Origin of the sequence: Tsukamurella ocularis (assembly GCF_965138335.1) — a bacterium.
Taxonomy (GTDB): domain Bacteria; phylum Actinomycetota; class Actinomycetes; order Mycobacteriales; family Mycobacteriaceae; genus Tsukamurella; species Tsukamurella ocularis_A.
The window spans coordinates 70,226-125,250 of record NZ_CBCSDV010000008.1; the positions used below are offsets into that span (position 1 = coordinate 70,226).

Sequence of the window (55,025 nt, forward strand, 5' to 3'; positions counted from 1 at the left end):
GGGGCGCCTCGACCCCGGCGTCGAGGCGCGAGACGATCACCGGCACGAGCCATTTCGGGATGCGATCCGAGGCGTCCTGGCACAGCCGCGCGACCGTATCGGCGATGGCGGGGTTGGAAAACCGCTCGAGCAGCGTGTCGATGTAGTCGTCGAGGTCGATGCCCGGCACGGGGCGCAGCGTGGGCCGTCCCTCCTCCTGCATGTACCGGCGGAGCAACTCCCGCACGTCCGGATCGGCGGCCGCGTCGTGGACGTACTCGTACCCCAGCAGTCGGGCGAAGTGTCCCAGCGCCTGGTGCCCCGCGTTGAGGAGGCGCAGCTTCATGAGCTCGTACGGCGCGACGTCGTCGACAACCTGCACGCCGGCGTCCTCGAATCGCGGTCGCCCGGCGCCGAAGGCGTCCTCGAGCACCCACTGGGTGTACGGCTCGGCCACCACGGGCCAGCGGTCGTCGACGCCCGCCCGCGCCGCGACCTCGGCGCGCAGGCCGTCGGGCGTCGCCGGGGTGATCCGGTCGACCATCGAGTTGGGGAAGCGCACGTGCTCGGTGATCCAGTCCGCAAGACCGGGATCGGCCAGGCGGGCGAAGGCGGTGAAGGTGCGCTGCGCGACGTGCCCGTTGCCCTCGATGTTGTCGCACGACATGACCGTGAAGGCGGGGACGCCGCGGTCGCGCCGCCGGCGCAGGGCCTCGGTGACGTACCCGAAGACGGTGCGCGGCGCCGCCCCCTGCTCCAGATCGTGCCGGACGTCCGGGTTCTCGGCGTCGAACTCGCCGGTGGTCGCGGAGAAGTTGTAGCCGCCTTCCGTGATGGTGAGGGAGACGATGCGGGTCTCCGGCGCCGCGAGCCGCTCGATCACGGCCTCGGGATCGTCGGGGCCGTACAGGTAGTCGACGATCGACCCGACGACGGAGGTCTCCACGGCCCCGTCGGGATGCTTGAGGGTGAGCGTGTAGAGCCCGCCCTGCGGGACGAGGGCGTCGCGCATCGCCGCGTCGGCGGGCCGCAGCCCGACGCCGCAGATGCCCCAGCTCGCCGCGTCCGGGCCGGCCGCGAGCAGCCGGTCGACGTAGACGGCCTGGTGGGCGCGATGGAAGCCGCCGACGCCGAAGTGGACGATCCCGGGCCGCACCGCGGCGCGGTCGTAGTCCGGCACGGATGCGCCCGCGATCGCGGGCAGGGCGGCCGGGGTCAGGTCGATCGGTGCGTTCATCACAGCTCCTCGGCGTGGGGATCGGTTCCGGCGCGGCCGGGATGGACGACGGCCTTGATGCTGCCCGGCTCGCGGTCGGCGTTGAGCGCGGCCTCGGCACGATCGAGCGGGTACCGCCCGGTGACCATGCCGTCGAGATCGACGCGGCCGCTCGACGCGAGCGCGATGGCGGTCGGCCAGGTGTTCGCGTAGCGGAAGACTCCGGTGAGGAGCAGCTCTCGAGACTGGATCAGCAAGACGGGCAGTTCCAGGTCGTCGGCGCCCATGCCGACCAGCACGATGCGGCCGCCGGGGCGGACGGCCGGGATCCCGGCGCGGATCGCGGCGGGCGCCCCCGACGCGTCGACGAAGGCGTCGAAGCCGTCGCCCACCGCGGGGGCATCGGCCCCGGGGTCGACGGCGCCCGTCGCTCCGAACCGCTCGGCCGCGGCGCGCCGCACGGGATCGGGGTCGGTCACCACGATCCGCGTCAGCCCGGATGCGCGCGCGACCTGCGCGCACAGCAGGCCGATCGGGCCCGCGCCGGCGATGAGCACCGATCCGCCGAGGCCGACCGCCGCCTTCCGCATCGCGGCGATCCCCACGGAGAGCGGCTCGAACAGCGCCGCGGCCTCGTCGGACACCGAATCCGGGACGGCGTGCGCGAACGCGGATCCGATGGTCACGTACTCGGCGAGGGCACCGTCGACCGGCGGCGTCGCGTAGAACCGCATGGCCGGGCACAGGTTGTACTCGCCGCGCAGCGACTCCGGGCTGTGCGGGTCGGGCCGCTGCGGCTCGATGGACACGCGCTCGCCGATCCGCTCGTCGGGGACGCCGGCGCCGACGGCCACGATCCGCCCCGACGCCTCGTGCCCGAGGACGATCGGGGCCTCCACCACGAACTCGCCGATCCTGCCGTGGCGCAGGTAGTGGGTGTCGGAGCCGCACACGCCGACCGCCGCGACCTGGACCAGCACGTCGCCGGGGTCGGGCGTCGGAACGGGCCTCGACTCGAGGGCCATCCGGCCACCGGGGTGCAGCACGCTGGCGCGCATTTCGTTCGAAACTGTTGCCTGGGTCACACCACCGATGTTAGCGTAGTGAGCAGAATCACCGCTAGTGAGCATTTGCTCACGCTATCGACGGAGCATCGCGTGACATCACCGCAGCGCACTCCCGGAGAACCGGGCCACGATCTGCGCCTGCTGGTGCGGGCGGCCACCATGTACCACCTCGAGGGCCTCACCCAGGCGCAGATCGCCGAGCGGCTCGGCGTCTCCCGGCCCACGGCGGGCCGCCTCGTCGCCCGGGCCCGCGCGCAGGGTCTCGTGACGGTCACCGTCGCCGCGCCCGCGCACCTCGCGAACTCCATCCACCCGGACCTCGAGCGCGATCTGGAGGCCGCATTCGGGCTCACCGAGGCGCTGATCATCGCCGAGGACGCCGACGGAACCCCCTCGGGCGACGCCGCCCTCGGGCGGGCCGGCGCCTCCCTGCTCGCTCGCCGCCTGCAGCCCGCGGACACGTTCGGCTTCACCTGGGGGCCCGAGCAGGTGGCGGTCGCGGACGCGCTCGGCGGTGGCGCGTCGTGCGCGCGGGTCGTGCAGATGGACGGCTCGATGACCTCCGTCGAGTACCACACCGGCGTCGACCACGCCCTCGGCCGCTTCTCCGAGCGACTCGACGCCAGGCCCGTCCGGCTCGTCGCGCCGCTGTTCGCCGACCCCGACACCGTGCGCGCGCTGGAGCGCGATTCCATCGTCTCCCAGGCACTCGCGGCGGCCCGCTCCGCCGACGTCATGCTCTTCGGTGTCGGCTCCGTCTCCACCTCGACCACGCTCTTCGAGGGCGCGTACATCGACGTCCAGGTCCTCGGCGAGCTCCACGAGCTCGGTGCCGTCGGCGAGATCGGCGGCCGCTTCTACGGACCCGACGGTGCGCCCGTCGCCTCGTCGCTCGTCGACCGCACCGTCTCGGTACCGCTGGAAGACATCCAGCGTTGCCCCACAGCGATTCTCACCTCCGGCGGCGAACACCGCCGGGAATCGATCCTGGGCGCCCTGCGGGGAGGCTTCGCGACCGCACTGGTCACGGACCGCCCCACCGCGCAGTGGCTCCTCGCAGAACAGAAGGGATGACCGTGATCCGCAGATCCGCACGACGTCGCGCGACGGCCGCCGGCGGCCTCGCCGCCGTGACGGCCCTGCTCGCCGGCTGCTCCGGCGCGGGGGTCTTCACCGATGGGGGCGATGCCGCCGTCACCGTCGCCATGGTGTCGAACTCGCAGATGACGGACGCGGTGGGCCTGGCCCCCGAGTTCGAACGCGCCAACCCGGGGGTGAAGCTCAAGTTCGTCACCCTGTCCGAGAACGAGGCGCGCGCCAAGATCACCGCCTCGGTCTCCACCGGCGGCGGCGAGTTCGACGTGGTGATGATCAGCAACTACGAGACGCGGATGTGGGCGCAGAACGGTTGGCTCACCGACCTCTCCACGCTGATGGACCGCGACCCGTCGTACGACCCGGGCGACTTCATCCCCACGCTGCGTGAGGCGCTCTCGTACCAGGACCGGATGTACTCCGTTCCGTTCTACGGCGAGTCGTCATTCCTCATGTACAACAAGCAGATGTTCGCCGAGGCGGGCATCACGCTGCCCGCCGAGCCCACCTGGCCCGAGGTCGCCGACGCGGCGCGCAGGCTGCACACGCGCGACGTGGCAGGGATCTGCCTGCGCGGCAAGCCGGGCTGGGGCGAGGTGCTCGCTCCGCTGGACACCGTCATCAACGCCTTCGGCGGCCGCTGGTTCGACGAGCAGTGGAACCCCCAGTTCGACTCGCCCGAGGTACGCGCCGCGGTGAAGTTCTACGTCGACACGGTGCGCGACTACGGCGAGGCCGGCGCGGCGTCCACGGGCTTCCAGGAGTGCGGAAACCTGTTGGCGCAGGGCCAGGCCGCGATGTGGTACGACTCCACGGCCGCCGTCTCGTCGCTGGAGAGCCCTGAGACCTCGAAGATCGCCGGGCAGGTCGGCTACCTCCCCGCGCCGAAGATGGCGAAGTCCGGCAACGGCTGGCTCTACACCTGGTCGCTCGGCATCCCCGCCAAGAGCAAGCGGGCCGGCGACGCGTGGAAGTTCGTGTCCTGGATGACGAGCAAGCAATACATCGCCGGCGTGGCGGACAAGCTGGGCCCGAGCCGGGTCCCGCCCGGCAGCCGGCTCTCGACCTACGAGCTGCCCGCCTACAAGGAGCTGTCCGCGACCTTCGCGAAGCAGACGCTCGACTCGATGCTCGCGGCGGACCAGTCGAAGCCGACACTGAAGCCGGTGCCGTACACCGGCATCCAGTTCCTGGCCATCCCCGAGTTCCAGGACCTGGGCACTCGCGTCAGCCAGCAGATCAGCGCCGCCATCGCGGGCCAGATCTCCGTCGACGATGCGCTGGCCCAATCGCAGAAGTACGCCGAGGTCGTCGGGAAGAGCTACCGCGACAGCCAGGACCGGACGGGAGCAGCACGATGACCACCACCACGCCGCCTGCAGCGCGGCCCGCGTCCCCGTTGCGCTCCAAGCGCGACCGGATCAGCCGCGCCGAGGCGTGGCGCCGCCGAGGACCACTGCTGCCCGCGCTGATCTTCATGGTCATCGTCACGCAGATCCCGTTCCTGGTAACGCTGTACTACTCCACGCAGTCGTGGAACCTGGTGCGCCCCGGGTCGCGGAAGTTCAACGGACTGGGCAACTACGTCGAGGTCTTCCGGGACACCCAGTTCTGGACGGTCACGCTCAACACCGTGCTGCTCATCGTCGGCACCGTCGTGCTGTCGGTGATCCTCGGCCTGATCCTCGCACTACTCCTGGATCGGAAGTTCCTGGGGCGCGGCGTGGTTCGCACGCTGCTCATCACCCCGTTCCTGGTCACGCCCGTCGCTGCTGCGCTGCTGTGGAAGACAAGCCTGCTCTCCCCCACCAACGGCCTACTCGCGTGGGTGCTCAGCCCGCTCGGCATCCACGTCGACTGGCTCAGCGAGTACCCGCTCGCCTCCGTCGTCGCCGAGCTCGTGTGGCAGTGGACCCCGTTCATGATGCTGCTCATCCTCGCGGGCCTGCAGTCCATGCCCCGGGACGTGCAGGAGGCCGCGCGGGTCGACGGTGCCACCAGCGTGCGCCTGTTCCGCGAGCTGACGCTGCCGCACCTGCGTCGATTCATCGAACTGGGCGCGGTACTGGGTGCGATCTACCTGGTCAACACCTTCGATGCGGTCTACATGATGACCTCGGGCGGGCCGGGCGTCGCCAGCTCCAACCTGCCCTTCTACATCTATCAGCGCGCCTTCCTCGGCTTCGACATCGGTCAGGCCGCGGCCATGGGCGTCGTCACCGTGGTCGGCACGATCGTTGTCTCGACGCTCGCGATCCGACTGATCTTCAAGAGCTTCGGCGCCGGAGAGGAAACAGCCTGATGTCCACGACCCTCGTCCCCCGCCGCAAGCGCGATCCCAAGGGCGGTGCGCTGACGGCTCTCACCTGGATCATCGCGATCGGGTTCTTCTTCCCCGTGCTCTGGATGGTGCTCACCGCGTTCAAGCAGGAGAGCGACGCGGCGACGCGGCCGCCGACCCTGTTCTTCGTCCCGACGCTCGATCAGTTCACGGCCGTCTTCGACTCGGGCATCGCCGTCCCGCTCCTCAACTCCGTCTTCGCCACGGTCATCTCGACGACCCTCGTGCTGGTCCTCGGGGTGCCCGCCGCGTTCGCCCTCTCCCTGCGGCCGGTCCGCAAGACGCAGGACGCGCTGTTCTTCTTCATCAGCACCAAGATGCTCCCGATCGTGGCGGCCATCATCCCGCTGTACGTGATCGTCGGGCGGATCGGCATGCTCGACAACATCTGGACGCTGGTCATCCTCTACACGGCGATGAACCTGCCCATCGCCGTGTGGATGATGCGCTCCTTCTTCCTCGAGGTCCCGAGCGAGCTGCTCGAGGCCGCGGGGATGGACGGCGCTGGGCTGTGGACCTCGGTGCGTGAGGTGATCCTGCCGATCATCTCCCCCGGCATCGCCGCCACCGCCCTGATCTGCGTCATCTTTTCGTGGAACGAATTCTTCTTCGCGGTGAACCTCACCGCGGTCAACGCCCAGACCATGCCGGTGGCCCTCACCGGTTTCATGTCCGGGCAGGGCCTGTTCTGGGCCAAGCTCTCCGCCGCCTCCGTGCTGGCCGCCCTGCCCGTCGTCATCTGCGGGTGGATCGCCCAGAACAAGCTGGTCCGCGGCCTGTCCTTCGGCGCCATCAAGTAGCCGCACCACCTCGACCCCCTCGTAAGCCCCAGGAGGAACCATGGCTTCCATCACGTACGACAAGGCGTGCTGCGTCTACCCCGGCGCCGAGACCCTCGCCGTCGACTCCCTCGACCTCGACATCGCCGACGGCGAGTTCGTGGTGCTGGTCGGACCGTCCGGCTCCGGCAAATCCACCGCGCTGCGCATGCTCGCCGGCCTGGAGGAGATCGACTCCGGAGCCATCTCCATCGGCGGCCGCAGCATGGTGGGCGTCGCGCCCAAGGACCGCGACATCGCGATGGTCTTCCAGAACTACGCCCTGTACCCGAACAAGACGGTCGGCGAGAACATGGGATTCGCGCTGAAGATGCGCGGCGTCCCGCTCGAGGAGCGCAAACAGAAGGTCGCCGAGGCCGCGAAGCTGCTCGACCTGACCGACTACCTCGATCGCAAGCCGGCGCGTCTCTCCGGCGGGCAGCGGCAGCGCGTGGCGATGGGCCGTGCGATCGTCCGCGAGCCGCAGGTCTTCTGCATGGACGAGCCGCTGTCGAACCTCGACGCCAAGCTCCGGGTGCAGACGCGGACGCAGATCGCCGCGCTGCAGCGGCGCCTCGGCACGACCACCGTGTACGTCACGCACGACCAGGTCGAGGCGATGACGATGGGCGACCGCGTCGCGGTGCTCAAGTTCGGCGTGCTGCAGCAGTTCGCGACGCCCGCCGAGCTCTACGACCGCCCCAAGAACGCCTTCGTCGCCGGTTTCATCGGCTCACCCGCGATGAACCTGTTCACCGCGCCCGTCCGCGACGGGGCGATCACGGTGGCGGGCGGCACCGTCGACCTCGACGCGGAGGCGCAGGCGGCCGTCCGGACCTCGGGCCTGGACCGCGTGACCGTCGGCATCCGCCCCGAGAGCCTCGGTCTCGCCGGCCCCGACGCCGGAGTGGCGGGCTCCGTCGCGATCCTCGAGGATCTCGGCAGCGACACCTTCGTCTACGCGCGCGTGGAGGACCCCGACGTGACCGGCGTCGACGGCGCCCCCGTCACCCTGGTCGCCCGGTGTCCGCGACGTACCGAGGCCCGGATCGGCGACGGCGTGCGGCTCGCGCAGGTCGAGCCGGCGGTGCACCTGTTCCACCCGGACACGGGCGAGCGCCTCAACTAGCACCCCACGAAACGGGGAACGCCCCGCATCCTGTCGGATGCGGGGCGTTCCCGTCAGAGCGGTGAAGCGGATCAGGCGTTGCCCGAGAGCTTCTCGCGGAGAGCAGCGAGCTGCGCATCGCTGGCCAGCGAACCGCCGGTGCTCTGCGGGGCCTCGTTGCCGCCACGGTCGTTCGAGGACGACTCGCTCGAGTAGTTCGCGCCACCCGCGGCCGGACCGCCGGCAGCGGCCTCGGCGGCCTCGTCGGCCGCGAACTTCTCCATCTGCGCGGTGTGCATCTTGTGGCGACGCTCCGCCTCGGCGTAGCGACCCTCCCACTCCTCGCGCTGCTTCTCGAAGCCCTCGAGCCACTCGTTGGTCTCGGGATCGAAGCCCTCGGGGAAGATGTACTCGCCGTTCTCGTCGTAGCTGTCGGCCATGCCGTACTTCGACGGGTCGAACTCCTCGGTGTAGTCCTCGTTGGCCTGCTTGAGGCTCAGCGAGATGCGACGACGCTCGAGGTCGATGTCGATGACGCGCACCATGGCGTCGTCGCCGACCGAGACGACCTGGTCCGGGACCTCGACGTGGCGCTCGGCCAGCTCCGAGATGTGGACGAGGCCCTCGATGCCCTCCTCGACGCGGACGAACGCGCCGAACGGGACGAGCTTGGTGACCTTGCCGGGCACGATCTGGCCGATGGCGTGGGTCCGGGCGAACTGACGCCACGGATCCTCCTGCGTCGCCTTGAGCGACAGCGAGACGCGCTCGCGGTCCAGGTCGACGTCGAGGACCTCGACGGTGACCTCGTCGCCCACGGTGACCACCTCGGACGGGTGATCGATGTGCTTCCAGGACAGCTCGGACACGTGCACGAGGCCGTCGACGCCGCCCAGGTCCACGAAGGCACCGAAGTTGACGATGGAGGACACGACGCCCTTGCGGACCTGGCCCTTCTGGAGCTGGTGCAGGAACTCGCTGCGGACCTCGGACTGGGTCTGCTCGAGCCATGCACGGCGCGACAGGACCACGTTGTTGCGGTTCTTGTCGAGCTCGATGATCTTCGCCTCGATCTCCTTGCCGATGTACGGCTGGAGGTCGCGCACGCGACGCATCTCGACCAGCGAGGCCGGGAGGAAGCCGCGGAGGCCGATGTCCAGGATGAGACCACCCTTGACCACCTCGATGACGGTGCCCTTGACGGCCTCGTCCTTCTCCTTGAGCTCCTCGATCGTGCCCCAGGCGCGCTCGTACTGCGCACGCTTCTTGGACAGGATCAGGCGGCCTTCCTTGTCCTCCTTGGTGAGGACGAGAGCCTCGACGGCATCGCCGACGTTGACGACCTCGGAGGGGTCGACGTCGTGCTTGATGCTCAGCTCGCGGGAGGGGATGACGCCCTCGGTCTTGTAACCGATGTCGAGCAGGACCTCGTCACGGTCGACCTTGACGATGGTGCCCTCGACGATGTCGCCATCGTTGAAGTACTTGATCGTGGCGTCGATCGCTGCGAGGAAATCCTCCGCGGTGCCGATGTCGTTGACGGCGACCTGCGGGGACGTAACGGTGGTGGTGGGCATTGGGTAAGTTGCTCCGGACAGGGTGCTAGTAGTGTGGTCGAGATCGCGCACGCATGGGCACACGCGGGGTCCAGGCTACTCCACCGCGTGCAACCTGGGCAAACCGCCCTCTCCGCACCCGCCGTCGAGAGGTTCACTCCCGTGTCCCACCGCCCCAAACCGGACATGCGCCGCGACAGTGCGGGCTCCGAGGCCGCGAATCGATCCTGGTGGGACTCCGACGCCGAGGCCTATCACACGGAGCACGCCGCCTTCCTGGGCGTGGACACCGCGGACGGCGAGTTCGTGTGGTGCCCGGAGGGCCTGCGCGAATCCGACGCCGGGCTACTCGGTGCCGTCGGGCCGGGAACCGTGGCGGTGGAGATCGGCTGCGGCAGCGCTCCCTGCGCCCGGTGGCTCGCCACGCAGGGCGCGACCGTGGTCGGGATCGACATCTCGGCCGGGATGCTCCGCCGCGGACTCCCCCACGTGCACGACGGAAACCCGCTCCTCGCCCAGGCGGGGGCCGAGAACCTCCCGATCGCCGACGGTGCCGCCGACGTCGTCTGCTCCGCCTTCGGCGCGATCCCCTTCGTCGCCGACTCCGCGCGGGTGATGGCGGAGGCGCACCGCGTCCTGCGACCCGGCGGCCGGTTCGTCTTCTCCGTCAACCATCCGATGCGCTGGATGTTCCTCGACGACCCCGGGCCGGACGGGCTCGTCGCGACCCTGTCGTACTTCGACCGGTCCCCCTACGTCGAGACGGGCGACGACGGCGTGCCGACCTACGTCGAGCACCACCGGACGATGGGCGATCGGATCCGCGAGATCGTCGGCGCGGGCCTGCAGGTGGTGGACGTGATCGAACCGGAATGGCCCGAGGGATTCACCCAGGAATGGGGCCAGTGGAGCCCGTTGCGCGGCGAGATCTTCCCCGGAACGGCGATCTTCGCCTGCGTGAAGCCCGACTGATTCGTTGCACGTACTGCATGTATCAGGGGCCGTCCGAAACCGGCCCGTAGAACCACCGAAAGCCGAGGTCAAAGCCATCGCCGCGCGCGCGGCCACACCCGGCAACCCCAGGAGCTACCGGGGTCCGGGTCGGCTCGCACCGGGTTGGTTTTGCACCTCCGGCCGCTTTCGCAGCCCTCGGCGAACCGGTAGTCTCGCTGGGCAATCGTCCACCGCCCGAAGAGGAGAAGACATGAACCGGATCCGCGTCTCCGCCGCGGTCGCCGCCCTCGCGGGCGTGATCGCCCTCGTCCCCGCCGTCGCGTCCGCGGCACCGAACGACAAGGTGCCCGGCACCAAGTGCACCGTCGCGCAGGTCGAGCGCGCGACCCAGGTCATCGCCCCGGAGGCGATCGCCGTCATGGACGCCACCCCCGGCGGCCGCGACCAGGCGACCGAGCTGCTCACCGCGAAGGCCGAGGATCGTCAGAAGATCATCGACCGGCTCACCAAGGACAATCCCGCCGCGGCCGCGTACTACAAGGCGAACCGCGCCGACGTCGACGCGAAGATCGCCAAGGTCATCGCGACCTGCGACAAGTACTGATCCCCTCCTCTGCTCGCCGCCATCGAAAGGCACCCCGTATGACCTTCCGCCGCACCGCCGCCACCGCCGCCGTCCTCGGCGCGATCGCCCTGGCCGGCGCGCCGCTCGCCGCCGCCGCTCCGACGCCGAAGCCCGCACCCAAGCCGAACGCCTCGGCGGCACGTGCGGTGCCCGGCACGTCGTGCACGGTCGGTCAGCTGCGGGCCGCGATCGACCGCTCGTCGCCGGGCCTGTCGAAGCGTCTCGAGGAGGCGGCGGGCGGACCGCAGGAGTTCGCGGACATCGCCGCATCGGACGGGCTGACCCGCCAGCTCCGCGTGGCCGCTCTCGCCTTCCGCGGCACCGGCAGCGCCATGAGCCTGGCCGGCGAGCAGGCGAACGTGCAGCGCGCCGTCGCCGACGCCTACCGCACGTGCGGTTCCGCGAAGGCCAAGTAGGCCCTCCGCTCAGTCCTCGTCGAGGGCCTCACGCAGCACCGACTCGACCGCCGCGATCGCCTTCCCGGACGCCTGTTCCGGCGAACGGTTCGCCACGCGGCGGTCGAGGTCCGGCATCAGGAACGCGGGCGGCACGTCCAACGCCGCCGCGAGCCGATACATCGTCGACATGTGCGGGTCAGAGACCCCGTCGTTCGAGCTCACGTTGCGCTCGATGTTCGAGATCTGATTGCGGTGCAGCCCCGCCGACTCGGCGAGCTTCTCCTGCGACAACCCGCGCGCCTTCCGGAGCGTCACCAGGCGGCGGGCCAGTGAGTCCCCGTAGGTGTTCCACTCGATCTTCCGCGCCCTCATCGGATATACGCTGTCCGATGCTCCCCCGATTGTCTGCCCCATAGGTTATGCAGTATCAAATTCTGGGCTAAATGTCCAGTTCCCGGGCCTTTCCAACCCCTGTGTACCCGGGGAGCAGGGCGATGACCTCCTGCAGATGCCCGACGGTGTGCGCCGCCCCGGCCCGCCGGAGCGCCTCGTCGTCGAACTCGCCGGTGGTGACGCCGATGAACGGGCAGCCGGCGGCGCGGGCCGCCGATGCGTCCTCCACGTGGTCGCCGAGGTAGGCGCGGACGTTCCCGAACCGGCGCAACGCGTCGCCCTTCCGGTCTCCGAAGTGCCCGCCCACGACGGCGGACACGTCGAGCCCGGCCTCCGCAACGGCGCGCTCCGCGGCCGCCTGCTGCTTCGCGGACACCACGATCGATGTGCCGCCCGCCGCCCGGATCGCCGCGAGCAGGTCCTCCGCGCCCGGCAGGACGGGCACCGGCGTGGTCGCGTCGGTGTCGTAGTGCCGTCGATAGCGCCGGAGGAATCGCTCGCCGTCGATCCCCGGCACGACCTCGCGCGCCACATCGTCGATGGGGACGCCCATGTGCGGCAGGAGCACCGCGTCGTCCACCGCGTGCCCGAGGTCGGCGAACGCGCGCTGCGCCGCCGTGAGGATGCGCTGCCGCGAGTCGATCAGCGTGAGGTCGAGGTCGAAGCCGATGGTGAACACGACGATCAACGCTACCGGGCGTCTCACGCCGGCCGTGACGGCGGAGATAAATCGGTTGTGGCGCAGAGCACTCCGGCCTAGCGTTCGTCGTCATGAACGACAAGGAGGAGATGAAGGTCGCCGAGGCGTTGGCTCGCCGGGCCGACCTGATCGCACGTTTCACCGAGCTGCGCTCGCGCGCCGGCGAGGCCGCCCTGTACCAGGAGGGCGACGAGCCGACCGAGGACCCGGCGGCGTTGGTGGCGCTGGCGGACGAGGCGGCGGCGGAGTTGGAGCAGCTCATGGCGCGCATCAACCGGACCAACCTGGCCACGTCGTTCGACGGGAGCACCACCGTGACCGATGCCCTGGCCCGCCGGGACGTCCTGCGGCTGCGTCGGTCGATGCGTACGGAGTTGGCGAGCGCGGGCTCCGGACGCCGGGACTTCCTGTACTCGCGATCGGAGATCAAGACGTTGCGCGCGGTCGATGTGCCGACGCTGCGCTCCGAGGCCGACGACCTGGCGGCCGAACTGCGGCGGCTGGATCTGCGGCTGCAGGAACTGAACTGGCTGACACCACTCGCGGACTGAGCGGGATCAGCCCGACCGGGCGAGCTGGTAGTCGCCTCCCGATCACGAGCGGATGGACGGCCCTCGGGCCACGAAGCTGTAGACAGCGCATGATTGAGATTCATGAGTCCAGGCGTGGGACCGCCACTAAGGCATCGCACAAGTCCGGCATCGCTGAACAGCGCACTGCGCACACGCGCATCGCACATCACCACCCATCGACGTGATCGTCGGGCGATGAGGGCGGGCAAGGGGCCTCGTCCCGGTCGCAACCGAGAGCGCCTTCTCACCACCGCACGCGTGCGGCCATGGTGAGGAGGCGCTCTCGACGTCGTTCGTTCCCCTGCGCCACCCACGCGATCCGGCCGTAGACGAAGGCGCGGAAGTCCAGGTGGCCGTCGCGGTTCTGGCTCTCACCACCGGAGCGGGCGGCGTTGTGCAGGAGGGCACGCAGGTCGTCGTACTCGGCCCGCGGGACCTGGGCGTGGGCGTTGACCACGACCCCCGCGAGTTCCTGCCGTGTGCCGGCCGCCATGATCCGCGTCTTCTGTGGATTCACCGAGAGCCCCTCCGCCGCCACGATCTTCGGCACGACGCCCGCGATCAGCGCGGGATCCCGTGCGCCCGAGACGGCGAGGTCGTCGCCGTACCGGGTGTAGCGCGCTCCCTGCGCGTGTGCCAGCCCGGCCAGGCGCGCGTCGAGGCGGTGCAGCGCGAGGTTCACCAGCGCGGGCGACGAGGGCGCGCCCTGTGGCAGATGCCGCGACCGGAGCGTCGCCGCCCGCCACGGGTCCAGGCCGCGAAGCTCGTCGGCGGGCGTCGCGACGGTGCACAGGTCGGCCAGCACGGACGCGACCGGAGCCGGGTATCCCAGCCGGCGGAAGACGCTCCGGACGCGGGGCACCGCCACCGTCGAGAAGCAGTCGCGGAGGTCGAGCCGGACCACCGAGCGACTACCGACGTGGGGCGCGGCGTAGGCGAGGACCGATCCGCCCGGGCGGAAGCCGCGCGCCGCGGGGTGCGCGCCCGCGGGGTCGAGCACGCGGCGCAGGATCCGTCGCTGCGCCTCGGCGAGCCGGGGCTTGGGCGCTTCGATGACCCGGAATCCACCGGCCGGCTTGACCATCCGTGCCACCCGGTAGTGCCGCAGCGGCGGGCGCGCATGCCGCAGCCACCGCCCGTGATCGGCGAACCACTCGAGCTCCGGCACCGTGACGTCCAGCATGCGGGCGACGGAGGCGACGTCGGGTAGGGCGAGGCCGGGCACGTCGATGGGCCCGCCGGAGTCCAGGGTCTCGACGATGCGCACCGCGTCGAGTGCCGCGACGAGCGCCGCGGTCGTGGGCAACCGTCCGCGCCCGTCGACCACCTGGTGCGGCGGCCGCGGGTGTCCGGCGAGGAGGGCTTCGACGACCTGTTCCACCAGCTCGTCCGGGACGGCGCCGCGGACGAGCAAGGCGATCGTCTCGGCAGTCCACATCTCCTCCGTGAGGAGAGCGACGCGATCGGCGACGGCGAACCGCCACGACCGCGGCAGGCGCCGGGCGATCTCGACCACCGTCATACGCGGGATGCGAACGCCGCTCGGGTGACCTGGAACAGAGTCCCGCAGCGCCGCCCGGTGCGCGCAGCGCACGGACCGGCGTGGGACGCAGGGTGTAACTGTGCAGTGCCCCCAGCGGTTACCGCTGGGACGGATCTCGCGGATCCCACCTCACCCGAGCGACGTCGCATGAATCCAGAGTGCCACATCTCGGCGTGGCGATGCACAGCTCCGGACGCGCTCAGGACTTCTCGGTGAACCGGTGCCGATAGGAAGTCGGGGTGGTCGAGTACGCGCGGACGAAGTTCTGGCGGAACGTCACCGTGCTGGCGAAGCCGCTCGCCCGGGCGATCCGGTCGATGCTCCACGCCGTGTTCTCCAGGAGTCTCCGCGACTCGTCGAGGCGGCGACTCAGTACCCATTTGGCGGGGCTCATGCCCACGGTCTCCTGGAAACGCCGCGCGAAGTGCCGCGGACTCATGCTCACCCGCGCCGCGAGGTCGTCGACCGTCAGCGGGGCGTCCAGGTGGGCGAGCGCCCACGTGGTGGCGGCGCCGATGGGCCCGTCGCCCGCGACCGGCAGCGGACGGTCGATGTACTGCGCCTGATCGCCGTCGCGGTGCGGCGCGATCACGAGGTATCGGGCGAGCGCGGTCGCGGCGGTCGATCCGAGCTTCGTCCGCACCACGTGCAGGCAGGCGTCCAGGGCCGACGCGGTGCCCGCCGACGTCAGGACGTCGCCGTGGTCGACGTACAGGCCCTCGGCCCGCACGGCGACGCCCGGGTACCGCTGCGCGAGTTCGGTTTCCGACGCCCAGTGGGTGGTCGCGGTGCGGCCGTCGAGGACGCCCGACGCGACGACCGGGAAGGCTCCCAGGCAGAGCCCGGCGATCATGGCGCCGCGGGCGTGCGCGGCGCGGATCTCGTCGAGGAGGTCGACGCCCGGCTCGGGCAGGTCGGTCGGCCAGGACGGGAAGACGACGAGGTCGGCCGCGCGGGCCGCAGCCCGGTCCGCGGTCGCGATGGTGACGCCGTCCAGCCCGCGGACGGGGCCGCCGTCGATACTCCAGATGCCGGTTTCCCAGTCGGGGGCGAGCCCGAGGCGGCCGACCTCGCCGAAGGCGATCAGGGGCGTGGAGAGGTGGAACATCGAGATGCCGTCGAAGGCGTGGACTGCGATGCGCACGGTAGTTGTCCTGAATCCATCGAAGATGAGTAATTCTGCCACTCACGCTACCCGGCGGCGCGGCGCGAGTATGGATTCCGAGCGAACACCAGGTTCCTCTACGTATCCGATCCGCATGCACAGGAGCACATCCCATGACCGAACCCCGTCGCGCTCTCATCGTCATCGACGTGCAGAACGAGTACTTCGACGCCGACCGCCCGCTGGCCGTGGCGTACCCGCCCCGCAACGAGTCCCTCAAGCGGGTCCTCGCCGCGATGGACGCCGCACAGGAGGCCGGCGTTCCGGTGGTGACCGTCGCGCACGTCTTGCCCGAGGACGCCCCCGTCTTCGCCGAGGGTTCGGACGGAGCGCGCCTGCACCCGGACGTCGCCGCGCGCAGCGACGCCGTTGCCGCGCACGTCGAGAAGCAGCGCTCGAGCGTCCTCACCTCGAAGGGGCTGCCGGAATGGCTGCGCGAGAACGCCATCGACACGCTGACACTGGTGGGCTACATGACCAACAATTGCGTTCTGGCCAGCGCGGCGGCGGCCGAACCCGAAGGCCTCGCCGTCGAGGTGCTTTCGGACGCGACCGGCGCGATCCACCTGTCCAACGCCGCGGGCAGCGTCTCCGCCCAGCAGGTCCACGAGACGCTCATGGTGCTGCTCCACTCGAACTGGGCGGCCGTGGCAACTACCGACGCATGGATCGACTCGGTCGCGGAGGGGCGCCCGCTGGACAAGAGCGACCTCGGCTCCTCCGCCGTGCAGGGACGCGCCGACCACTGACCGATGTCGACGCGGGGCGTCGCGCATCAATGCATACTGTCACATCATCGCATGACTAGTGTGCAGCATCGTCCCAGGTGCGCCCGTACCCGACGGACACCTCGAGCGGCACGGAGAGCTCGGCGGCGCCGCCCATCGTGTCGCGGACCAGCGCTTCGAGCTGCTCCCGCTCCCCCGCCGCCACCTCGAGCACGAGCTCGTCGTGCACCTGCAGCAGCATCCGCGACCGCAGGCCGGCGGCGGTGATCCGCTCCTGCAGCCGGAGCATCGCGACCTTGATGATGTCGGCCGCGCTGCCCTGGATGGGCGCGTTGAGCGCCATGCGCTCGGCGGCCTCGCGGCGCATCCGGTTGGTCGACGTGAGATCCGGCAGGTACCGACGCCGGCCGTAGATGGTCTCGGTGTACTCGTTGCGCGTGGCCTCGGTGACCACGTCCTGGAGGTAGTCCCGCACCCCGCCGAAGCGGGAGAAGTACGCCTCCATCTGGTCCTTCGCCTCGTCGCGCGAGATCTTCAGCTGCGCGGCGAGGCCGAAGGCCGAGAGCCCGTAGGCGAGACCGTAGGACATCGCCTTGACCCGCCGGCGCATGTCCGGGGTGACCTCGTCGATCGGGACGCCGAAGGCCTTGGAGCCGACGAAGTTGTGCAGGTCCTCACCGGTGTTGAAGGCCTCGATGAGGCCCTCGTCGCCCGACAGGTGCGCCATGATCCGCATCTCGATCTGGCTGTAGTCCGCCGTCATCAGCGTCTCGTAGCCCTCGCCCGCGACGAAGGCGTGCCGGATCTGCCGGCCGGCCTCGGTACGCACCGGGATGTTCTGCAGGTTCGGATCGGTCGACGAGAGGCGGCCGGTGGCCGCCACCGTCTGGTTGAACGTGGAGTGGATCCGCCCGTCGGAGGCGACGGTCTTGAGCAGGCCCTCGACGGTCACCTTGAGCCGCGTCGCATCGCGGTGCTCCAGCAGATGCTGCAGGAACGGGTGCGGCTCCTTCTCGTACAGCGCCTCGAGCGCCGCCGCGTCGGTGGTGTAGCCGGTCTTGGTCTTCTTCGTCTTCGGCAGGCCCAGCTTCTCGAACAGGATCACCTGCAGCTGCTTCGGCGAGCCGAGATTGATCTGCTCCCCGATCTCCTCGAAGGCCGAGGCCTCGGCGGCGCGGATCCGCTCGCTGAACTCGCTGTGCAGCGACTCGAGGTGCGCGATATCGACGGCGATGCCGGTGGTCTCCATGACGTCGAGCACGCGGAGCAAGGGGAGCTCCATCTCGGCCAGGAGCGGGCGCGACTCGATGTTGTCGAGCTCGCCGTCGAGCGCGTCCGCCAGGTCGGCGACCGCGCGGGCCCGCAGGATGGCCTGCTGCGCCTTCTCCCCCGCCGAGTCGTCGGGATCGTCGAGGAGCGAGAGCTGCGAATCATCGCCCGCCGCCTCGACGCGCAGCTCCCGGTGCAGGTACCGCACGGAGAGGTCGTCGAGGTTGAAGGTGCGCTGGCCCGGCCGCACCAGGTACGCGGCGATCGCCGTGTCCGAGGTGAGACCGCCGAGCGTCCAGCCGCGGCTGGACAGGGCGTGCATGGCCCACTTGGCCTCGTGCGCGGCCTTGGGCTGCCCGTCGTCGGCGAGCCACGCGCCCAGCGCGGCCTCGTCCTCCGGCGTCAACGAGGACAGTTCGAAGTACCCGCCCTCGCCGTCGGGAGCGGCGATGACGACGGCCTCCGCGTCACCGTCGACCACGACCTCCGGGCCGATCACGCCCAGCCCGGACCGTGCCCCGGAGGCGCCGTGCTCGGCGAGCCACTCGGCGACGGTGCCGGCCGCGACGATGCCGCCCGAGATCTCGAAGCCCTCGTCCGCCTCGGGCTCCGACGACGAGAGCTCGGTGAAGATGCGCTCGCGCAGCACCCGGAACTCGAGGTCGTCGAAGAGCTGATGGATGGCCTCGCGGTTCCACGGCTGCAGCGCCAGGTCCTCCGGGGCGTAGGGCAGCGTCATGTCCCGCACCATCTCGGTGATCTGCCGGTTGAGCTGCACGGTCGCGAGGTTCTCGCGCAGCGAGTCCCCGACCTTGCCCTTCACCTTGTCGACGTTGGTGACCAGTCCCTCGAGGTTCCCGTACTCGCGGATCCACTTGGCGGCGGTCTTCTCCCCGACGCCGGGGATGCCGGGCAGGTTGTCCGACGGGTCGCCGCGGAGCGCCGCGTAGTCCGGGTACTGGGACGGGGTGAGCCCGTACTTCGCCTCCACCTCCTCCGGCGTGAACCGGGTGAGGTCCGAGACGCCCTTGCGCGGGTAGAGGACCGTGACGTCGTCGTTGACGAGCTGCAGTGCGTCGCGGTCGCCCGTGACGATGAGGACCCGGAAGCCCTGCGCCTGGGCCTGCGTGGTCATCGTGGCGATGATGTCGTCCGCCTCGTAGCCCTCCTGCGCCATGGTGGGGATGCCCATGGCGCCCAGCACGTCCTTGACGACGTCCACCTGGCCGCGGAAGTCATCCGGAGCGGAGCTGCGCTGCGCCTTGTACTCGGGGTACATCTCGGCGCGGAAGGTCTGGCGGGAGACGTCGAACGCGGCGGCGACGTAGCCGGGCGCCTCCTCCTTGAGGAGCTTGATCAGCATCGACGTGAAGCCGTACACCGCGTTGGTCGGCTGCCCCGATTTGGTGCGGAAGCGGCCACCGTCGAGCGGGAGCGCGAAGAAGGCGCGGAACGCCATCGAGTGCCCGTCGATCAGCAACATCGTGGGCTTGGTCGAGGAGTTCGCTGAAGTCACACCGGCAGTCTAGTGATCGCCCCCGACAGCTTTCGTCAGGTCGTCGTGGGCGGCAGCTGCGGCCGCACGACGACGGTGTCGGCGATGCGCTTCTCCAGGTCGGCGACGTCCGCGGTGGCGGCCTCGATCGCCGGGGCCTTCTCGGACTCGGGCAGCGCGGCGATCGCCACCAGCCGGTCGTCGAGCTCCTGGGCCGCGACGGTGAGCGTCACCTGCGCGTCCAGCTGTGCGGCCGACAGCACGCCCGCGGGCTGATCGAAGGCGCGCAGCGCCTTCCGGATGCGGCGGTGCAGACGGGCCTCGGGCACGTGCGATCCCGACCACGACAGCGGGGCGCGCGACGGGAAGGGCATCGCCGCTTCGGCCTGCTGCTGCCGGCGGCTGTTGCGCACCAGCGCGATGGCGAAACCGGTGGCCGCGAGCACCGCCAGCACCACGACCGCGAGCACCGCAACGATGATCCACGACATGACGTTCCTCCTCGCCGCCGCGGCGGCTACCCGCCGCGGGCCTGCATGTACAGGTACACCGCCAGCGCGACCAGCAGCAACCCGAGGGTGACCGCGAACGCGATCTTGATCGCGCTCCACGGCCGCTGACCTTGCACTTCACCGGTCACGCCGTTGACGAAGACCTGGAACGGCTTGTTCGCGAAGGTGACCGTGAGGAGCCACACCGGCATGAGCAGGTAGAGGAAGTCGATCGACTGGTACACCGGGTTCATCCGGCTGATCCGCTGCTCGTCACCGCCGATGTCGCGGCGCACCGTGTGCTCGATGATCCCCTCGATCCGCGGCCTCGCCTGCGCCTCGAAGACCTGCGCCGCGTCACCGTCGTACGTGCGCGCCAGATGCCCGGCCACGAACTCGGGCGTGTAGGTGACGGACTGCTCGGTGGGCCAGGGCTCGAGGTCGCGGACCCGATCCGCGTCGAGGCCCGTGTTCGCCGACTCGGCGAGCTGCCGGACGCTGTCGTGGACCCGTCCGCTCACGGGCCACCAGTCGGTGTAGGTCTCGATGTTGCCGTCGCGGTCGCGGCGCGTGCGGTGCACGCCGCGCGAGCCCGAGTAGTCGGTGGTCACTTCGGCGTCGTAGCTGTAGTACGAGAGGTAGACGCTGGTGAAGGAGCCCAGCACGCGGTACTTCTTGAACTCGCGCGGCGCGAACCAGCGGCTGTTGACCCAGGATTCGATGTTCTGCCGCGCCTGGTCCTCGCCGACCCGCAGGGGCAGGATCCCGTCGACGGGCAGTCGCGCCGGCGCGACCTGGACATCGGCCCGCTGGATCGGGGTGTTGCAGTACGGGCACCGCACGGCCGTGAGCGTGCCGCTGAACAGCGTGTGCCCACCGCAGTTCTGGCACACCACCTCGTGGTCGACGACCCGCACCTGCTCCGCCGACGCGGCGCGGGCGTAGAGCGCGTTCATGGTGGGCCCCAACGGATGCGGAACCAGGGCCTTGGTGGTGTCCAGCAGCACCGGGTAGGTGCTGCCGCAACTGGGCGAGCGCAGCTTCCCGATCGCGGGGTCGTAGACGAGGGCGTCGCCGCAGTTCCCGCACGGGTAGGTGCGGGTCTGCTCCGTCACCTGCAACATCTCGCGATCGTTGGCCGACGGGACGCCGGGCACGAGCTGCTGGGGCCGCGCGGGAGCGACGGGGCGGGCCGGCGCGGGTGGGCCCGGAGGCTGCGGCGGCTGCTCGGGTCGCCCCCCGGGGCGGCCGGGAAGCGGAGGCGGCGTNGTCACGGCTACGCCCGGGGCGGCAGGGGCGGCGGCGTCTGCCCGAACAGCGACGCGAGGGCGGGCACCTGGCCGGCCGGCGTCCACCCGGTCAGCGCGGGCGACCAGACCAGCGTCTGCGGGGTGAGGTTCAGGGTGCGCAGGTGCTCGACCGGGAAGGGCCCGGCGGGCTGCCCGTTCTGCTCGATGTGGAAGACCTGCGCGTTCGGCAGCGGCGGCGGCCCAGTCTGCGGAGCCGGGCCCGGCTGCGCACCCGGCGCCGGCTGCGCGCCCTGGGCGGGGGCCTGCTGGTTCTGGAAGTTCTGGGCGAACTGCTGGCCCATGGCCATACCCATTCCGGCGCCGAGGAAATCGCCGGCCCCGCCACCGCCCTCGTTGGTGGCGGCACCGAGCACGGCGTCGGCGGCGCGGCCCTGCTGGAAGCGGTTCATGTCGCCGACGTTGCCGTAGTAGCCCTTCTCCTCCACGCCGCGCGCGACACCGCGGGTCATGGCCTGCGTGATCTCGTCGGGCAGGGAGATGTTGAGCTCGATGGCCTCGCACGCGAGCCCGTACTGCTGCGTGATCTTCGACTGCACGTACTCCTGCAGCTTCGCGGCGAGCTCGCGCTGGCGCGCCTGCAGGTCGATCGCGCCCACGCCGGTCTCGATGAGCATCTCGGAGAAGGCGGTGGTGATGGTGCGCCGCAGGAGTTCGGCGATCTCGTCCGAATCGACGTTGGAGTCGGTGCCGATCACCTGGCGCAGGAACGTCGGCGAGTCGACCACCCGCACGACGCAGAGGCCGTTGGCGCGCACCTGGACCATGCCGAAGTCCTGGTCCCGGATGGTGATCGGGTTGGCGGTGCCCCACCGCAGGTCGGTGATCGGGCGGGTGTTGACGAAGTAGACCTCGCTGCGGAACGGGCTCTTGAAGCCGTGCGGCCAGCCCTGCAGGGTGGACATGACCGGCATGTTCTCGGAGACCAGTTGGTAGTTGCCCGGGCCGTAACGGTCGGCGAGCTGCCCACGGTAGACGAACAGCGCCTCCTGGCCCTCGCGGACGATCAGCTGCGCGCCGTTCTTGATCTCGTTGTTGTAGCGGGGGAATCGCCACGCCATCGTCGAGCGGTTGTCCTCGAGCCACTCGATGATGTCGACGAGTTCGCCCCGGACCCGGTCCATGATCCCCATCTGCGCTGCACCCCTGTCGTCGTTGCCGTTCGGAATCCACGATAGCCACGCGTCTTGGGAACGGCTGGGCGCTCGCTGATGAGGGTTCGGATCGGGGCGATCGGGAGTCGGCGTGTCGGTCGCTTCGCCGCACATTCCCGTGGGCGACGTCATACGCTGCCTTCGGCCCCGACGACGGGGATCACCACGAGAAAGGTGCTCCAGATGGCAGGCAAGTTCGAGGTGTACGAGGACAACGCCGGCAAGTTCCGGTTCCGGCTCAAGGCGGGCAACGGCGAGGTCGTGGCCTCGGGCCAGGCGTACGCGTCGCGCAAGGGCGCGCACGACGGTGCCGCTGCCGTGCAGCGCGCCGCCGACGGCGCCACGGTGGTCGACGTCGCGAAGGAGTGAGCCGCTGACCTGCGGCGCTTGACCTTGACACCGTGACAGGGTCTGGACTCGAGCCACCCGACGATTCACGGAGGTGGCCCAGATGGCCCGGACCCTGCTCGATCATCAGAACGCCTCGATCCGCCTGCGCGCGGCCCTCGACGCGGGGACGGCGCCCGGCACCGTCGACGCCGTGGCGCTCGTCGCGCGGTGCGCGGTCGAGCCCGACTTCTTCGTGCGCGACATGCTCACCTGGGCCCTGACGCGGCTGTCCCCGGCCGAGACGGTCCCGCTGCTGCGGGCCGAGCTCGGCTCCGCGGTGCCGCAGGCGCGGAGCCAGGCGCTGCACTCGCTCTCGAAGATCGGCGGGGCCGAGTCCGCGGCGGCCTTCGGCGAGGTCCTGGCGCTGGCCGCCGACGCCGACGCCGAGGTCGCGAAGGCGGCGTGGCGTACGTCCGCAGCCCTGGCCCAGGACGCCGATGCCCGACGGTCCGCCGCCGGGGCGCTCCTCACGCAGTTGGGCCGCGGCGACGAGGAGACGCGCCGCAGCCTGAGCCGCGCGATCCTGGCGCTCGGCGACGAGGGCGTGTCGGCGCTACAGGCCGTGTCCACGACGACCGAGCCGGCCCGGCGGCACCTGGCGGAGACCGTACGCCTGCTCGAGGACCCGGATTCCGGGTTCGCCGGCGCGGTGCACGAGGCACAGCGAGTCGCGGCCCTCGGCCGCGCGGATTGACGACGGGAGCGGGCGGAGCGATGCACATCGGCGACGTGGCGCGGCGGTCCGGCGTGAGCGCGCGGATGCTGCGGCACTACGACGCGCTGGGCCTCGTCCGCCCCTCCCAGCGGTCGTCGTCGGGGTACCGCGAGTACTCCGACGACGACATCCGGCGCATCTTCCACGTCGAGAGCCTGCGCTCGCTCGGGCTGTCGCTCAAGGAGATCGGGCGGGCGCTCGACGACGCCTCCTTCGCGCCCGAGCAGCTGGTCGCGGAGATGATCGTGCAGGCTCGCGAGCGGATCCGGCTGGAGGCGGAGTTGGTGGAGCGGCTGGAGCACGTCGCCGCCGCCGGCCCCACGGACTGGGAGCAGGTGCTCGACGTCGTGAACCTGCTCTCGCGGCTCAGCAGCGGTACACCCGGCGCGCGGCAGCACGCCGCGCTCACCGGGCGGGCCCCCGTCGACGCGCTGGCCGAGGCACTCCTCACGGAGGAGAGCACCAACGTGGCGGGCGCGCTGCGCTGGGCGCTCGCGCAGGCCGACGGCCCGGACCTCGCACCCCTCGTCGAGGCACTCGACTCCCCCGACCCGGCCGTCCGGCGTCGCGCCGCCGAGGCCCTTGCCGAGGTTCCCGATCAGGAAGGCCCACTGCGGGCCGCGCTCGAGCACGACGACGGCACGGTTCGCGTGATCGCGGCCGTCGCGCTGGGCGGCCGTGGCGACGGTGCGGCGGCGACGCAGCTGCTGCGGATGGTGCGCGACGGCGAGAAGGACGTCGACGCCGCGGAGGCGCTCGGCAGGATCGCCGCCGCGACCCCCGATGCGGAGACCATCAGCGCCGATCTGGCGGCGTTGGCACAGGATTCGGACGACTACGCCGTGCGGCAGCGGGTGGTGCAGGCGCTCGCGGAGATCCCCACGGCCGGCGCGGAGGCCGCACTGCGCGATCTCGCCGGTGACGCCGACCCGCGGATCGCCGGGACGGCGGCGTTCATCCTGCGGCGGACGGATCGCTGACGAACCCCCAGTGCTCGCCCGCGGGGCCGAGGACCAGCAGGTCGTAGCGCCCGCCCGGCGCGGGCACCACCAGCTCGTGCTCACCGAGCACGTCCGCGTGCAGCGGCACGGAATCCGGGGCGTGATACGGGAAGACGATGAAGTGCGCGCTCCGGGTCCCGGTGTTGGACAGGCGGATACGGACCCCGTCGGACCCGAGTCGCGCGGTCGCCCCCGGGACGTAGGGCACGGGCCGCGCGGGGCGTTCGCCGGGCTCCTGACCGGGGCGCCGCCCGACGGCCGGCGCGTGCGGCTTCCAGCGCGGGCTCAGTTCCCCGACGGCGCCCGGCCGCGCGCCCGGCGGCAGAGAGCGCGGGGCACGGAAGTCGAAGGCGCTGGTGAGGTCTCCGCAGACGGCGCGCCGCCAGCCGGAGATCGCCGGCACCGAGAGGCCGAGCCACCGCTCGAGGAAGCGGAGGGTGGAGGTGTGATCGAAGGTCTCGGACGCGACGAACCCGCCGACGGTCCAGGGCGAGACGATGGTCATCGGCACCCGGTCACCGAGCCCGAGGGGCAGGTCGCCGACCCACTCGTCGGGCCGGTCACGGGGCGGGCGCGGGGGCGGGACGTGATCGAAGTAGCCGTCGTTCTCGTCGTAGAGCAGGAACAGCGCGGTCTTCCGCCATACCTCGGGGTTGCGCCCGAGGGCGTCGAGGATGCGGTACACGAGGTTCGCGGACGCCCGCGGCGAGGAGCCGCTCGGGTGCTCCGATTCGCGCTCGGAGGCCACGACGTAGCTGACGGTGGGGAGCGCGCCCGCGGCGATGTCGGCGGCGATCCGGTCGGTGAGGGTGCCGGTGGCGGTGCGGCGCAGGCCGCGGAAGAAGAGTTCGCGGTCCTCGGCGCCGAGGGTCCGGGCGCGGGCGTCGACCTCCCGGGATCGACGGTCCGCCTCCGCCGCGGGCAGGCGCCGCAGGCCCTGGTAGAAGTCGTCGATCTCCGTGCCGAAGTCGCCGAAGACGGCCTTCGACACGGCCTTGAAGCGCCGGAAGAACTCGATGTTGTTGTCCGTGAAGTTGTCCCACTCCTGGTACACCTGCCAGGAGATGCCCGCGCGCTGCAGGATCTCGCCGATGCACGGCCAGTCGTAGCCGGGGTGGCCGCGGTCGTAGGCGGTGTTCTCAACGGCGCGTTCCCCGGTGCCGGGCTCGAAGCCGGTGGTTCCCGAGAAGAAGAAGTTGCGGTTCGGCGAGGTGGACGTCGGCGAACTGCAGTAGTAGTGGTCGCAGATCGTGAAGGCGTCGGCGAGCGCGTAGTGGAAGGGCAGGTCGTCGCGGTCGTAGTACGCCATCGTCGAATCGGTCTTCGCGGCGATCCAACCGTCGTGCCAGCCGTCGGCGAGCGCGGCGTGACCCCCCTTCCAGGTGTGGTCGAGGGCGTCGATGTTCTCGGCGTCCATCCGCTGCCGCTCCGCCGCGCCCCGCACGGGGAAGGGCGGCACCGTCAGCCCGGATCGGGTCGGCTGCAGGAAGACGTCGTGCCCGGAGCGCAGGCGGATCGCGGCCGGGTCGGCGAAGCCGCGCACCCCGCGGAGCCTGCCGTAGTAGTGGTCGAAGGAGCGGTTCTCCTGCATCAGGAAGATCACGTGCTCCAGGTCCGCCGGACCGCCGGGCGGAGCGGGTTCGGCCAGTGCGTCGGTCAGCGACGACGGGAGCAGCCCCATGCCCGCGACGATACCGCCGCCGAGGGCGCCCTTGAGGAAGGTGCGCCGATCAGCCGTGCTCACGATCCTCACGCTCGACCACCGGGTTGAATCCACGGTGGCGTCACGCTGAACGGGCGTCGAAGGTTCAGCGAGCGGAACGCGGGCTCAGCTCCGGTAGCGCTCCGCGAAACCGTCGCAGAGGGCCTCGACGCCGGAATGCAGGAGCGGCATCGCGGCGCACAGGTCGGGCCTGTCCACCGCGACGAGTTCCTGGAGCAGGGGCAGATCGTCGATGTCGGGGTTGGTGGCGAGGTCGGCGACGAACCCGGCCCCCTCGAGCGACGAGCCGGGCGCGAGCAGCAGTCGCCCCACGGCCCCGAGTCCCGCTCCCTGGACGTGGTTCCACACGTGCAGGGTGAGTTCGGCGGCGTCGGGGACGTCACCGGTCAGGTGGGCGAAGGATTCGACCAGCCAGTGGAAGCAGGAGACGGACGACGGCGCCATCGCGGCCCGGGGCATGGAGTGCGCCAGCAGGACCCACGGGTGATGCAGGTAGAGCCGCATGTCGGCCTCGGCCGCGACGTGGGTCCGCATCCGCCAGTCCGGATCGCCCAACAGCTCCGGCGGGTAGAGGTACTCCGCGCCCACGGCCGCGGCCATGTCGCGGACCAGGGAGTCCTTGTCGGGGACGTGCCGGTACAGGGACATGGCGCCCGCGCCGAGGGCGTCGGCGATGCGACGCATGGAGACCTTCTCGAGGCCGCCCTCGTCGGCGAGGCGGACGGCCTCGGCCACGATGGCCTCGCGGGTCAGGGTGGTCTCGGACACCTGCGCCCTTTCTCCGTTGACCGGGATCGACGATGCTGCGTACAGTGTACCCAGACATTCTGCGTACGCCGTACGCGCCTGCCGTGATCGTTGACGAGGAGTTCTTCGTGTCCACCACCCCGCGCCGCGCCTGGGCCGGTCTCGCCGCGCTCCTCCTGCCGGTGTTCCTGGTCTCGATGGACGCTTCGGTGTTGTACCTGGCGATGCCCCACATCACCGCCCAGCTGCACCCGACCTCGGCGGAGCAGCTGTGGATCCTCGACATCTACCCGTTCATGCTGGCGGGCCTGCTGATCACCATGGGCAACCTCGGCGACCGCTGGGGGCGCCGCCGCCTCATGACCTGGGGCGCCGGCCTGTTCGGCGTCGCCTCCGTGATCGCGGCCTTCGCGCCGTCGCCGGAGCTGCTCATCGCCGCCCGCGCCCTCATGGGCGTCGGCGGCGCGACCCTGCTGCCCGCCAGCCTGGCACTGATCGCCAACATCTTCCGTGACCCGAAGGCCCGCGGTATCGCGATCGGCATCTGGACCGCGGCCTTCTCCTTCGGCATGGCGGTCGGGCCGGTCATCGGCGGCGTGCTGCTGCACCACTTCTGGTGGGGCTCGGTCTTCCTCATCAACGCGCCGGTCTTCCTCGCCTTCCTGGTGGCCGGCCCCCTGCTGATCCCCGACTTCCGCAGTGACACGGCGGCGCGGTTCGACCTGGTGGGCGTCGCGCTGTCGATGGCCGCGATCTTCCCGCTGGTGTACGCGGTGAAGGCGGCCGCCGGGCACGGCGTCGACGGGACCACCCTCGCGGTCGGCGGCGCCGGCGCGCTCGTGCTGATCGCGTTCATCGCGCAGCAGCGCCGCACGGACCACCCGCTGATCCCGTTCGACCTGTTCCGCAACCGGTACTTCGCCATGGCCATCGCCGGCACCATCCTGGCGGTGTCGACGCTGAGCTCGATGTCCTACCTCACCGGCATCTACCTGCAGTCGGTCGTGGGCTTCGACGTGCTCGCCGCGGCCCTGCTGGGCCTGCCCGCTGCCGCCGTCGTGGCGTACTTCTCGCTGCGCGCGCCCTGGATCGAGCAGTACCTCGGCCGCCGTGGCACGTTCGTCGCCGCACTCCTGTTCGCGGCCGTGGGCCAGCTGCTGCTCGTCGGCCTCGGCACCGACGGTCCCGCCTGGCTGTACGTGCTCGGCACGGTCGTCGCCGGCGTCGGCTACGGCACGCTGTTCACGTTCGTCTCCGCGGTCGCGCTCGACGCCGCCCCGCGGGAGCGGGCGGGCCAGGCCTCGGCGATGTCGGAGATGAGCTTCGAGCTCGGCACCGCGCTCGGCCTGGCCGTGCTCGGCTCCGTGGCGACGGCGGTCTTCACGCGGCACGACGGGATGGCGCGCACTCTCGGCGACACCCTCGTGCTCGCGGACGGCACCGCCGGGCCCGATGGTGCCGCGCTCGCCGACGCCGCCCGCTCGGCCTGGGTCGACGCCGTCACCACGACGGTGGGCGTGTCCAGCGCACTACTGGTCGCCACCGCGATCGCGGCCTTCGTCGTGATGCGCGACCGGACGGCGGCACCGGAGCCGGTGCACGCCTGAGTCGGCGCGGGTCGGCTCAGGTCAGCGCGGGGTCAGCCGGAAGACGGGGATCACGCGCCCCTGCGCCGCCCGCTCGTACTCGGAGAAGCCGCTGGACCGGGCGACGAACCGGGCCCACGCCTCGTCGCGCGCGGCGCCGGTGAGTTCGGTCGCGGTGACCCGTGCTGTGGAGATCCCGCCCTCGTCGTCCGGGTACTCGATCTCGATATCGGGGTGGGCCTTGAGATTGTGGTACCAGGCGGGGTTCTTCGGCGAGCCGCCGGCGGAGGCCGGCAGCAGCCAACCCTCGTCGTCGTGGATGGCGGCCAGCGGGTTCACCCGCGGCTCACCCGATTTGGCACCCGTGCTGTGCACGAGCGCGAGTGCCCGGCCGAAGCCCATGGCGGTCACGGTGCCATTGTTGGCGCGGAACTCGTCGATGATGGCCTGGTTGAAGTCGCTCACGTTCTCATCATGCGCCCGTACCCGCGCCATCGCCACCGAGACCTCGCCCGCGCCATCTCCGTCGCTCATCGGGCCATCATGCCCGCCCGTAGGATCGATCGCTGTGCAACCATCCGATCCGTGGCGCGAGAGCCTCGAACGCTGGGACCTCTCGCCCGACGGTGCGCCCTTCTCCACTCCCGGCAGCGACCTCCTGCCCGTGCGATGGCGGGGCCGCGCCGCGATGCTCAAGCGCGCCAACAGCCCCGAGGAACGCGCCGGGGCCGCGGTCCTGCGTTGGTGGGCCGGCGACGGCGCCGCCGAGGTGTTCGCGCACGAGGGCGATACGGTCCTGATGGAGCGGGCGACGGGTTCCGGTGATCTCATGGCGATGGCGCTGGGCGGCCGCGACGACGAGGCGACCCGGATCCTGTGCGGCACCGTCGAACACCTGCACCGGCCCCGTCCGGGCGCCCCCGGCACCGACCTGGTCACGCTGCGGGAATGGTTCGCCTCGCTCGCGGCGGTCCGGGACGCCGACGCTCGGTACGCGCGGTCCTGGGCGGCCGCGGAGGCGCTGCTCGCGGAGCCGCGCGACGAGGTGGTCCTGCACGGGGACGTGCACCACGACAACGTCCTGGACTTCGGCGCACGCGGCTGGCTGGCGATCGACCCGAAATGCGTCGTCGGCGAGCGCGGCTACGACTACGCCAATCTACTGACCAACCCCGACCTCCCGACCGCGGCGGATCCGGACCGCTTCGCGCGGCATGTCGACGTGATCGTCGCGGCGGCCGGCCTGCCTCGGGAACGCCTGCTGCAGTGGGTGATCGCCTTCGCCGGGCTGTCGGCCGCCTGGTTCGACGAGGACGGCGAGACCCAGGACCGCGACCGCGACTTCGCCGTCGCCGACCTCGCGGTGATGCACCTGGACGGAGCCGCGTCGTGACCGCCGTGGTCCTCCTGCACGGCTGGCCCGTGACGGACCTGCACTGGCGCTTCCTGATCCCCCGTCTCCGCGACGCGGGATTCGATCCGGTCCCGATCACGGTGCCCGGCCTCGGCATCGGGCCCGACGGTGCCGGGACCTTCCGCAAGCGCGATCTCGCGGAGTGGGCGCGCGAACGCCTGACGGAGCGAGGACTGACGCGGTTCGCGGTGATCGGCCACGACTGGGGAGGCACGGTGGCGCTGTTCCTCGCCGCCGCGGCACCGGATGCGGTGTCCGCGCTCGTCGTCGAGGAGGAGATCCCGCCCGGGATCGACGTCGCCGTTCCCACGCCGGGGAGCGAGCACTACCCGGATTGGCACGGCGCGTTCAACCGGGCGCCGGGGCTCGCCGAGAGCCTGGTGCCCGGACGGGAGGACGCCTTCTACGGCGCCTTCCTGCGACAGAGCGCCGGCCCCGCGGGGCTCGACGCCGAGGTGCTGGCCGCGTACGTGGACGCCTACCGGCCGGCCGCCGCCCACGCGGCGGGGCTCGCGCTCTACCGGACGCGATCAGCGGATCTCGCCGACGTCGCCGGACTCGCGCGGAATCCGATCCGCACCCCGGTCCTCGCGATCGGCGGGCGGTACGCCATGGGTGAGGCCGTCGCGCAGGGGCTACGCCCGGTGGCGGCCGACGTCCGCGGCGCGGTGCTCGCGGAGTCCGGCCACTACCCGGCGGAGCAGGAGCCGGAACGCACTGCGCAGGTGGTCATCGATTTCCTGCGGCAGCACGGGGATCGGTGACCTCGCCGGCGGTGTCGATCACCTCGTCGAGCACGTCTCGCGCCCGCTGGAGATCGCGGATGCCGGCGTCGATGCGGTCGCGCTCGGCTCGCAGGGTGGCGGCGAGCCAGGGCGTCGCGGTCTCATTGGGTGATCCGTCCTCGTCGTGGATGCACGGCAGCAGCTGCACGATGACGCCGCTGGCGAGCCCGGCGGCGAACAGCTCCTGGATGCGCACCACCCGATCGACGGCCCGCTCAGGGTAGACGCGCTGCCCGGCCGCGGTGCGCGTCGACGCGAGCAGGCCCTTCTCCTCGTAGTAGCGCAGCGAGCGGACGCTCACGCCGGTCCGCTCCGCGAGTTCGCCGATCCGCATCGCTTGCCCCTCACATCAGTGTCAGGTTCTAGCGTACGGACATGTCACTCCTCACGCCCTACCGCAGCCGCACCCTGGACCTTCCGAATCGCGTCGTGATGGCACCCATGACACGCCTGCGTTCCGAGCCGGACGGATCCCCGACCGCGGATGTCGCCGACTACTACCGGCAGCGCGCCGGCGCCGGCCTCATCGTCACCGAGGGCATGTGGCCGCACTCCTCCGGGCAGAGCGAGGCGTGGGTGCCCGGCCTGGCGACCGACCGCCACGAGCACGCGTGGGGCCGGGTCGTCGACGCCGTCCATGCCGAGGGCGGCCGGATCGTCGCGCAGCTCATGCACGGCGGGCGCAAGGGGCACCCCGCGGCCCGGATCGACGGCTCGGTGCCCGCGGGCCCGTCGGCGGTGCCCGACGGCGACGTGCTGCACCTGCTCGACGGCTCCAAGGCGGCGTGGCCCCGCCCCACGGCGATGCCACTCGCCGCCATCGAAGCGACGGTCGAGCAGTACGCGGCGTCCGCGCGGCGGGCGATGGCGGCAGGCTTCGACGGCGTGGAGCTGCACGGCGCCAACAGCTACCTGATCCACCAGTTCCTCGCGGACAACACGAATCTGCGCGACGACCGCTACGGCGGGCCGGCGAAGAATCGGACGCGGTTCGCCCTCGAGGTGGTCGACGCGGTCTCGGACGCGATCGGCGCCGACCGCACCGCCATCCGGCTCTCGCCCGGGAATCCGCAGTTCTCCATGATCGAGCGGGATCCCGCGGCACTCTATCGGGGCCTGGTCGATGAGCTGAGCCGCCGCGGGCTGATGTACTTGCACCTCACCGACAACGACGACTATCCGGCTCTCGCCGACCTCCGACCTCGTTTCGACGGCACCGTCATCGCGAACGTCGGCGAGAACCGCGCACCCACGACGGCGGGCGCCGGCACGCGGGCGCTCGCAGACGGTGCCGATCTGGTGTCCTTCGGCCGGGCGTTCATCGCGAACCCCGATCTGGTGGAACGGTTCCGACGGTCGCTGCCGCTCGCCGCGATGCGTGAGGACGTGCTGTACGGCCGCAGCGCCGAGAGGTACACGGACTATCCGTGTGCCGCGACCACCGTCCGCGCCATCCGGTGATACCTGCCGGTTCAGACCGAAGCGTCAGATCGGCGATGTTCGGTGTAGTGTGTCAGTCTCGAAAACTTGTCGGTGGGGCGGCGTAGCGTCCGGGTATGGACGAAAACACAGTGAGAGAAGAGGAACCGCCGGATCTTCGCGCCGCCGGGGCGGATGTGGTGGATCGGTTGCGTTCGAGTGAAATCCGACGAAGCCGGCTCGCCCTCGAACAGTACGCGTTAGCGGCGGACCTGCTGCGGCAGCGGGGGTGTGAGCGGGTCGCGGCCGGGGTGCCGCAGGATCGGTGGCGGCAGGGCGTGGCGGCGGAGGTCGCGCTCGCGTTGCACATCTCCCCGAACACCGCCGGCAAGATGCTGGGCCGGGCGGTGGAGTTGGAGAAGTACATGCCGCACACCCGCGCCCGGTTGCATGACGGTGACCTCTCCCCGGAGGCGATCCCCACCCTCCTGGCCGGCCTGGCGCACCTGGACATCGCGCAGCGGCAGCAGGCCGACGTCGAGCTCTGCGCCGACCCTGCCACCCTCGCCGGGCTCGGGCTCAAACAGCTCGCCGGGAAGGTCGAGCAGGTCGCCTACCGGCTGGACGCGCAGGCCACGGTCGACCGCAACGCCGCCGCCGAGAAGGACCGCACCGTGACCATTCGCCCACTGCCCGAAGGAATGGCGCGGGTATCGCTGCTGCTGCCGATGGCGCAGGCCGTCGGCGCCTACGCCGCGCTCCGCACGCACGCGGACGCTCTGGACGGGCACGATCAAGAACTGCGGACCCGCGGGCAGATCATGGCCGACACCGCCTTCGCCCGCCTCACCGGCCGCGAGATCGTCGAGGGCCAGCCCGTCACCGTCAACCTCACCGTCCCCGCGACGGTGCTCCTCGGCGACCGCCCCGGCACCGCACACCTCGACGGCGGCGGCACCATGCCGGCGGAGATCGCCCGCGACCTCGTCGGCAAGGCCACCGCCGCCGGCGTCGCGTGGGTGCGCCGGCTGTTCGTCGCGCCCGAGACCGGGGCGGTGGTCGCGATGGAATCGCGGCAACGGCTGTTCGCCGACGGGTTGGCCGATCTGATCCGGGCCCGCGACCGCTACTGCCGCACTCCGTACTGCGACGCACCGATCGCGCACACCGACCACATCGTCCTGCACGCCACAGGCGGGACCACCAGCCTCGCCAACGGGCAGGGGCTGTGCGCGGCGTGCAACTACGCCAAAGAAGCACCCGGCTGGCGAAGCGCAACCGTTGACGACCCGACCGGGCGGCACACTGTCGAAACCCGAACCCCCACCGGACATCTGCACCGATCCACGGCGCCCGACCAGGCGGCGTAGCCGCTACCCGGCGGGGATCGGGAGCGGCGCGGGCGCGGTGCCGGCGCCGAAGGGGGTGCCGCCCAGCTTCTCCCGGCCGTGCTCGGTGAACCAGTTCCGCAGGTCCGGGCCCTTGGGCACGATGCCCGACGGGTTGATGTCGCGGTGGACCTCGTAGTAGTGCCGCTTGATGTGGTCGAAGTGGGTCGAGTCGCCGAAGCCGGGCGTCTGGAACAGGTCCCGTGCGTAGGCCCACAGCACCGGCATCTCGCTGAGCTTCTCGCGGTTGCACTTGAAGTGGCCGTGGTACACCGGATCGAACCGGGCGAGCGTGGTGAACAGCCGCACGTCGGCCTCGGTGATGGTGTCGCCGACGAGGTACCGCTGCGTGGCGAGGCGCTCGGAGAGCCAGTCCAGCCGGGAGAAGAGCTGGTCGTAGGCGGCGTCGTAGGACTCCTGCGAGCCGGCGAAACCGCAGCGGTACACGCCGTTGTTCACGTCCCGGTAGACGAGCTTGTTCACCTCGTCGATCTCGCCGCGCAGGTCCTCGGGGTAGAGCTGCGGCGCTCCGGGCCGGTGGAAGTCCGTCCACTCCAGCTCGAAGTCGAGCGTGATCTGCGGGAAATCGTTGGTGACCACGGCGCCGGTCGGCACGTCGACGATCGCGGGCACGGTGATGCCCTTCGGGTAGTCGGGCACGCGCCGGAAGTAGGCGTCCTGCAGGCGCGGGATCTGCAGCACGGGGTCGAGGCCGCCCGGGTCGAGATCGAAGGTCCAGGACCGCTTGTCGTGCGTGGGGCCGGCGATGCCCAACGAGATCGCGTCCTCGAGCCCGAGCAGCCGCCGCACGATGATGGTGCGGGTCGCCCACGGGCAGGCGTAGGAAGCGACCAGCCGGTACCGGCCGGCCTCCACGGGATAGCCGTCGCGCCCGTCACGGGTGATGCGGGTCTCGATGTATCGGGTGTCGCGCTCGTACGGCCGGTCCGCGGTGACGTAGCTGCCCTGTTCCTCGCTCATACCGTCAAGGGTAGTGACCGGCGGCGACCACCGCGGGGTAACGTCGACTGATCGTTACTCGATAAAAGCATTGCCCGTCGATGGAGCCCGCGTCGACCTCCCGTGATGGAAGGAAACGAAGCATGCGCAAGCCCTTGATCGCCCTCGTCCTCTCCGCTGCGGCGGCCGCCGGCGGCATCGCGACCGCCACCGTCGGGGCCGGAGCCTCCGGCGCCGCGCCGGTCAGCTGTCCCGAACTCCCGCAGGACCGCATCGACGGCGCGATCCGCACGATCGCGCCGCCGATGCCCGGCGTCCCGTGGAAGGTGGCCGCGATGGGCGGTTCCGTCGACTGCACCCTCAACTGGGTGCGCCTCGACACCGATCGCGGCACCGGCAGCTCCCCCGTCCAGATCCTGCTGTTCGACCACAAGAAGTTCGCCGGCACCCCGACGCCGAAGGGCGACGCCTTCACGTCCGTCGTCGGGAGCAACGGCCCCGGCCAGATCACCATCCGATTCAAGTGGCTGGCACCGAACGATCCGAACGCCGCCCCGTCGGGCTCGGCCGACGTCCGGTTCCAGACGATGCCGCAGGACGCCCCGCAGCCGCTGGATCCGATCCCGCCGCAGGTCGCGGACTGATCGACTCAGCCCTGCGCCGCCGCCCACTCCTCGACGCGGGCGGCGCTCTCCTCATCGCTGAGGTCCTCGACGCGGGTCATGATCGACCAGCGCACGCCGAACGGGTCGCGGATGCTGGCGAACCGGTCGCCGGAGACGAAGTTCGCCACCGGCTCCCGGATCGTCGCGCCCGCCGCCGCGGCGCGCGCGACGACGTCGTCGACGTTGCTGCAGTACAGCCCCAGCGAGTAGCAGTCCGTGTCCCCTCCGGGCGGTGCGATGAGACCGAACTGCTCGTTCGGCTCCCCGAGTTGGAGGCGGCCGTGTCCGAAGTCGAGCTCGGCGTGGACGACCACGCCGCCCATCTCGGTGACGCCGAGCGAGCGCGCCCCGAGCACGGATTCGTAGAAGTCGATGGCTGCCTTCGCGTTCGGGATCGCGAGGAAGGGCGTCAGCGAGGAGAAGGAGTGGGGAACGCCGTCGGTGGTGTGCGCGCCGCTCGCNNCGCGACCTCGTCGGCACGGGCTGGGCGGTCGGCGCGCTCCTGCGACCGGCGGCGACGCCCGCGGTCACCGACGATGCGCCGTCGATCCTGGACGACTACCCCGCCGTCGACGCCCCGGAGCTGCACGCCGCCGTGGCCGGGGCGATGACGCACGGGGACCTCGCGGGCGCCTGCCTCGCCGTCGAATCCTGGCTCACGGCAAGGGTTCCGACGGTGACCGACGACGCGGCGCTCGCGAACCGCCTCGTCGCCACCATCGAGGAGGACGAGGTGATCCTGACCGTGGAGGACGCAGCGGCGGCGATCGGCGTCTCACCGCGGACGGCGCAGCGCTTGATCCGACGATTCGTGGGGCTCACGCCGCTCGCCCTGATCCACCGCCGCCGGCTGCAGGAGGCGGCGCACCGGCTGAGCACGGAGCCGGAGACCACGATCGCGGAGATCGCCGCCGAGCTGGGCTACGCCGACCAGCCGCACCTGGTCCGGGACTTCCGCAAGGTCCTCGGTTTCACGCCGGGTGGGTACCGCGCAACGTCTTCCAATAGTCAGACTCTCTGACTATCATGGGTCCATGCATCTCCCCCAGCTCGCGGTCAGGACCGGCGCCGCGGCGAGCCGCCTGCTCCACGCCCTCGCCGACGCCCCGATCCCCGCGGAGATGCGGGTGTTCACCGTCCTCAACCGCGCTAACGAGGCCGAGGTCCTGATCGCCCTCGTCCGCCTCGGCGTACCGGAGGCGCTGGCCGGCGGAGTATCGACGGTTCCCGATCTCGCCGCTGCCGTCGACGCCGACGCCGACGCGCTCCTACGGTTGCTCCGTGCCGCCGAATCGATCGGCGTGGTGCGCCGGCGCGGCCCGGCGTACCGACTCACCGCGATGGGGCAAGCGCTGCGCGAGTCGTCGACCGGAGGCGTCGCCCCCTTCGCGCGATACGCCGACAGCACGTCCACCCGGGCGGCGTGGTCGAAACTCGCGGATGCCGTCCGGGCGGGCCGTTCGCAGTTCGAAGCGGTCAACGGCGCGACCACCTGGCAATGGTTCGCCGAGCACCCCGACGAGGAGCGCGACTTCACCGCCGCGATGCGCGCCCTGTGCGACTACAACGGCCCCGAGATCGCCGGAATGTACCCGTGGCCCGCCGGCGCGACGGTCTGCGACGTGGGAGGCGGGGTCGGGACTCTCGTCTCCCACGTCCTGGCCACCGACGCCGGCCTGCGCGGCGTGGTCGTGGACCAGGCCGGACCGATCGGCGAGGCGCCCGCGTTCCTCGCCGAGCGTGGCGTGAACGGCAGAGTCGAGCTGCGCGTGGGCGACTTCTTCAGCCCGATCGACGTGAAGGCGGACGTCTTCCTCCTCAAGGACATCCTCCACGACTGGGATGACGAGCGGGCGGCCACGATCCTGCGCAACGTCCGGGGCGCCCTGCACCCGCAGGACCGGGTGGTGCTGGTCGAGTTCCTGCAGGACCCGGACCACGCACACCCCCTGGTCCCGCTCGTCGATCTGACGATGCTGACCCAGACCGACGGCGGCCGCCAGCGCACGCTCGAGGAGTTCGACCGCCTGTTCGCCGCGTCCGGCCTCCGCCGGACGGCGGTGTACCAGGGCCCATTGCACTCGATGATCGAGGCGCGGGCCGCGGGCCCCGAGGAGGCTACCTCGGCTTGTTGACCTGGTCGGCGACGGCATCGGAGGCCTCCCGGACCGCGTCGAGGTTCTCGCGCGCCAGCTTGACTCCCTCGGCGGCGGAGGAGGCCGCGATGTCGGTGGCGCTCGTGGCCATGCGGCCCACCCCGCCCTTCACGTCACCCGCCAGCACCTCGCCCGCACCCTCGACGAGGTCGCCGGACTTGCGCACCGAGTCCGCCGCGATCCTGGTGACCGCCTCGATGTTCTCCTGGATCCGCTTGCCGATCATGGTGATCTCCTTCGCTCCGCTGCGCTCAGTCTAGTCCGCGCAGGTCAGCGCCTTCCAGCTCCGCACGCGAGGTGTCCTTGAGGTCGACGCCGGAGCGGCCGAGGCGGCGGGCGCCGACGACCAGCCCCGCCGCGATGCGGGCGGCGTCGCGGTAGCCCAGGCCCTCGGGCGGATGGATGTTGGAGATGCAGTTGCGGTGCGCGTCGGTGACCCCGGCCCCGAAGTCCTCCGGATCCGCGCGGTGGGTCAGGTAGATGCCGAGGCTGTCGGCCACCGACAGCCCGGGCCGCTCGCCGATGAGCACGAGCAACGTGCGCACACCGAGTGCCCGCGCGACGTGGTCCCCCAGCGCCACGCGGGCCTGCGTCGCGATGACGGGCGGCGCCACCATGACGTCGGGCGGCAGCGCGGCGAGGATCGCCGCGGCCAGCGCGACGCCGTGGTCGGTCAGGGCGCGGGGCGAGAGGCCGTCGGCGAGGACGAGGGCGACGTCGGCGTCGGCGTCGGCGTCGGCACCGTCGGGCAGGGCGGACAGGTCGGCGGGTGCGCGCCCCAGGTCGGGCCTGCGCAGGTACTCGCCCCGGTCGGCGGCGCGACTGGTGACCACGACGGGCTCGCCGATCCCCAGGCCGCGGGCCCGGGCGACGAGGTCGTCGGCGTCGAGCGGCTGGTGCACGGCGTCGCGCGCCGCGGCGTGCGCGGCGGCGAACTCGAGGACGCGGCGCGTGGGCAGCGCATCGCCGGTGCGGCCCAGTCCGATCCGCGACTGGGTCGTGGTGCGCAGGGCGTCCCAGAACGGGTCGTCGGCCCGCTCGGGGGCGGTCATCGCGCCACCCCTGCGGCGAGTTCGCGCAGCGGCGAGTTCGCGGCGGCGATCTCGCGGAGGCCACCGGCCTCGTCGGTCATGCCCTGCCGGGCGAGCCAGGCGTCGAACTCCGGCGCGGGCCGCAGCCCCAGCGCCCGCCGGACGTAGAGGGCGTCGTGGAAGGCGAGCGACTGGTAGCCGAGCATCACGTCGTCGGCGCCGGGCACGGTGATGACGAACGACACCCCGGCAACGCCGAGCAGCGTGAGCAGGTCGTCCATGTCGTCCTGGTCGGCCTCGGCGTGGTTGGTGTAGCAGACGTCCACGCCCATCGGCAGGCCCAGGAGCTTGCCGCAGAAGTGATCCTCGAGCCCGGCGCGGGTGATCTGCTTGCCGTCGTAGAGGTACTCGGGGCCGATGAACCCGACCACGGTGTTGACCAGCAGCGGATCGAGGTGCCGGGCAACGGCGTAGGCGCGGGTCTCGAGCGTCTGCTGGTCGACGGGCGCGCCGTCGGTGCCGCGGTGCGTGCCGGAGGACAGCGCCGAGCCCTGCCCGGTCTCCAGGTACATGACGTTGTTCCCGACGGTGCCGCGCCCGAGCTCCCGGGCGGCGGCGTTGGCCTCGTCGAGCAGGCCGATGGTGACGCCGAACGCGGAGTTGGCGCCCTCCGTGCCGGCGATCGACTGGAAGACCAGATCGACGGGGGCGCCCTGCTCGATGAGCCCGAGCGTGGTGGTGACGTGACTGAGCACGCACGACTGGGTCGGGATATCGAAGCGGGTGCGCACCTCGTCGAGCAGGTGCAGCAGGTCGGAGGTCGCGTGCGGGGAGTCGGTGGCGGGATTGATGCCGATCACCGCGTCGCCGCAACCCAGCAGCAGACCGTCGAGGGTGGCGGCGGCGATGCCGCGGGGGTCGTCGGTCGGATGGTTCGGCTGCAGACGCGTGGCCAGGGTGCCGGGGAGCCCGACGGTGGTGCGGAACCCGGCCGTGACGCGGACCGCCCGCGCCACGGCGATGAGGTCCTGGTTGCGCATGAGCTTGCTGACCGCGGCCACCATCTCGGGGGTCAGGGCCGGGCCGAGCGCCGCGAGCCGGGCACCGGCATCGTCGGCCACCGCGATCCGCAGCAGGAGATCCCGGAGGTCCCCGACGGTGAGGTGGGCGATCGGCGCGAAGGCCGCGCGGTCGTGGCTGTCGATGATGAGGCGGGTGACCTCGTCGGATTCGTACGGCACCACGAGCTCCTCGAGCAGCGCCGTGAGCGGTACGTCGGCGAGGGCCCACTTGGCGGCGGCCCGCTCGGCGTCGGAGGCGGCCGCACACCCGGCCAGCTCGTCGCCCGAGCGCAGGGGCGTGGCCTTGGCCAGCAGGTCGGCCATCGACGTGAAGGTGAAACTCACCCCGCGGACGGACTGGCTGCGGATCATGTGAGCTCCCGTTCGGCGTCGGCGAGGGCGGCGAACTCCTCGTCGGGCGAGTTGGCCACCAGGTGATGTCGACTGTAGACACCGAAGTAGACGAGGAAGGCGGCGAACGCGGCGAGGGTCAGGCCCGCCGCCGTGGGGTCGACGAGGAAGGTCGCGACGACGGCGATGCAGGCGACGACCAGGGCGAACGACGTGGTGACGATGCCGCCGGGCGTGCGGTACGGGCGCGGCATGTCGGGCTCGCGGCGGCGCAGCACGATGTGGCTGATCATCATGAGCACGTAGCTGACGGCGGCGCCGAAGACCGCCATGTTGAGGAGCATCGCGCCCTCGCCCGTGAGGGACAGCGCGAAGCCGATCACGCCGGGCACGATCAGCGCGAGGACCGGCGCCTTGCGGGCGTTGGTGAGCGAGAGGCTCTTCGGGAGGTAGCCGGCCCGCGAGAGCGCGAACGTCTGGCGGGAGTACGCGTACATGATCGAGAAGAAGCTGGCGACCAGCCCGGCGAGGCCGATGTAGTTGACGACCTTGGCGGCGGTGCCGTCTCCGAGCGCCTCGACCAGCGGGTTGCCGGAGGTGGACATCGCCTGTGCGCCGACGGCGCCGGGCGCCAGGAAGAACACCGTCGCACCGGTGACGACGAGCATCAGCATCGCGACGATGATGCCGCGCGGCACGTTCTTCTCCGGCTCGCGCGCCTCCTCCGCCGCCAGCGGGACGCCCTCGATGGCAAGGAAGAACCAGATCGCGAAGGGCACCGCGGCCCAGATGCCGAGGTAGCCGTGCGGGAGCCAGCTCGAGGCGCCCGCCGCATCGGTGACGGCGATGTCGGTGAGGTTGTGGGCGTCGAACTTCCCGATGGCGAAGATCGCGAAGATCACGAGGCCGACGAGCGCGATCGCGGTGATCACGAACATCGCCTTGAGCGCCTCGCCGGCGCCGGTCAGATGGATGCCGATGAACAGTGCGTAGACGAACAGGTACACCCACCACCCGTCGGTGATCCCGAACAGGTTGAGCGACTGGACGTACGCGCCGATGAAGGTGGCGATCGCCGCGGGCGCGATGGAGTACTCGATGAGGATCGCGATACCGGTGGCGTACCCGCCCCACGGGCCGAGCGCGCGCCGCGCGAAGGTGTAGCCGCCGCCGGCCGCGGGCAGCGCCGAGGACATCTCGGCCATGCCGAGGACCATCGCGAGGTACATGCCGGCGATGATCACCGCGGCGATCGCGAGGCCGCCCCAGCCGCCCTGCGCGAGCCCGTTGTTCCAGCCGGCGTAATCACCGGAGATCACGTAGCTCACGCCCAGGCCCGCCAGCAGCACCCATCCGGCGGAACCCGACCGGAGGGTGCGTTTGGCCAGGTAGTCGTCGGATTCGATCGTCGCGTCCACCCCGTCGTGGTGAAGCTGGTGCGGCGCCTGGCGCTCAGTACTCATATCGGCCTTCCTGATCACGGTCGATCCTGTTCCCGGTGTGTTTCCGCGAACGGCTCGGCGTGTTTCACCGACGGGTCTTGTCGGTGTGATCTGGAACACTACGAGTCAAGAGTTGCAGCGAGGTTGCAGCGCAGGTCGGACGGCGGCCCGGCGGCGCCTCAACGCGGGGATCTCGACGTGGGATCTCGAGGAGGGCGGGGAATCATGCAGTGGTGTCACGATCCGGCGTACCGCGCCGACCTGTATCGGAGGCGGTACGACCCGCACGTACGGCCGGTGAACGAGCTGGTCGATAGCCTGCGCCGGGAACGTCCGGGCGCGTTCGTCCCGTACGTGGCGCCGACCTACGGGGGCACCAACGCCCGCGTGCTGGCGCTCCTGCAGGATCCCGGTCCGAAGACGAAGGACGGCAAGCGCAACGGGTCCGGCATGCTGTGCATCGAGAACGCTGACCCGACGGCCGAGCGCTACAAGGCTCTGCTCGCCGCGTCGGGCATCGACGTCTGCGATGTCCAGGCGTGGAACGCATTCCCCTGGGAGCCGACCGCGGAGGTCCGGCGCGGGCATCGCCGGCTGGCGCCCACCGACGACGATCTCGCCGACGCGACGGACGCCCTCGCGCGGTTGGTCGAGCGCCTCCCGCGGCTGCGCGTCGTTCTCCTCCACGGCGTCCACGCGAAGGCGGCCTGGCCGCGCCTGCGGCTCGCGTACCCCGACCTGGCGCGCGGGGTGCGCGCGGTCGACTCGTGGCACCCCCTCGCCGCCAATCCGGCGTACAAGTCTCCGGCACAGGTCGAGAAGTACGCCCGAGAGCTCGATGAGTCGTTCGCCAAGGCGGCTTCCCACCTTCGCGATCCACGCCAGATGTTCTACGGGTCGTCGGCAGCGAGCCCCGCGGGCACCGTCGACGACCAGCCGGAGGAGACGGACCAGGCGGGCCGGCCGGACCAGGCGCAACGCACGCCGTGGGGCTTCGTCACCCGACGGCTCGGTGACCTCAGGGATCGCTACTCCGCGCGCACCTCGGACTCGCCGACGACCGAGCACCCGCCTGCTGACGAGGCGCCGGCGCCCGAGCGGCCCGAACAGGTGAACGCCGGCGAACCGGTCACCGAACCGTCGGCGCCGGCCTCCACCGCCTCTCCAACGAACGACGGGGACTTCGATCGCGAGATCGAGCAGTACCGCGCCGCCGAAGAACTGTTGCAGGGCGTACGCCGGGACCTCCGCTCGCAGATGGACGAGTGCCGCGGGAGCCGCGACCGGATGGAGGACTATCGGCAGCTGAGCGAGGAGGACCGATCGCTGGCCAACCGCCTCGCGGACCTCGAGCGCGCGAAGGCGACCTATCTGAAGCAGCGGCACAAGGTCGTCCTGTGGGCCGAGGAGAACGGCGAGTCGACGGACGGCCGCGCCTTCCGCGGGTCCATCGTCACCATCCGCTACTCGGACGGTGAGCACGAGACCTTCGTCCTCACCGAACGCGACATCGATACCGACTACGAAACCGTGTCCCACGAGTCGACGCTGGGCGAGCGCGTCAAGCTCAAGCGCGTCGGCGATTCGATCGAGCTGGCGAACGGCGATCACATCGTGGTGACCGCGATCCAACCCGGCTTCCGGATTTCGGCGCCTACTCGCTGAGGACACCCGCGACCGCCGGCGCCACCCACCGTGTGAGGTAGGCACGCAGGTCGTCCGGCGTGCGGGGCGGGTCGCCCGGGGAGACGAAGAAGGACTGCATGATGCGCAGCTGGAACTCGACGAGCTCGCGCAGTCGCGCCTCGTCGTAGCCATGGGCGGGCCAGTCCACGTCGAACCGGCGGATCATGGTCATTCCGAAGGCCATCGCCTGATGGGACGCGATGGCCTCGGTGTGCGAGTGCTCCCCCGCGAGCATGAGGCGCAGGTGCGGGGCGCGCGGCACCTGATCGAGCGTGAAGACGATGCCCTCGACCACCGCTTCCGCGGGGTCGCCGATGCCGTGCACGTGCAGCGCGAGGCGGTCGAGGAAGGCGCCCACCGACTGGACGGCCGCGGCCTGGAGCAGCGCGTCGACCGTCGGGAAGTACCGGTAGACGGTCTGCCGGATCACACCGAGCGCATCGGCGACCTCCGCGATCGACGTGGTGCCGCGCTCGCCGATGATCTCGACGGCGGCCGCCACGATCCGTGCGGACGCCTCCTCATCACCGGCCGGCGGCGAGCCACCCCATCCCCTGCGTGCCATCGCCCCAGGCTACAGCTTCGACCATTCTCACCATACAGAACAAGTTCTATGTGTATGTTCGCCTCATGACGGACCTGCACCCCCGCAAGATGGACTTCCATTTCGACGAGGCGCCCGTGCCCTTCCTGTGGAACCCCGACAACCCCGCGTTCTCGTCGATGATGAACGCGGTCTCCTTCCTCGCCGTCGGCTTCGAGAAGATGATCGTCAAGCTGATCCTGCAGGTGCGCAAGGAGTTCCCCGACCCGGAGGTCGCCGCGGAGGCGACGGCGTTCATGCAGCAGGAGGGGCACCACTCGACGGCGCACCGTCGGCACGTCCAGGCGCTCATCGCCCAGTACCCGGGCCTGGAGAACACCCTCGACGCGGTGATCGGCGAGTTCGACCTGCTCACCGAGGCCACGTCCACGGAGTACCGGCTGGCCTACACCGCCGACCTGGAGGCCACGTTCACCCCGGTCTTCAAGCTCATGCTCGACAACGAGGAGGCGCTGTTCCGCCCCGGCGACGACCGGGTGGCGTCGATGTTCCTGTGGCACTTCGTCGAGGAGGTCGAACACCGGAGCTCCGCGCTCATCATCTACAACGCGCTGGTGGGCAGCGAGGTGTACCGGATGCGGATGGCACCGTCGATCTTCGCGCACGTGCTCAAGGTGATCCGCATCGCCTGCGCCGGCTTCAACCAGCACGTCCCGCTCAAGGACCGGAAGGTCGACGCGCTGTCGATGTTCGGCCGGTACCGGCTCAAGCAGAAGATGCTCGTCGCCGTGGCGCCGCACCTGACGAAGGGCGCCATGCCGCGTGCCTTCGACGTGCTCCCCAAGGCCGAGCAGGCCGTGGCGATGAAGGGCATCATCCGCAGCCAGATGCCCCTGCACGACCCCGCGCACGAGAACCTCCCGGCCCTCGCCGGCGAGTGGCTGCGCCGCTACGACGACGGCGTCGACTGCACCCGGTGGTACACCTCGAGCGCGGCGATCGGGGCCTGACCGATGGACATGTGCACCCCCACCTTCGACGCCCTCGCGCGCCGGATGGGATTCAGCTGCGACGACACCGGCGGCCTCGTCTCGGTCCGCAGCCCGTTCCACCTGGAGAACTGGACACTGCCGGTGCTGGAACTGACGATCATCGTCGGCTCGGTGCTCATGCTGGTGCACGCAGTCCGCCGCTGGCGCGCCGGCGATGCGACGAACCTGGCCGTGTGGTTCGGCGCGACGGCCTACCTGTTCATCATCGAACCGCCGCTCTACTTCCCCGGCGCCTTCGGCCTCGAGGGCCACGTGGACACGATGTTCGCGCACAACCTGTTCACGGTCGAGTTCCTGTGGGGCCGGCTGCCGCTGTACATCGTGGCCATCTACCCCCTGATGGCCACGATGTCCTTCGAGATCGTCCGCATGCTCGGCGTCTTCCGACGGTGCGGCATCGTCCTGGGCGCGTGCACCGTCGGGCTCGTGCACGGGGCGTTCTACGAGATCTTCGATCACCTCGGGCCGCAGCTGCGCTGGTGGGAGTGGGCGCCCGAGAATCCGATCAACCTCCCCTTCTTCGCCTCGGTCCCGATGGGCTCGGTCGTCGTCTTCGCCGCGCTCTGGCCGATGTCGCTGGCGCTCTGCGCGCATTTCCTCGTCGGGCGGCACGTCGACGCGGGTGCGCGGTTCTCCGGCCCGCGGCTCGTGGGGCGCACCGTCGCCATCGGGCTCGCGGCGTCGGTCGGCACGTTCGTCCTGCCCCTCCCGGCGACGGTCCTCGGCCTCGCCGGCGACACGGTGCGCGGCACCGTCTACGCCCTGGAGCTCGCACTCATGGCGGCGGCGGCGCTCTACGCGGTCCGACGGTGCCTGTCCCCCGGCCCGGGCGCACCGTCGATCCCGGCGCACCGCAACCCCCTGGTCCAGGCGTACGCGACCCTGTACCTGGTGGTCTTCGCAGGCCTCTGGATCGCGGCGCTCCCCGACTACTTCGGCGCGCAGGGCGGCCTGACGGCGGCCGGAGATCCCGTCGGGAACCTGCCCTTCGCGCTGCTCTGTTTCGTGATCGGGGCGGCGGCGGTCGGCCTGACCTTCCGCACCCGCGACCGCGAACCGGTTGCATCCGAGCAGATCGGTAGCACCATGGAGGTGTGAGCACGCTCGCGGACTCATGGATCAGCGCCGGTCAGGGCTGGCGCCAGATCGAGCAACTCGTTCTCGCGTTCTGCCTGTCCACCGTGGTCGGGCTGGAGCGCGAGTTCCGCGGGAAGAGCGCCGGGCTGCGCACCCAGGCGATCGTCGGCACCACCTCCGCACTCATCCTCCTGGTCAGTAAGTACGGCTTCAGCAACGTCCTGGCGCCGGGGGCCGTCATTCTGGACCCGTCCCGAGTCGCGGCGCAGATCGTCTCGGGCATCGGTTTTCTCGGCGCGGGTCTCATCATCACGCGACGGGGCGCGATCCGCGGGCTCACCACCGCCGCAGCCGTGTGGGAGACGGCCGCCATCGGCATGGCGGCCGGGGCGGGCCTCGAGATCCTGGCGGTCGCGGTGACCGTCCTGCACTTCGTGGCGGTGCTCGGGTTCACGCCCCTCGGGCGGATGGTCGCGGCGCGGGGCACCGCCGAGCGCGGATTCACCGTCACCTACCGCGACGGGGCCGGCGTGCTGCGCGAGATCCTCGGCGCGTGTTCGCGGCGCGGATGGAGTGTGGCGTCGCTCACGGTGGTCGACGGGCCCGCTACCGACTCCGCTGACAGCCACGAGGTCACCGTCGCATTGTCCCTGGTGGGACGGGGTGTGACGGAAGCGGGCGCCGCGCTGGGCGGCGTCGACGGAGTGCTGCGCATCGACCGCGGAGCGGACGAGGACTGAGGGTGAACCGAACGGTTCGTGACGATCCCACAAGAGAGGGCTGTGAAGTTCTCACCTGAGTACAGCCGGATGGGCGGTTCGATCCTGTTTCATAGATGGCATGGCAGACATCCGGAGTTTCAGCACGCTCGGCGGACAGTTCCCCAACGTCGTGGTCACCGCGATCGAGATGACCACCTCGATCGGCACCGACACCGAGTCCACGTGGGACGGCCTTCTGGCCGGCAAGAGCGGCATTCGCGAGCTCAAGGGCGATTTCATCGGCGTCGACATCGCCGACCTCCCGGTCCGCTTCGGCGGCCAGCTGCTCGAGGACCCCACCTCCGAGGTGCCCGAGCGTCCCGACCGCAAGTACGCGGGCGACATCAGCAAGCAGCACGTGAGCAAGCGCCGCATGTCGTACGTGGAGCAGGCCGCGCACGTCATCACCAAGCGCCTCTGGGACAACGCGGGCCGTCCCGACGTCGACCACAACCGCCTCGCGGCGGTCGTCGGTACCGGTCTCGGCGGCGGCGAGTCGATGGTCGAGGCCGTCGACGCGCTGCGCGACCACGGCGTCCGCAAGGTCTCGCCGTTCACCGTGCAGATGGCCATGCCGAACGGCGCCTGCGCCGTCTCGGCCCTGGAGATCGGCGCCCGCGCCGGCGCCATCGCCCCCGTCTCGGCCTGCTCGACCGGTAACGAGGCCATCGCCCACGCGTGGCGCCAGATCGTCATGGGCGACGCCGACATCGCGGTCTGCGGCGGCATCGAGGGCAAGATCGACAGCCCCGTCATCGCCCCGTTCGCGATGATGCGCGCCCTCTCGACCCGCAACGACGATCCGCTGGCCGCGTCGCGCCCGTTCGACAAGGACCGCGACGGCTTCGTCTTCGGCGAGGCCCAGGCACTGATGATCATCGAGACCGAGGAGCATGCCCTCGCCCGCGGCGCGAAGCCCATCGCCCGCCTGCTCGGCGCCGGCATCACCTCGGACGGCTACCACATGGTCTCCCCCGACGTGGAGGGCGGCGGCGCCGCTCGCGCCATGAAGCGGGCGATGGAGACCGCGGGCCTGACCCGCGCCGACATCGACTACATCAACGCGCACGCCACCGCGACCCCGATCGGCGACCTCGCCGAGGCCAAGGCCATCAACGCGGTCGTGGGCACCGATGCGGCGATCTACGCCCCGAAGGGCGCGCTGGGCCACTCGATCGGCGCCGTCGGCGCCCTCGAGGCCGCCCTGACGGTGCTGTCGCTGCGCGACGGCGTGATCCCGCCGACCCTGAACCTGGAGAACCAGGATCCGGAGATCGAGCTCGACGTGGTGCACGGCGAGGCGCGCAAGGGCGACTTCAAGTACGCCCTGAACAACTCGTTCGGCTTCGGCGGCCACGACGTGGCGCTCGCCTTCGGCAAGTACTGATCCACTTCACCAGGACCGGCGGTCGGGATTTCATCCCGGCCGCCGGTTCTGTCGTTTCCGACGGTGCGCCGCTACGCCGACGTACCGAGCGTGAGAATCTCCAGCGCTTGTCCGCCCGCCCGCAACACGTCGTCCGCACTGAGCGGGCTCGGATTGCCCTCCAGCGATAGCCCCGCCAGTCCGACCCAGGCTCCGAACAGGAAATGCGACATCAGCCGCGCGTCGAGCGGGCGGACCTCACCGGTGTCGACGGCATGCCGGATGAGCCCCTCGAACGCGATCCGCGCAGCCTCTAACTGACCGTCGATGCGTCCGTCCGTGGGCGAGGAGGCGTGGTCGGTCCGCAGTTCCCGCGCGATCAGATACCGAGTCAACGCCGGCCGGTCGACCAGGAGCCGGAGATAGGCACGTCCGGTGGCGGCGATCCGGGCGACGGCGCTGCCATCACCGGCGCTCACCTGCGCAACCTCCTCCGTCGCCACCGTGAGGAGATGTTCGGTCGTCGCTGCGACCAGGCCGTCCTTGGTACCGAAATGGACGTAGATCGTCGCCGGCGAGACCCCGGCCCGCACCGCGACATCCTCGATCCGCACCGACTCCGGCGCAGTGCGCCCGAGCAACTCCTCCGCCGCATCGATGATCGCGGCGCGCGTCTTCGCACGTCGGCGCTCTCCGCGTGCCACCGGGCCGGCGCTAGACCCCTTCGAGTCGGCTGCGTTCTCGATCGTCATCGTCGCCGAGCGTAGTGCAGCGACGGCCTGCACCCCATCGCCGTGCCGCAGCGCGGCCGTCATCCGTGCTGTTCGTGTCGGGCCCGCCATGACCGACATCGTAATTCAGAGTGAAACTCTAGACAAGAGTCGGACTCTGAATTAGAGTCGGCCTCCAGTTAAGTGAGCAACTCGCGCGCCAAGGAGTACAGACATGAATTCAGCCCTCATCACCGATACGCCGGCGGAGCGAGGCCGGCTTTCCGACCGGGTGGCCGAGCTGTCTGCCCTCGCGCGCATTCCCGGCGCCGAGGTGTACCTCGCGCCCGACGACGTCGACTACGAGGCGTGGAACCACGTGGGAGACCCGCTCGCGGAGGACCTCATCGAGGCGATGCGTGAGAAGAAGCTCATGGGTGGCGATCTCTACGTGAACGCTCGCAGGCTCGAGGCCGAGGGGGCCGAGGAGGCCATCGCGTTCTTCCAGGATGTCGAGACCCTGCCGTCCTGGTTCGACGTCGATGCACTGCGGGTCGGCGCCAGCATGGGGCGGCGCAACCCACTCGGAATGAACATCGGCATGCACTCCGCGTTGCCGTTCACGTACATCGATCCGGCTACCGCCGAGGTCATGGGCTCGACCGGCCGCCTGGCAGGCGGGACGGGCGACTACCGCCGGCGGATGATGGAGACGGCGAACGCCTTCGTCGGCGCACTCGATGTCGACGGCATGCTCCCCGGCGGCGAGCGCTGGATCGTCTGGGTTCGGATCCGGCTACTGCACACCATGATCCGGCTCGGCATTCACCGCAGCGGCCGATGGACGCTCTCCGACAAGGGCACGCCGATCAGTCAACTCGCCACCGCCGCGTGCACCTACATCTTCGGCCAGCACCGCGTGAACATCATCGAGTTCGCCGGCGGCGTCGTCAGCCAGGAGGAACGCGACGGCTTCGCACTGATGTGGCGCTGGGTATCGCGCATCCAGGGCGCCAACAACCAGTTGCTGGGCCGCACCCACGCCGAGGAGTTCGAACTCCAGTCCCGCGAGCACCAGAGCTTCTACCAGCCCAGCGACAAGGGCGCGGAGCTGACCGAGTACGTGATCGCCGGTGCCACCGACATGGGGCACTTCGGCGGTTCGCGGGCGATCAACCAGGCGCTGTCCCGTCAGCTCCTCGCACCTCGGATGACCGCCACCCTTCCGAACGGCGACCTGCGTGAGTGTCTGGGCGTCGCACCGCTTCCCTTCGCGGAGGCCGTGGTCCGCACCGCATCGGTCCTGCTGAGGATCCCCAATCAGCTCACCCGGCTCAGGGTCGTGCGGGACTACTTCGACAAGAACGGTCAGAAGGTCCTCGATCAGGCCGTCGAGCGCGGCCTCAGGGGCGTCAAGCCCGAATACCGCGGCACTCCGGTCGACGGCCGCCCCACCGACCAGTAGACCCACCACCACCTTCGAGAAGGACCCACTCCCATGACCATGACCAATCCCGCCACCACAGAAGGCGACGTGGACACCGCCGTGGACGACCTGACCCGCGGAGCGCGGCGATGGGCCGTCATGGGTGTCACCGAGCGGATCACACTCCTCGAGCGCACGCACCGAGCCGTGGCCGGCGCCGCCGACGACTGGGCGGCCGCCGCAATCGCCGCGAAGGGCATCCCGGCCGGGCCGCTCGAAGGCGAAGAATGGATGTCGGGCCCGTACGCCACCCTCACCGGAATCAGTGCGATCATCGGCAGCCTCAAGAAGATCGCGGTCGGCGAGTCCCCCGCAGCGGGACTGAAGACCCGACCCGCCCCCGGACACCGGACCGCGTTCGCAGTGCTGCCGACCGACCTGTTCGAATTCAACCTGTTCAACGGGTTCACGGCCGAGGTGTGGCTCGAGCCCGGAGTGACCGCGGACGAGGCACGCCGAACTGCCGGCCTGGGCGCACTGCGGCTCGGCGAGAACGGAGGTGTCGGCCTCGTGCTCGGTGCCGGAAACGTGTCGGCCATCGGACCGCTCGACGTCCTCTACGAGCTCATCGCCCACAACCGCGTCAGCATCCTGAAGCTGAACCCGACCTTCGCCGGCCTCACCACGGCCTACGAGTCCGCGTTCAAGCCCCTGATCGACGCGGACGTCCTGCGGATCGTCAACGGAGGAGCCGAGGTCGGCCGCTACCTCACCGGTCACGCCGGCATCGACCACGTCCACATCACCGGCAGCAGCGTCACCCACGACGCGATCGTGTGGGGCTCGGGATCCGACAAGACCGGCGAGCCCACCCTCGACAAGCCGATCACCAGCGAGCTCGGTGGCGTTTCGCCGATCATCGTCGTTCCCGGTGAGTGGGACGACGAGGACCTGCGTTTTCAGGCCGAACATGTTGCCACCCAACGGTTCCACAACTGCGGCCACAATTGCATCGGCGGCCAGGTGCTGATCCTCTCCGAAACATGGCCGCAGAAGGAGGCGTTCCTCGCCGAGATCCGCCGCGTCGTGGCGGGCCTTCCCGAGCGGACCTCCTGGTACCCGGGCACTGAGGCGAAGACGGCTGCGGCCCACGCGGCCTATCCCGACGCCGAGGACATCAACGGTAGGACGCTCGTGCAGCTCGATGAGAGCACCTCACAGGCGGCTCTGACCACCGAGTACTTCGGACCGGTCCTGGCGCATACCGAGCTTCCCGGTGTGGGCCTCGACTTCCTCCGCGCCGCGACCGCGTTCGCCAACGACGAGCTCGACGGCACGCTGGGAGCCAGCATGATCATCGCGCCGGCCGATCGCAAGGCGATGGGACCTGCCTTCGATGAGGCCGTCGCCGACCTGCACTACGGCACGATCGGCATCAACGTGTGGAGCGCCGTCGGGTTCCTCATGCCCGCTCTGTCATGGGGCGCGTACCCCGGCAACACACTTCACGAGGTCGGCTCCGGGATCGGCATCGTGCACAACGCGCATCTGCTGGACAAGGTCGAACGGAGCATCATCAAAGGTCCCTTCCGCCCGTTCCCGCGGTCGATCGCCGGCGGCGAGATCGCGCTGTCTCCGAAGCCGGCGTGGTTCGTCACGGCACGCTCGGCGAAGGGGGTCGCCGAGCGACTCACCCGATTCGCCGCGCGCCCGAGCTGGGGCGCGCTGCCCGGCATCTTCAATCAGGCGTTCCGGGCCTGAGCGGCCCGAGAAGAGAACAGGCGACATCACCATGATCTACAGCAGCACCTACCCGCCGGTCGAGATTCCACGCGGGGACGTCTTCACCGTGGTCCTCGGTTCCCTCGCCGACGAGGACATGGAACGCACAGCCGTCACCGACGGCGTCACCGACATCACGTACCGCGAACTCCGACGACAGGCCGAGGCATTCGCGGGAGCGCTCGCGGCCCGCGGCATCGCGCCGGGCGATGTCGTGGCCCTGCAGGCGCCGAACTCGCCGGAATTCGCCGTCGCCTACTACGGCATCCTCCGCACCGGTGCGACCGTCACCACGCTCAACACCCTGTACTCGGCCACCGAGGTCGCCAAGCAGCTCAAGGACTCGAATGCGAAGGCGTACCTAACGATCTCACCTCTGCTGCCGACGGCCGACGACGCCGCCCGGCAGGCCGGTATGGCCGCCGACGCGATCATCGTCGTCGATCGAGCGGATCACCGGGTCTCACTGAGCGACTTGATCGAACGCGACCTGCCGGCACCCGAGGTCACCGTCGACTCGTCCACGGCACTTGCCGCCCTGCCGTATTCGTCGGGCACGACAGGCTTGGCGAAGGGCGTCATGCTCACCCATCGCAATCTCGTCGCCAACATCGCGCAGAGCGGGGTCCCGATCGACGTCTGCCGCGACGACCGGGTGATGGCGGTGCTGCCGTTCTTCCACATCTACGGGATGAACACCATCATGAACGTGACCCTGTACCGCCGGGGAACGCTGGTGACGATGCCGAAGATGGAGTTGCCCGCATTCCTCGACCTCGTGCAGCGCCGGCGCGTGACGTACCTGTACATCGCCCCGCCGATCGCGGTCGCGCTCGCCAAGCACCCGATCGTCGACGACTACGACCTCACGTCGATCCGCCGGATCCTCACCGGCGCCGCACCCATGGACGAGGCTCTCGGCACCGCACTGCTGCAGCGGATCCCGGCGGAGCTCATGCAGGGCTTCGGCATGACCGAACTCAGTCCCCTCTCCCACACGACACCGATCGGCGACGACAGCATCTCGATCGGCTCGATCGGACTCGCGGTGCCCAACATCGAGTTCCGCGTCGTCGACGTCGACACCGGCGAGGATGTCCCGCCGGCACCCGGTGCCCGGACGGGCCCCGGCGAGATGCTCGTCCGCGGCCCGAACGTCATGCTGGGATACCTCGGCAACGACGAGGCCACGGCCGCAACGATCACCCCGGACGGGTGGCTGCGCACCGGCGACATCGTCGAGGTCGGGCCCCGGCACGAGGTGTACGTCGTCGACCGGCTCAAGGAACTCATCAAGTACAAGGGCTATCAGGTACCACCCGCCGAACTCGAAGCACTTCTCCTCACGCACCCCGCGATCGCGGACGCGGCAGTCGTGGCGCACCCGGACGACGAAGCGGGCGAGATCCCGCGAGCGTTCATCGTGCTGCAGCCGGGCGCGGACGCGAGCAGCGAGGAGATCATCGACTGGGTCCGCTCCCGCATCGCACCGCACAAGCGCATCCGCATGGTCGATTTCATCTCGGCGATCCCGAAGTCCGCAGCCGGGAAGATCCTCCGAAAAGACCTCACAGCACTGTCCTGACACCGGACGACGTTCCACCAGACCCCACTACCAGGAGACCACTATGGGTGTACTCGACATGTTCAAGCTCGACGGCAGAGTCGCCGTCGTCACCGGTGCCTCGTCCGGATTGGGTGTGGCGTTCGCCGTCGCGCTCGCCGAAGCCGGCGCCGACGTGGTCCTCGCGGCCCGCCGTGAGGACAAGCTCGCCGAGACCAAGGCGAAGGTCGAGGCACTGGGACGCAGAGCCCTTGCGGTCCGCGCCGACGTCGCCGACCCCGAGGACGCCGACCGGGTGATCGAGGAGGCGATGGCGACCTTCGGGAAGGTCGACGTCCTGGTCAACAACGCAGGAATCGGCACCGCGGTGCCGGCGACGAAGGAGACTCCCGAGCAGTTCCGCCAGGTCATCGACGTCAACCTCAACGGCGCGTACTGGTTCGCCCAGGCCTGCGGCCGAGTCATGAAGCCCGGCTCGGCGATCATCAACATCTCCAGCGTCATCGGCTTGACGACCGCCGGCCTGCCGCAGGCCGCCTACGCGTCGAGCAAAGCCGCTCTCATCGGCCTCACCCGCGATCTCGCGGCGCAGTGGACCGGCCGCAAGGGCATCCGTGTCACCGCCGTGGCCCCCGGCTTCTTCGCCTCGGAGATGACCGATCAGTACCCCGCCGACTACGTCGAGAAGACCCTCGGCCGCGTTCTCAGCGGGCGGTTCGGACGCCCCGAAGAACTCGCAGCGACGGTCGTCTTCCTCGCCTCCGACGCAGGCGGATACATCACCGGCCCCACCCTCCCCGTCGACGGCGGAGTCACCATCACGTAGCCGCCCTACGGACCACCCCGGCGCATCCGGGCACGCAGACCACGCACCAGCCATCTCTTGAAAGGAATTCTCATGCCGGACAACACGCTCCCGACCGAGCCCACGGTCACCGTCGAGCAACGCGGACACGTCCTGCTGATCGGGCTCAACCGCCCCGACAAGCTCAACGCATTCAACCTCCAGATGATCGACGAGCTCGCCCAGGCGTATCACCGACTGGAGAACGATCCCGAGATCCGCTGCGGCGTGCTCTTCGCGCACGGCAAGAACTTCACCGGCGGCCTCGATCTGCAGGAGGTCGGGCCGCAGATCGAGAACGGCGGCGTCGACTACGACCGCCCCGGCCGCCTCGATCCCTGGCGACGGTCCAACGTCTGGACGACTCCGCTCGTGATGGCCGTCCACGGATGGGTGATGACCCTCGGCATCGAGCTGGCGCTCGCGGCCGACATCCGCGTCGCCTCCTCCGATGCGAAGTTCACTCAGATGGAGATCAACCGTGGCATCTACGCCTTCGGCGGCGCCACCGTTCGCCTGCCTCGCGACGCAGGCTGGGGAAACGCGATGCGGTGGTTGCTCACCGGCGAGCCCTACGATGCCGCCGAGGCGCTGCGGATCGGCCTCGTACAGGAGGTGGTCGAACCCGGCCACCAGCTCGAACGCGCCCTCGAACTGGCCGAGTACATCGCGGAGAAGAGTGCGCCGCTCGGCGTGAAGACCACCCTCGAGTCCGCCCACCGGGCGCGCAACGAGGGCGAACAGGCGGCGTTCGCACGCCTCGACAGCGATATGACGGCGCTGCTTCACACCGACGACGGCCGGGAAGGCATGCAGTCGTTCGTCGAACGACGAGACGCACGCTTCACCGGCAGATAGCTACCGAATATCAAGCACGACAACCCTATCGACCAACGAACCAGGAGCGACACCATGCCCATGATCGACCTCAATCTGCCGGCCGACGCATTGACGCCGCAGCGCGAGCAGCAGCTCGTCGACGAGCTGACCACCATTCTGGTCAAGGCGGAAGGCGCCGACCCCACCAACCCGATCGTTCGGCAGATCGCGTGGGTGGTCGTCCACCACACCCCGATCTACGCGGGCGGGAGGCTGCCCGCCAAACCGCACTACCGCGTCATCACGTCCGTCCCGGAAGGACAGGTGAACACCCTCGACCGTCGCCAAACGCTCGTCGCCGAGGTCACCGCCGCCGTCGTCAAGGCCGAGGGCTCCGGCGATCCCGATGCACACCACCGCGTCTGGGTGTTCCCCCTCGAGATCCCCGAGGGCCATTGGGGAGCCGGCGGGGCGATCATGGGTCTCGCCGACATCATCAACACCGTGATCGGTGACAAGGACAAGGCTGCCGAAGTCGCTGCACGTCGTATCGCAGTCAGCCGCGCAGAGACCTCGCCCGCTCCCC

The 55,025-nt window shown here is 70.5% G+C and carries 54 protein-coding genes and 1 pseudogene (1 of these 55 cut by a window edge); 32 read left to right on the forward strand and 23 right to left on the reverse strand.

The genetic code is table 11. The annotated features are described in order from the left end of the window. Together ACNAYW_RS09710 and ACNAYW_RS09715 are read right to left on the reverse strand one after the other, a co-directional pair. Positions 1–1,216, reverse strand: a pseudogene (locus tag ACNAYW_RS09710) (mannitol dehydrogenase family protein); the annotation flags it as partial. Then, complete coding sequence (locus tag ACNAYW_RS09715) at positions 1,216–2,253, reverse strand: NAD(P)-dependent alcohol dehydrogenase (RefSeq protein ID WP_415849494.1); 1,038 nt, start codon at positions 2,251–2,253, stop codon at positions 1,216–1,218. The pseudogene ACNAYW_RS09710 and the gene ACNAYW_RS09715, both read right to left, overlap by 1 nt. A 99-nt stretch (positions 2,254–2,352) precedes the next feature. Between ACNAYW_RS09715 and ACNAYW_RS09720 the strand changes: the two genes are divergently transcribed. From ACNAYW_RS09720 to ACNAYW_RS09740, 5 genes are read left to right on the forward strand one after another with little or no spacing between them, the layout of a single operon-like run. Then, positions 2,353–3,336, forward strand: coding sequence for a sugar-binding transcriptional regulator (locus ACNAYW_RS09720; protein WP_415849495.1), 984 nt, complete (start codon positions 2,353–2,355; stop codon positions 3,334–3,336). A 5-nt stretch (positions 3,337–3,341) separates the two neighbouring features. Further along, on the forward strand, positions 3,342–4,718 hold the full coding sequence (locus ACNAYW_RS09725; protein ID WP_458630044.1) for an ABC transporter substrate-binding protein: 1,377 nt from the start codon (positions 3,342–3,344) through the stop codon (positions 4,716–4,718). Next, positions 4,715–5,659, forward strand: a complete 945-nt coding sequence (locus tag ACNAYW_RS09730) for a carbohydrate ABC transporter permease (RefSeq protein WP_415849497.1) — start codon at positions 4,715–4,717, stop codon at positions 5,657–5,659. The genes ACNAYW_RS09725 and ACNAYW_RS09730 overlap by 4 nt, the downstream gene beginning before the upstream one ends. After that, positions 5,659–6,498 carry a carbohydrate ABC transporter permease gene (locus ACNAYW_RS09735; protein WP_415849498.1) on the forward strand — a complete coding sequence of 280 codons (840 nt, stop codon included), beginning with the start codon at positions 5,659–5,661 and terminating at the stop codon, positions 6,496–6,498. Before ACNAYW_RS09730 ends, ACNAYW_RS09735 begins: the two co-directional genes overlap by 1 nt. 40 nt (positions 6,499–6,538) lie before the next feature. Next, positions 6,539–7,645 carry an ABC transporter ATP-binding protein gene (locus ACNAYW_RS09740; protein ID WP_415849499.1) on the forward strand — a complete coding sequence of 369 codons (1,107 nt, stop codon included), beginning with the start codon at positions 6,539–6,541 and terminating at the stop codon, positions 7,643–7,645. 71 nt (positions 7,646–7,716) lie between these two features. Here ACNAYW_RS09740 and rpsA read toward each other — a convergent pair whose 3' ends face one another. Beyond that, positions 7,717–9,201 (reverse strand): 30S ribosomal protein S1, encoded by a 1,485-nt coding sequence (rpsA, locus tag ACNAYW_RS09745; protein ID WP_068568982.1) that lies wholly within the window; start codon positions 9,199–9,201, stop codon positions 7,717–7,719. A gap of 165 nt (positions 9,202–9,366) precedes the next feature. Here rpsA and ACNAYW_RS09750 point away from each other — a divergent pair, with 165 nt between their 5' ends. The 3 genes from ACNAYW_RS09750 (at position 9,367) to ACNAYW_RS09760 (ending at position 11,175) form a co-directional block, all read left to right on the forward strand. Then, the gene (locus ACNAYW_RS09750; RefSeq protein WP_415849576.1) at positions 9,367–10,152 is read left to right on the forward strand and encodes a class I SAM-dependent methyltransferase; all 786 of its coding nucleotides are present in this window, start codon (positions 9,367–9,369) and stop codon (positions 10,150–10,152) included. A gap of 232 nt (positions 10,153–10,384) precedes the next feature. Further along, the gene (locus tag ACNAYW_RS09755; RefSeq protein ID WP_415849500.1) at positions 10,385–10,738 is read left to right on the forward strand and encodes a hemophore-related protein; all 354 of its coding nucleotides are present in this window, start codon (positions 10,385–10,387) and stop codon (positions 10,736–10,738) included. A 38-nt stretch (positions 10,739–10,776) separates the two neighbouring features. Beyond that, positions 10,777–11,175: a hemophore-related protein gene (locus ACNAYW_RS09760; protein WP_415849501.1), complete on the forward strand. Its 399-nt coding sequence runs from the start codon at positions 10,777–10,779 to the stop codon at positions 11,173–11,175. A 9-nt stretch (positions 11,176–11,184) separates the two neighbouring features. Here the strand turns inward: ACNAYW_RS09760 and ACNAYW_RS09765 are convergent, their stop codons facing one another. Beyond that, a complete protein-coding gene (locus tag ACNAYW_RS09765; RefSeq protein WP_415849502.1) occupies positions 11,185–11,529 on the reverse strand; it encodes a helix-turn-helix domain-containing protein in 345 nt (114 codons plus the stop codon). 67 nt (positions 11,530–11,596) lie between these two features. Beyond that, the gene (locus tag ACNAYW_RS09770) at positions 11,597–12,229 is read right to left on the reverse strand and encodes an HAD family hydrolase (RefSeq protein WP_415849503.1); all 633 of its coding nucleotides are present in this window, start codon (positions 12,227–12,229) and stop codon (positions 11,597–11,599) included. 92 nt (positions 12,230–12,321) lie between these two features. Here ACNAYW_RS09770 and ACNAYW_RS09775 point away from each other — a divergent pair, with 92 nt between their 5' ends. Beyond that, complete coding sequence (locus tag ACNAYW_RS09775) at positions 12,322–12,801, forward strand: DIP1984 family protein (protein ID WP_415849504.1); 480 nt, start codon at positions 12,322–12,324, stop codon at positions 12,799–12,801. Positions 12,802–13,066: 265 nt separating this feature from the next. Here ACNAYW_RS09775 and ACNAYW_RS09780 read toward each other — a convergent pair whose 3' ends face one another. Further along, entirely contained in the window at positions 13,067–14,344 is a 1,278-nt protein-coding gene (locus ACNAYW_RS09780) for a reverse transcriptase family protein (protein WP_415849505.1), read from the reverse strand. A gap of 220 nt (positions 14,345–14,564) precedes the next feature. Next, positions 14,565–15,509, reverse strand: coding sequence for a GlxA family transcriptional regulator (locus tag ACNAYW_RS09785; RefSeq protein WP_415849506.1), 945 nt, complete (start codon positions 15,507–15,509; stop codon positions 14,565–14,567). Positions 15,510–15,643: 134 nt separating this feature from the next. Here ACNAYW_RS09785 and ACNAYW_RS09790 point away from each other — a divergent pair, with 134 nt between their 5' ends. Next, positions 15,644–16,279 (forward strand): isochorismatase family protein, encoded by a 636-nt coding sequence (locus ACNAYW_RS09790; RefSeq protein WP_415849507.1) that lies wholly within the window; start codon positions 15,644–15,646, stop codon positions 16,277–16,279. A 55-nt stretch (positions 16,280–16,334) separates the two neighbouring features. Here the strand turns inward: ACNAYW_RS09790 and polA are convergent, their stop codons facing one another. From polA to ACNAYW_RS09810, 4 genes are all read right to left on the reverse strand, one after another. Beyond that, on the reverse strand, positions 16,335–19,010 hold the full coding sequence (gene polA, locus ACNAYW_RS09795) for a DNA polymerase I (RefSeq protein ID WP_415849577.1): 2,676 nt from the start codon (positions 19,008–19,010) through the stop codon (positions 16,335–16,337). Between the two features lie 68 nt (positions 19,011–19,078). Further along, the gene (locus tag ACNAYW_RS09800) at positions 19,079–19,513 is read right to left on the reverse strand and encodes a hypothetical protein (RefSeq protein ID WP_415849508.1); all 435 of its coding nucleotides are present in this window, start codon (positions 19,511–19,513) and stop codon (positions 19,079–19,081) included. A gap of 26 nt (positions 19,514–19,539) precedes the next feature. Next, a partial coding sequence (locus ACNAYW_RS09805; RefSeq protein WP_415849509.1) for a TFIIB-type zinc ribbon-containing protein occupies positions 19,540–20,781 on the reverse strand: 1,242 nt, incomplete at its 5' end. 8 nt (positions 20,782–20,789) lie between these two features. Then, complete coding sequence (locus ACNAYW_RS09810; RefSeq protein ID WP_415849510.1) at positions 20,790–21,944, reverse strand: SPFH domain-containing protein; 1,155 nt, start codon at positions 21,942–21,944, stop codon at positions 20,790–20,792. 213 nt (positions 21,945–22,157) lie between these two features. On the opposite strand from ACNAYW_RS09810, the gene ACNAYW_RS09815 reads away from it, so the two are divergent. The 3 genes from ACNAYW_RS09815 (at position 22,158) to ACNAYW_RS09825 (ending at position 24,059) form a co-directional block, all read left to right on the forward strand. Beyond that, complete coding sequence (locus ACNAYW_RS09815) at positions 22,158–22,343, forward strand: YegP family protein (protein WP_415849511.1); 186 nt, start codon at positions 22,158–22,160, stop codon at positions 22,341–22,343. An 82-nt stretch (positions 22,344–22,425) separates the two neighbouring features. Beyond that, positions 22,426–23,058 (forward strand): HEAT repeat domain-containing protein, encoded by a 633-nt coding sequence (locus ACNAYW_RS09820; protein ID WP_415849512.1) that lies wholly within the window; start codon positions 22,426–22,428, stop codon positions 23,056–23,058. A gap of 20 nt (positions 23,059–23,078) precedes the next feature. Then, positions 23,079–24,059, forward strand: a complete 981-nt coding sequence (locus ACNAYW_RS09825; protein ID WP_415849513.1) for a HEAT repeat domain-containing protein — start codon at positions 23,079–23,081, stop codon at positions 24,057–24,059. Here the strand turns inward: ACNAYW_RS09825 and ACNAYW_RS09830 are convergent. Both ACNAYW_RS09830 and ACNAYW_RS09835 read right to left on the reverse strand, forming a co-directional pair. After that, a complete protein-coding gene (locus ACNAYW_RS09830; RefSeq protein WP_415849514.1) occupies positions 24,034–25,824 on the reverse strand; it encodes a phosphocholine-specific phospholipase C in 1,791 nt (596 codons plus the stop codon). The two genes, ACNAYW_RS09825 and ACNAYW_RS09830, sit on opposite strands and share 26 nt — an antisense overlap. 84 nt (positions 25,825–25,908) lie before the next feature. Continuing rightward, a complete protein-coding gene (locus tag ACNAYW_RS09835; protein ID WP_415849515.1) occupies positions 25,909–26,571 on the reverse strand; it encodes a TetR/AcrR family transcriptional regulator in 663 nt (220 codons plus the stop codon). Positions 26,572–26,654: 83 nt separating this feature from the next. Between ACNAYW_RS09835 and ACNAYW_RS09840 the strand changes: the two genes are divergently transcribed. After that, positions 26,655–28,157 (forward strand): MFS transporter, encoded by a 1,503-nt coding sequence (locus tag ACNAYW_RS09840; protein WP_415849516.1) that lies wholly within the window; start codon positions 26,655–26,657, stop codon positions 28,155–28,157. A gap of 21 nt (positions 28,158–28,178) precedes the next feature. On the opposite strand, the gene ACNAYW_RS09845 is transcribed toward ACNAYW_RS09840, so the two are convergent. Next, positions 28,179–28,601, reverse strand: a complete 423-nt coding sequence (locus ACNAYW_RS09845; protein ID WP_415849578.1) for a nitroreductase/quinone reductase family protein — start codon at positions 28,599–28,601, stop codon at positions 28,179–28,181. A 103-nt stretch (positions 28,602–28,704) separates the two neighbouring features. On the opposite strand from ACNAYW_RS09845, the gene ACNAYW_RS09850 reads away from it, so the two are divergent. Together ACNAYW_RS09850 and ACNAYW_RS09855 are read left to right on the forward strand one after the other, a co-directional pair. Then, entirely contained in the window at positions 28,705–29,529 is an 825-nt protein-coding gene (locus ACNAYW_RS09850) for an aminoglycoside phosphotransferase family protein (RefSeq protein WP_415849517.1), read from the forward strand. After that, positions 29,526–30,314, forward strand: a complete 789-nt coding sequence (locus tag ACNAYW_RS09855; RefSeq protein ID WP_415849518.1) for an alpha/beta fold hydrolase — start codon at positions 29,526–29,528, stop codon at positions 30,312–30,314. The genes ACNAYW_RS09850 and ACNAYW_RS09855 overlap by 4 nt, the downstream gene beginning before the upstream one ends. On the opposite strand, the gene ACNAYW_RS09860 is transcribed toward ACNAYW_RS09855, so the two are convergent. Next, positions 30,280–30,669 (reverse strand): MerR family transcriptional regulator, encoded by a 390-nt coding sequence (locus tag ACNAYW_RS09860; protein ID WP_415849519.1) that lies wholly within the window; start codon positions 30,667–30,669, stop codon positions 30,280–30,282. The two genes, ACNAYW_RS09855 and ACNAYW_RS09860, sit on opposite strands and share 35 nt — an antisense overlap. A 41-nt stretch (positions 30,670–30,710) precedes the next feature. On the opposite strand from ACNAYW_RS09860, the gene ACNAYW_RS09865 reads away from it, so the two are divergent. Together ACNAYW_RS09865 and ACNAYW_RS09870 are read left to right on the forward strand one after the other, a co-directional pair. Further along, the gene (locus ACNAYW_RS09865; RefSeq protein ID WP_415849520.1) at positions 30,711–31,796 is read left to right on the forward strand and encodes an alkene reductase; all 1,086 of its coding nucleotides are present in this window, start codon (positions 30,711–30,713) and stop codon (positions 31,794–31,796) included. 269 nt (positions 31,797–32,065) lie between these two features. After that, positions 32,066–33,124 carry an HNH endonuclease gene (locus ACNAYW_RS09870; protein WP_415849521.1) on the forward strand — a complete coding sequence of 353 codons (1,059 nt, stop codon included), beginning with the start codon at positions 32,066–32,068 and terminating at the stop codon, positions 33,122–33,124. A 3-nt stretch (positions 33,125–33,127) separates the two neighbouring features. On the opposite strand, the gene ACNAYW_RS09875 is transcribed toward ACNAYW_RS09870, so the two are convergent. Continuing rightward, positions 33,128–34,123, reverse strand: coding sequence for a glutathione S-transferase family protein (locus ACNAYW_RS09875; protein ID WP_415849522.1), 996 nt, complete (start codon positions 34,121–34,123; stop codon positions 33,128–33,130). A 122-nt stretch (positions 34,124–34,245) separates the two neighbouring features. Between ACNAYW_RS09875 and ACNAYW_RS09880 the strand changes: the two genes are divergently transcribed. Then, complete coding sequence (locus tag ACNAYW_RS09880; RefSeq protein ID WP_415849523.1) at positions 34,246–34,746, forward strand: LppP/LprE family lipoprotein; 501 nt, start codon at positions 34,246–34,248, stop codon at positions 34,744–34,746. A 5-nt stretch (positions 34,747–34,751) separates the two neighbouring features. On the opposite strand, the gene ACNAYW_RS09885 is transcribed toward ACNAYW_RS09880, so the two are convergent. Continuing rightward, a partial coding sequence (locus tag ACNAYW_RS09885; protein ID WP_415849524.1) for a VOC family protein occupies positions 34,752–35,228 on the reverse strand: 477 nt, incomplete at its 5' end. Between the two features lie 146 nt (positions 35,229–35,374). On the opposite strand from ACNAYW_RS09885, the gene ACNAYW_RS09890 reads away from it, so the two are divergent. Both ACNAYW_RS09890 and ACNAYW_RS09895 read left to right on the forward strand, forming a co-directional pair. After that, positions 35,375–35,788, forward strand: a complete 414-nt coding sequence (locus ACNAYW_RS09890; protein WP_415849579.1) for a helix-turn-helix transcriptional regulator — start codon at positions 35,375–35,377, stop codon at positions 35,786–35,788. Between the two features lie 13 nt (positions 35,789–35,801). After that, a complete protein-coding gene (locus tag ACNAYW_RS09895; RefSeq protein ID WP_415849525.1) occupies positions 35,802–36,902 on the forward strand; it encodes a methyltransferase in 1,101 nt (366 codons plus the stop codon). Here the strand turns inward: ACNAYW_RS09895 and ACNAYW_RS09900 are convergent. From ACNAYW_RS09900 to eat, 4 genes are read right to left on the reverse strand one after another with little or no spacing between them, the layout of a single operon-like run. Beyond that, positions 36,886–37,149 (reverse strand): Rv1893 family protein, encoded by a 264-nt coding sequence (locus ACNAYW_RS09900; RefSeq protein ID WP_415849526.1) that lies wholly within the window; start codon positions 37,147–37,149, stop codon positions 36,886–36,888. The two genes, ACNAYW_RS09895 and ACNAYW_RS09900, sit on opposite strands and share 17 nt — an antisense overlap. Positions 37,150–37,174: 25 nt before the next feature. Next, positions 37,175–37,975 (reverse strand): ethanolamine ammonia-lyase subunit EutC, encoded by an 801-nt coding sequence (gene eutC / locus ACNAYW_RS09905; RefSeq protein ID WP_415849527.1) that lies wholly within the window; start codon positions 37,973–37,975, stop codon positions 37,175–37,177. Beyond that, a complete protein-coding gene (locus ACNAYW_RS09910) occupies positions 37,972–39,387 on the reverse strand; it encodes an ethanolamine ammonia-lyase subunit EutB (RefSeq protein WP_415849528.1) in 1,416 nt (471 codons plus the stop codon). Before ACNAYW_RS09910 ends, eutC begins: the two co-directional genes overlap by 4 nt. Then, positions 39,384–40,829 (reverse strand): ethanolamine permease, encoded by a 1,446-nt coding sequence (gene eat, locus ACNAYW_RS09915; RefSeq protein WP_415849529.1) that lies wholly within the window; start codon positions 40,827–40,829, stop codon positions 39,384–39,386. Before eat ends, ACNAYW_RS09910 begins: the two co-directional genes overlap by 4 nt. Positions 40,830–41,033: 204 nt before the next feature. Here eat and ACNAYW_RS09920 point away from each other — a divergent pair, with 204 nt between their 5' ends. Further along, positions 41,034–42,473 carry a uracil-DNA glycosylase gene (locus ACNAYW_RS09920; protein WP_415849530.1) on the forward strand — a complete coding sequence of 480 codons (1,440 nt, stop codon included), beginning with the start codon at positions 41,034–41,036 and terminating at the stop codon, positions 42,471–42,473. Here ACNAYW_RS09920 and ACNAYW_RS09925 read toward each other — a convergent pair. Continuing rightward, the gene (locus tag ACNAYW_RS09925) at positions 42,463–43,059 is read right to left on the reverse strand and encodes a TetR/AcrR family transcriptional regulator (RefSeq protein ID WP_415849531.1); all 597 of its coding nucleotides are present in this window, start codon (positions 43,057–43,059) and stop codon (positions 42,463–42,465) included. The two genes, ACNAYW_RS09920 and ACNAYW_RS09925, sit on opposite strands and share 11 nt — an antisense overlap. Before the next feature lie 65 nt (positions 43,060–43,124). Here ACNAYW_RS09925 and ACNAYW_RS09930 point away from each other — a divergent pair, with 65 nt between their 5' ends. The 4 genes from ACNAYW_RS09930 to ACNAYW_RS09945 all read left to right on the forward strand — a co-directional run bounded on the left by ACNAYW_RS09930 (position 43,125) and on the right by ACNAYW_RS09945 (position 47,315). Then, positions 43,125–44,048 (forward strand): metal-dependent hydrolase, encoded by a 924-nt coding sequence (locus tag ACNAYW_RS09930; protein ID WP_415849532.1) that lies wholly within the window; start codon positions 43,125–43,127, stop codon positions 44,046–44,048. Between the two features lie 3 nt (positions 44,049–44,051). Then, complete coding sequence (locus tag ACNAYW_RS09935) at positions 44,052–45,188, forward strand: DUF7802 domain-containing protein (RefSeq protein ID WP_415849533.1); 1,137 nt, start codon at positions 44,052–44,054, stop codon at positions 45,186–45,188. Next, the gene (locus ACNAYW_RS09940; RefSeq protein WP_415849534.1) at positions 45,185–45,907 is read left to right on the forward strand and encodes an MgtC/SapB family protein; all 723 of its coding nucleotides are present in this window, start codon (positions 45,185–45,187) and stop codon (positions 45,905–45,907) included. The genes ACNAYW_RS09935 and ACNAYW_RS09940 overlap by 4 nt, the downstream gene beginning before the upstream one ends. A 100-nt stretch (positions 45,908–46,007) precedes the next feature. Continuing rightward, positions 46,008–47,315, forward strand: a complete 1,308-nt coding sequence (locus ACNAYW_RS09945) for a KasA/KasB family beta-ketoacyl-ACP synthase (protein WP_415849535.1) — start codon at positions 46,008–46,010, stop codon at positions 47,313–47,315. A 71-nt stretch (positions 47,316–47,386) separates the two neighbouring features. Here the strand turns inward: ACNAYW_RS09945 and ACNAYW_RS09950 are convergent, their stop codons facing one another. After that, positions 47,387–48,136, reverse strand: a complete 750-nt coding sequence (locus ACNAYW_RS09950) for a TetR/AcrR family transcriptional regulator (RefSeq protein ID WP_415849536.1) — start codon at positions 48,134–48,136, stop codon at positions 47,387–47,389. Positions 48,137–48,239: 103 nt separating this feature from the next. Between ACNAYW_RS09950 and ACNAYW_RS09955 the strand changes: the two genes are divergently transcribed. From ACNAYW_RS09955 to ACNAYW_RS09980, 6 genes are all read left to right on the forward strand, one after another. Further along, positions 48,240–49,469 (forward strand): oxygenase MpaB family protein, encoded by a 1,230-nt coding sequence (locus tag ACNAYW_RS09955; protein ID WP_415849537.1) that lies wholly within the window; start codon positions 48,240–48,242, stop codon positions 49,467–49,469. A 33-nt stretch (positions 49,470–49,502) separates the two neighbouring features. Beyond that, positions 49,503–51,191: an aldehyde dehydrogenase family protein gene (locus ACNAYW_RS09960; protein WP_415849538.1), complete on the forward strand. Its 1,689-nt coding sequence runs from the start codon at positions 49,503–49,505 to the stop codon at positions 51,189–51,191. A 31-nt stretch (positions 51,192–51,222) separates the two neighbouring features. Next, the gene (locus ACNAYW_RS09965) at positions 51,223–52,797 is read left to right on the forward strand and encodes an AMP-binding protein (RefSeq protein ID WP_415849539.1); all 1,575 of its coding nucleotides are present in this window, start codon (positions 51,223–51,225) and stop codon (positions 52,795–52,797) included. Positions 52,798–52,840: 43 nt separating this feature from the next. Then, on the forward strand, positions 52,841–53,602 hold the full coding sequence (locus ACNAYW_RS09970) for an SDR family NAD(P)-dependent oxidoreductase (protein ID WP_415849540.1): 762 nt from the start codon (positions 52,841–52,843) through the stop codon (positions 53,600–53,602). A 72-nt stretch (positions 53,603–53,674) separates the two neighbouring features. Continuing rightward, positions 53,675–54,478 (forward strand): crotonase/enoyl-CoA hydratase family protein, encoded by an 804-nt coding sequence (locus ACNAYW_RS09975; RefSeq protein WP_415849541.1) that lies wholly within the window; start codon positions 53,675–53,677, stop codon positions 54,476–54,478. A gap of 54 nt (positions 54,479–54,532) precedes the next feature. Continuing rightward, positions 54,533–55,025: the 5' portion of a tautomerase family protein gene (locus tag ACNAYW_RS09980; protein ID WP_415849542.1), read on the forward strand. It continues 5 nt past the right edge of the window; 493 of the gene's 498 nt are visible here — the first part of the coding sequence; its start codon is at positions 54,533–54,535; its stop codon lies off the right edge, out of view.

Bases quoted from the DNA above. Each gene is read 5' to 3' on its own strand.
- ACNAYW_RS09765 (WP_415849502.1), bottom strand. From the start codon at position 11,529: ATGAGGGCGCGGAAGATCGAGTGGAACACCTACGGGGACTCACTGGCC.
- ACNAYW_RS09760 (WP_415849501.1), top strand. From the start codon at position 10,777: ATGACCTTCCGCCGCACCGCCGCCACCGCCGCCGTCCTCGGCGCGATC.
- ACNAYW_RS09800 (WP_415849508.1), bottom strand. From the start codon at position 19,513: ATGTCGTGGATCATCGTTGCGGTGCTCGCGGTCGTGGTGCTGGCGGTG.
- ACNAYW_RS09880 (WP_415849523.1), top strand. From the start codon at position 34,246: ATGCGCAAGCCCTTGATCGCCCTCGTCCTCTCCGCTGCGGCGGCCGCC.
- ACNAYW_RS09750 (WP_415849576.1), top strand. From the start codon at position 9,367: ATGCGCCGCGACAGTGCGGGCTCCGAGGCCGCGAATCGATCCTGGTGG.
- ACNAYW_RS09730 (WP_415849497.1), top strand. From the start codon at position 4,715: ATGACCACCACCACGCCGCCTGCAGCGCGGCCCGCGTCCCCGTTGCGC.
- ACNAYW_RS09945 (WP_415849535.1), top strand. From the start codon at position 46,008: ATGGCAGACATCCGGAGTTTCAGCACGCTCGGCGGACAGTTCCCCAAC.
- polA (WP_415849577.1), bottom strand. From the start codon at position 19,010: ATGTTGCTGATCGACGGGCACTCGATGGCGTTCCGCGCCTTCTTCGCG.
- ACNAYW_RS09860 (WP_415849519.1), bottom strand. From the start codon at position 30,669: ATGCGGATCGGCGAACTCGCGGAGCGGACCGGCGTGAGCGTCCGCTCG.
- ACNAYW_RS09735 (WP_415849498.1), top strand. From the start codon at position 5,659: ATGTCCACGACCCTCGTCCCCCGCCGCAAGCGCGATCCCAAGGGCGGT.
- ACNAYW_RS09755 (WP_415849500.1), top strand. From the start codon at position 10,385: ATGAACCGGATCCGCGTCTCCGCCGCGGTCGCCGCCCTCGCGGGCGTG.
- ACNAYW_RS09890 (WP_415849579.1), top strand. From the start codon at position 35,375: ATGACGCACGGGGACCTCGCGGGCGCCTGCCTCGCCGTCGAATCCTGG.
- ACNAYW_RS09790 (WP_415849507.1), top strand. From the start codon at position 15,644: ATGACCGAACCCCGTCGCGCTCTCATCGTCATCGACGTGCAGAACGAG.
- ACNAYW_RS09875 (WP_415849522.1), bottom strand. From the start codon at position 34,123: ATGAGCGAGGAACAGGGCAGCTACGTCACCGCGGACCGGCCGTACGAG.
- ACNAYW_RS09815 (WP_415849511.1), top strand. From the start codon at position 22,158: ATGGCAGGCAAGTTCGAGGTGTACGAGGACAACGCCGGCAAGTTCCGG.
- ACNAYW_RS09820 (WP_415849512.1), top strand. From the start codon at position 22,426: ATGGCCCGGACCCTGCTCGATCATCAGAACGCCTCGATCCGCCTGCGC.
- ACNAYW_RS09900 (WP_415849526.1), bottom strand. From the start codon at position 37,149: ATGATCGGCAAGCGGATCCAGGAGAACATCGAGGCGGTCACCAGGATC.
- ACNAYW_RS09930 (WP_415849532.1), top strand. From the start codon at position 43,125: ATGACGGACCTGCACCCCCGCAAGATGGACTTCCATTTCGACGAGGCG.
- ACNAYW_RS09740 (WP_415849499.1), top strand. From the start codon at position 6,539: ATGGCTTCCATCACGTACGACAAGGCGTGCTGCGTCTACCCCGGCGCC.
- ACNAYW_RS09780 (WP_415849505.1), bottom strand. From the start codon at position 14,344: ATGACGGTGGTCGAGATCGCCCGGCGCCTGCCGCGGTCGTGGCGGTTC.
- ACNAYW_RS09715 (WP_415849494.1), bottom strand. From the start codon at position 2,253: ATGCGCGCCAGCGTGCTGCACCCCGGTGGCCGGATGGCCCTCGAGTCG.
- ACNAYW_RS09955 (WP_415849537.1), top strand. From the start codon at position 48,240: ATGAATTCAGCCCTCATCACCGATACGCCGGCGGAGCGAGGCCGGCTT.
- rpsA (WP_068568982.1), bottom strand. From the start codon at position 9,201: ATGCCCACCACCACCGTTACGTCCCCGCAGGTCGCCGTCAACGACATC.
- ACNAYW_RS09825 (WP_415849513.1), top strand. From the start codon at position 23,079: ATGCACATCGGCGACGTGGCGCGGCGGTCCGGCGTGAGCGCGCGGATG.
- ACNAYW_RS09950 (WP_415849536.1), bottom strand. From the start codon at position 48,136: ATGGCGGGCCCGACACGAACAGCACGGATGACGGCCGCGCTGCGGCAC.
- ACNAYW_RS09910 (WP_415849528.1), bottom strand. From the start codon at position 39,387: ATGATCCGCAGCCAGTCCGTCCGCGGGGTGAGTTTCACCTTCACGTCG.
- ACNAYW_RS09865 (WP_415849520.1), top strand. From the start codon at position 30,711: ATGTCACTCCTCACGCCCTACCGCAGCCGCACCCTGGACCTTCCGAAT.
- ACNAYW_RS09810 (WP_415849510.1), bottom strand. From the start codon at position 21,944: ATGGACCGGGTCCGGGGCGAACTCGTCGACATCATCGAGTGGCTCGAG.
- ACNAYW_RS09975 (WP_415849541.1), top strand. From the start codon at position 53,675: ATGCCGGACAACACGCTCCCGACCGAGCCCACGGTCACCGTCGAGCAA.
- ACNAYW_RS09775 (WP_415849504.1), top strand. From the start codon at position 12,322: ATGAACGACAAGGAGGAGATGAAGGTCGCCGAGGCGTTGGCTCGCCGG.
- ACNAYW_RS09970 (WP_415849540.1), top strand. From the start codon at position 52,841: ATGGGTGTACTCGACATGTTCAAGCTCGACGGCAGAGTCGCCGTCGTC.
- ACNAYW_RS09895 (WP_415849525.1), top strand. From the start codon at position 35,802: ATGCATCTCCCCCAGCTCGCGGTCAGGACCGGCGCCGCGGCGAGCCGC.
- eat (WP_415849529.1), bottom strand. From the start codon at position 40,829: ATGAGTACTGAGCGCCAGGCGCCGCACCAGCTTCACCACGACGGGGTG.
- ACNAYW_RS09925 (WP_415849531.1), bottom strand. From the start codon at position 43,059: ATGGCACGCAGGGGATGGGGTGGCTCGCCGCCGGCCGGTGATGAGGAG.
- ACNAYW_RS09960 (WP_415849538.1), top strand. From the start codon at position 49,503: ATGACCATGACCAATCCCGCCACCACAGAAGGCGACGTGGACACCGCC.
- ACNAYW_RS09935 (WP_415849533.1), top strand. From the start codon at position 44,052: ATGGACATGTGCACCCCCACCTTCGACGCCCTCGCGCGCCGGATGGGA.
- ACNAYW_RS09920 (WP_415849530.1), top strand. From the start codon at position 41,034: ATGCAGTGGTGTCACGATCCGGCGTACCGCGCCGACCTGTATCGGAGG.
- ACNAYW_RS09965 (WP_415849539.1), top strand. From the start codon at position 51,223: ATGATCTACAGCAGCACCTACCCGCCGGTCGAGATTCCACGCGGGGAC.
- eutC (WP_415849527.1), bottom strand. From the start codon at position 37,975: ATGACCGCCCCCGAGCGGGCCGACGACCCGTTCTGGGACGCCCTGCGC.